Annotated in this window: 54 protein-coding genes and 1 riboswitch (2 of these 55 running past the window's edge); of the genes, 30 read left to right on the top strand and 24 right to left on the bottom strand. The window is 68.1% G+C overall.

The genetic code is table 11. The features are described from left to right. On the top strand, window positions 1-361 hold the 3' end of the coding sequence (gene groL / locus NA3_RS01130; protein ID WP_062961702.1) for a chaperonin GroEL. Its footprint begins 1,247 nt before the window's first position; 361 of the gene's 1,608 nt are visible here — the last part of the coding sequence; the start codon falls outside the window, past its left edge; the stop codon is at window positions 359-361. A gap of 254 nt (window positions 362-615) precedes the next feature. Here groL and NA3_RS01125 read toward each other — a convergent pair whose 3' ends face one another. Continuing rightward, on the bottom strand, window positions 616-984 hold the full coding sequence (locus NA3_RS01125; RefSeq protein WP_062961701.1) for a nuclear transport factor 2 family protein: 369 nt from the start codon (window positions 982-984) through the stop codon (window positions 616-618). Between the two features lie 173 nt (window positions 985-1,157). Then, on the bottom strand, window positions 1,158-2,159 hold the full coding sequence (locus tag NA3_RS01120; RefSeq protein ID WP_062961700.1) for a glycoside hydrolase family 113 protein: 1,002 nt from the start codon (window positions 2,157-2,159) through the stop codon (window positions 1,158-1,160). Window positions 2,160-2,213: 54 nt separating this feature from the next. Between NA3_RS01120 and NA3_RS01115 the strand changes: the two genes are divergently transcribed. After that, complete coding sequence (locus tag NA3_RS01115) at window positions 2,214-2,909, top strand: TetR/AcrR family transcriptional regulator (RefSeq protein ID WP_218021758.1); 696 nt, start codon at window positions 2,214-2,216, stop codon at window positions 2,907-2,909. Window positions 2,910-3,020: 111 nt separating this feature from the next. Here NA3_RS01115 and NA3_RS01110 read toward each other — a convergent pair whose 3' ends face one another. From NA3_RS01110 to NA3_RS01100, 3 genes are all read right to left on the bottom strand, one after another. Further along, the gene (locus NA3_RS01110) at window positions 3,021-3,326 is read right to left on the bottom strand and encodes an RskA family anti-sigma factor (RefSeq protein ID WP_062961699.1); all 306 of its coding nucleotides are present in this window, start codon (window positions 3,324-3,326) and stop codon (window positions 3,021-3,023) included. 1 nt (window position 3,327) lies between these two features. Next, window positions 3,328-3,903: a sigma-70 family RNA polymerase sigma factor gene (locus NA3_RS01105; RefSeq protein WP_062961807.1), complete on the bottom strand. Its 576-nt coding sequence runs from the start codon at window positions 3,901-3,903 to the stop codon at window positions 3,328-3,330. A gap of 421 nt (window positions 3,904-4,324) precedes the next feature. Then, window positions 4,325-4,618: a WhiB family transcriptional regulator gene (locus NA3_RS01100; RefSeq protein WP_030513510.1), complete on the bottom strand. Its 294-nt coding sequence runs from the start codon at window positions 4,616-4,618 to the stop codon at window positions 4,325-4,327. Between the two features lie 646 nt (window positions 4,619-5,264). On the opposite strand from NA3_RS01100, the gene NA3_RS01095 reads away from it, so the two are divergent. From NA3_RS01095 to NA3_RS01085, 3 genes are all read left to right on the top strand, one after another. Next, window positions 5,265-6,152, top strand: coding sequence for a hypothetical protein (locus tag NA3_RS01095; protein ID WP_227995374.1), 888 nt, complete (start codon window positions 5,265-5,267; stop codon window positions 6,150-6,152). Between the two features lie 127 nt (window positions 6,153-6,279). Beyond that, the gene (locus NA3_RS01090; RefSeq protein WP_030513512.1) at window positions 6,280-6,858 is read left to right on the top strand and encodes a sigma-70 family RNA polymerase sigma factor; all 579 of its coding nucleotides are present in this window, start codon (window positions 6,280-6,282) and stop codon (window positions 6,856-6,858) included. After that, the gene (locus tag NA3_RS01085) at window positions 6,851-8,050 is read left to right on the top strand and encodes an anti-sigma-D factor RsdA (protein ID WP_084490810.1); all 1,200 of its coding nucleotides are present in this window, start codon (window positions 6,851-6,853) and stop codon (window positions 8,048-8,050) included. The genes NA3_RS01090 and NA3_RS01085 overlap by 8 nt, the downstream gene beginning before the upstream one ends. 173 nt (window positions 8,051-8,223) lie before the next feature. On the opposite strand, the gene NA3_RS01080 is transcribed toward NA3_RS01085, so the two are convergent. After that, window positions 8,224-8,637, bottom strand: coding sequence for a DUF5319 domain-containing protein (locus tag NA3_RS01080; RefSeq protein ID WP_025347353.1), 414 nt, complete (start codon window positions 8,635-8,637; stop codon window positions 8,224-8,226). A 266-nt stretch (window positions 8,638-8,903) separates the two neighbouring features. On the opposite strand from NA3_RS01080, the gene guaB reads away from it, so the two are divergent. Together guaB and NA3_RS01070 are read left to right on the top strand one after the other, a co-directional pair. Then, window positions 8,904-10,448 (top strand): IMP dehydrogenase, encoded by a 1,545-nt coding sequence (gene guaB, locus NA3_RS01075; protein WP_227995373.1) that lies wholly within the window; start codon window positions 8,904-8,906, stop codon window positions 10,446-10,448. Window positions 10,449-10,866: 418 nt separating this feature from the next. After that, window positions 10,867-12,036, top strand: a complete 1,170-nt coding sequence (locus NA3_RS01070) for a GuaB3 family IMP dehydrogenase-related protein (RefSeq protein WP_062961697.1) — start codon at window positions 10,867-10,869, stop codon at window positions 12,034-12,036. A 21-nt stretch (window positions 12,037-12,057) separates the two neighbouring features. Here NA3_RS01070 and NA3_RS01065 read toward each other — a convergent pair whose 3' ends face one another. Then, window positions 12,058-12,855, bottom strand: a complete 798-nt coding sequence (locus NA3_RS01065) for an alpha/beta fold hydrolase (RefSeq protein WP_062961804.1) — start codon at window positions 12,853-12,855, stop codon at window positions 12,058-12,060. Window positions 12,856-13,077: 222 nt separating this feature from the next. On the opposite strand from NA3_RS01065, the gene guaA reads away from it, so the two are divergent. Continuing rightward, on the top strand, window positions 13,078-14,655 hold the full coding sequence (gene guaA / locus NA3_RS01060) for a glutamine-hydrolyzing GMP synthase (RefSeq protein WP_062961803.1): 1,578 nt from the start codon (window positions 13,078-13,080) through the stop codon (window positions 14,653-14,655). A gap of 89 nt (window positions 14,656-14,744) precedes the next feature. Here the strand turns inward: guaA and NA3_RS01055 are convergent, their stop codons facing one another. The 5 genes from NA3_RS01055 to NA3_RS01035 form a co-directional block, all read right to left on the bottom strand. Beyond that, the gene (locus tag NA3_RS01055; RefSeq protein ID WP_062961696.1) at window positions 14,745-14,966 is read right to left on the bottom strand and encodes a hypothetical protein; all 222 of its coding nucleotides are present in this window, start codon (window positions 14,964-14,966) and stop codon (window positions 14,745-14,747) included. Continuing rightward, the gene (locus NA3_RS01050) at window positions 14,959-16,794 is read right to left on the bottom strand and encodes a PspC domain-containing protein (RefSeq protein WP_062961695.1); all 1,836 of its coding nucleotides are present in this window, start codon (window positions 16,792-16,794) and stop codon (window positions 14,959-14,961) included. Before NA3_RS01050 ends, NA3_RS01055 begins: the two co-directional genes overlap by 8 nt. 86 nt (window positions 16,795-16,880) lie before the next feature. Further along, window positions 16,881-17,510: an MspA family porin gene (locus NA3_RS01045; RefSeq protein WP_062961694.1), complete on the bottom strand. Its 630-nt coding sequence runs from the start codon at window positions 17,508-17,510 to the stop codon at window positions 16,881-16,883. A gap of 274 nt (window positions 17,511-17,784) precedes the next feature. Beyond that, the gene (locus NA3_RS01040; protein ID WP_062961693.1) at window positions 17,785-18,474 is read right to left on the bottom strand and encodes a response regulator transcription factor; all 690 of its coding nucleotides are present in this window, start codon (window positions 18,472-18,474) and stop codon (window positions 17,785-17,787) included. Then, window positions 18,471-19,706, bottom strand: a complete 1,236-nt coding sequence (locus tag NA3_RS01035) for a sensor histidine kinase (RefSeq protein ID WP_062961802.1) — start codon at window positions 19,704-19,706, stop codon at window positions 18,471-18,473. The genes NA3_RS01040 and NA3_RS01035 overlap by 4 nt, the downstream gene beginning before the upstream one ends. A 229-nt stretch (window positions 19,707-19,935) precedes the next feature. Here NA3_RS01035 and NA3_RS01030 point away from each other — a divergent pair, with 229 nt between their 5' ends. The 3 genes from NA3_RS01030 (at window position 19,936) to NA3_RS01020 (ending at window position 22,702) form a co-directional block, all read left to right on the top strand. Continuing rightward, a complete protein-coding gene (locus NA3_RS01030; protein ID WP_062961692.1) occupies window positions 19,936-20,301 on the top strand; it encodes a DUF6223 family protein in 366 nt (121 codons plus the stop codon). An 84-nt stretch (window positions 20,302-20,385) separates the two neighbouring features. Beyond that, window positions 20,386-21,885, top strand: a complete 1,500-nt coding sequence (locus tag NA3_RS01025; protein WP_128145089.1) for an ATP-binding protein — start codon at window positions 20,386-20,388, stop codon at window positions 21,883-21,885. A 154-nt stretch (window positions 21,886-22,039) separates the two neighbouring features. Then, window positions 22,040-22,702 (top strand): response regulator, encoded by a 663-nt coding sequence (locus tag NA3_RS01020; protein WP_036498325.1) that lies wholly within the window; start codon window positions 22,040-22,042, stop codon window positions 22,700-22,702. A gap of 7 nt (window positions 22,703-22,709) precedes the next feature. On the opposite strand, the gene NA3_RS01015 is transcribed toward NA3_RS01020, so the two are convergent. Beyond that, window positions 22,710-23,855, bottom strand: a complete 1,146-nt coding sequence (locus tag NA3_RS01015; RefSeq protein ID WP_062961691.1) for a serine/threonine-protein kinase — start codon at window positions 23,853-23,855, stop codon at window positions 22,710-22,712. Window positions 23,856-24,260: 405 nt separating this feature from the next. Here NA3_RS01015 and imuA' point away from each other — a divergent pair, with 405 nt between their 5' ends. From imuA' to NA3_RS00995, 4 genes are all read left to right on the top strand, one after another. Next, the gene (gene imuA', locus NA3_RS01010; protein WP_062961801.1) at window positions 24,261-24,992 is read left to right on the top strand and encodes a DnaE2-dependent mutagenesis accessory factor ImuA'; all 732 of its coding nucleotides are present in this window, start codon (window positions 24,261-24,263) and stop codon (window positions 24,990-24,992) included. Then, window positions 24,992-26,596, top strand: a complete 1,605-nt coding sequence (locus tag NA3_RS01005; protein WP_062961800.1) for a DNA polymerase Y family protein — start codon at window positions 24,992-24,994, stop codon at window positions 26,594-26,596. The genes imuA' and NA3_RS01005 overlap by 1 nt, the downstream gene beginning before the upstream one ends. Window positions 26,597-26,675: 79 nt before the next feature. Next, window positions 26,676-27,443, top strand: a complete 768-nt coding sequence (locus NA3_RS01000; protein WP_062961799.1) for an alpha/beta fold hydrolase — start codon at window positions 26,676-26,678, stop codon at window positions 27,441-27,443. A gap of 65 nt (window positions 27,444-27,508) precedes the next feature. Then, window positions 27,509-28,405 (top strand): ferredoxin family protein, encoded by an 897-nt coding sequence (locus NA3_RS00995; protein WP_062961798.1) that lies wholly within the window; start codon window positions 27,509-27,511, stop codon window positions 28,403-28,405. Window positions 28,406-28,427: 22 nt separating this feature from the next. On the opposite strand, the gene NA3_RS00990 is transcribed toward NA3_RS00995, so the two are convergent. From NA3_RS00990 to NA3_RS00980, 3 genes are all read right to left on the bottom strand, one after another. Next, complete coding sequence (locus NA3_RS00990; protein ID WP_062961690.1) at window positions 28,428-29,408, bottom strand: SDR family NAD(P)-dependent oxidoreductase; 981 nt, start codon at window positions 29,406-29,408, stop codon at window positions 28,428-28,430. 78 nt (window positions 29,409-29,486) lie between these two features. After that, window positions 29,487-30,836 carry an MFS transporter gene (locus NA3_RS00985; RefSeq protein WP_062961689.1) on the bottom strand — a complete coding sequence of 450 codons (1,350 nt, stop codon included), beginning with the start codon at window positions 30,834-30,836 and terminating at the stop codon, window positions 29,487-29,489. Between the two features lie 145 nt (window positions 30,837-30,981). Continuing rightward, entirely contained in the window at window positions 30,982-31,830 is an 849-nt protein-coding gene (locus NA3_RS00980) for a helix-turn-helix transcriptional regulator (RefSeq protein ID WP_062961688.1), read from the bottom strand. Window positions 31,831-31,927: 97 nt separating this feature from the next. Between NA3_RS00980 and NA3_RS00975 the strand changes: the two genes are divergently transcribed. The 3 genes from NA3_RS00975 to NA3_RS00965 all read left to right on the top strand — a co-directional run bounded on the left by NA3_RS00975 (window position 31,928) and on the right by NA3_RS00965 (window position 37,023). Continuing rightward, window positions 31,928-33,310: an MFS transporter gene (locus tag NA3_RS00975; protein WP_062961687.1), complete on the top strand. Its 1,383-nt coding sequence runs from the start codon at window positions 31,928-31,930 to the stop codon at window positions 33,308-33,310. Window positions 33,311-33,392: 82 nt separating this feature from the next. Next, on the top strand, window positions 33,393-36,734 hold the full coding sequence (locus tag NA3_RS00970; RefSeq protein WP_062961686.1) for an error-prone DNA polymerase: 3,342 nt from the start codon (window positions 33,393-33,395) through the stop codon (window positions 36,732-36,734). Window positions 36,735-36,783: 49 nt separating this feature from the next. After that, complete coding sequence (locus NA3_RS00965) at window positions 36,784-37,023, top strand: DUF167 domain-containing protein (protein ID WP_062961685.1); 240 nt, start codon at window positions 36,784-36,786, stop codon at window positions 37,021-37,023. A 5-nt stretch (window positions 37,024-37,028) separates the two neighbouring features. Here the strand turns inward: NA3_RS00965 and NA3_RS00960 are convergent, their stop codons facing one another. Then, entirely contained in the window at window positions 37,029-37,517 is a 489-nt protein-coding gene (locus NA3_RS00960) for a tRNA (cytidine(34)-2'-O)-methyltransferase (RefSeq protein ID WP_265338023.1), read from the bottom strand. A gap of 228 nt (window positions 37,518-37,745) precedes the next feature. Here NA3_RS00960 and NA3_RS00955 point away from each other — a divergent pair, with 228 nt between their 5' ends. Further along, window positions 37,746-37,991, top strand: coding sequence for a DUF3017 domain-containing protein (locus tag NA3_RS00955; protein ID WP_081879271.1), 246 nt, complete (start codon window positions 37,746-37,748; stop codon window positions 37,989-37,991). A gap of 15 nt (window positions 37,992-38,006) precedes the next feature. On the opposite strand, the gene metX is transcribed toward NA3_RS00955, so the two are convergent. Beyond that, a complete protein-coding gene (metX, locus tag NA3_RS00950) occupies window positions 38,007-39,173 on the bottom strand; it encodes a homoserine O-acetyltransferase MetX (RefSeq protein ID WP_128145091.1) in 1,167 nt (388 codons plus the stop codon). After that, a complete protein-coding gene (locus NA3_RS00945; protein WP_062961684.1) occupies window positions 39,170-39,424 on the bottom strand; it encodes a hypothetical protein in 255 nt (84 codons plus the stop codon). Before NA3_RS00945 ends, metX begins: the two co-directional genes overlap by 4 nt. 13 nt (window positions 39,425-39,437) lie before the next feature. After that, window positions 39,438-39,549: riboswitch (SAM riboswitch) on the bottom strand. 313 nt (window positions 39,550-39,862) lie between these two features. On the opposite strand from NA3_RS00945, the gene NA3_RS00940 reads away from it, so the two are divergent. From NA3_RS00940 to NA3_RS00925, 3 genes are all read left to right on the top strand, one after another. Then, window positions 39,863-41,080, top strand: a complete 1,218-nt coding sequence (locus tag NA3_RS00940) for an NADP-dependent isocitrate dehydrogenase (protein ID WP_062961683.1) — start codon at window positions 39,863-39,865, stop codon at window positions 41,078-41,080. Window positions 41,081-41,502: 422 nt separating this feature from the next. Next, window positions 41,503-42,666 (top strand): MFS transporter, encoded by a 1,164-nt coding sequence (locus NA3_RS00930; RefSeq protein ID WP_062961681.1) that lies wholly within the window; start codon window positions 41,503-41,505, stop codon window positions 42,664-42,666. 202 nt (window positions 42,667-42,868) lie between these two features. After that, on the top strand, window positions 42,869-44,131 hold the full coding sequence (locus NA3_RS00925) for an FAD-binding protein (protein ID WP_062961680.1): 1,263 nt from the start codon (window positions 42,869-42,871) through the stop codon (window positions 44,129-44,131). Here NA3_RS00925 and NA3_RS00920 read toward each other — a convergent pair. From NA3_RS00920 to NA3_RS00905, 4 genes are read right to left on the bottom strand one after another with little or no spacing between them, the layout of a single operon-like run. Beyond that, window positions 44,088-45,179: a hypothetical protein gene (locus NA3_RS00920; RefSeq protein ID WP_062961679.1), complete on the bottom strand. Its 1,092-nt coding sequence runs from the start codon at window positions 45,177-45,179 to the stop codon at window positions 44,088-44,090. The genes NA3_RS00925 and NA3_RS00920 overlap by 44 nt on opposite strands. Continuing rightward, window positions 45,176-47,290 (bottom strand): hypothetical protein, encoded by a 2,115-nt coding sequence (locus tag NA3_RS00915; RefSeq protein ID WP_128145092.1) that lies wholly within the window; start codon window positions 47,288-47,290, stop codon window positions 45,176-45,178. The genes NA3_RS00920 and NA3_RS00915 overlap by 4 nt, the downstream gene beginning before the upstream one ends. Next, complete coding sequence (locus NA3_RS39565; protein WP_062961677.1) at window positions 47,287-49,242, bottom strand: type VII secretion target; 1,956 nt, start codon at window positions 49,240-49,242, stop codon at window positions 47,287-47,289. The genes NA3_RS00915 and NA3_RS39565 overlap by 4 nt, the downstream gene beginning before the upstream one ends. A gap of 33 nt (window positions 49,243-49,275) precedes the next feature. Next, complete coding sequence (locus NA3_RS00905) at window positions 49,276-49,659, bottom strand: hypothetical protein (protein ID WP_174561034.1); 384 nt, start codon at window positions 49,657-49,659, stop codon at window positions 49,276-49,278. Window positions 49,660-49,915: 256 nt separating this feature from the next. On the opposite strand from NA3_RS00905, the gene NA3_RS00900 reads away from it, so the two are divergent. The 7 genes from NA3_RS00900 (at window position 49,916) to NA3_RS00870 (ending at window position 56,117) form a co-directional block, all read left to right on the top strand. Further along, window positions 49,916-50,455, top strand: coding sequence for a potassium channel family protein (locus NA3_RS00900; protein WP_062961676.1), 540 nt, complete (start codon window positions 49,916-49,918; stop codon window positions 50,453-50,455). Between the two features lie 38 nt (window positions 50,456-50,493). Continuing rightward, window positions 50,494-51,138, top strand: coding sequence for a TetR/AcrR family transcriptional regulator (locus tag NA3_RS00895; RefSeq protein WP_062961675.1), 645 nt, complete (start codon window positions 50,494-50,496; stop codon window positions 51,136-51,138). A 269-nt stretch (window positions 51,139-51,407) separates the two neighbouring features. After that, window positions 51,408-52,625: a lipid-transfer protein gene (locus NA3_RS00890; protein WP_062961795.1), complete on the top strand. Its 1,218-nt coding sequence runs from the start codon at window positions 51,408-51,410 to the stop codon at window positions 52,623-52,625. 12 nt (window positions 52,626-52,637) lie between these two features. After that, entirely contained in the window at window positions 52,638-53,072 is a 435-nt protein-coding gene (locus tag NA3_RS00885; protein WP_062961674.1) for a type II toxin-antitoxin system Rv0910 family toxin, read from the top strand. A gap of 4 nt (window positions 53,073-53,076) precedes the next feature. After that, window positions 53,077-53,958, top strand: a complete 882-nt coding sequence (locus tag NA3_RS00880; RefSeq protein WP_062961673.1) for a MaoC/PaaZ C-terminal domain-containing protein — start codon at window positions 53,077-53,079, stop codon at window positions 53,956-53,958. A 14-nt stretch (window positions 53,959-53,972) separates the two neighbouring features. Next, complete coding sequence (locus NA3_RS00875; RefSeq protein WP_062961672.1) at window positions 53,973-54,842, top strand: SDR family oxidoreductase; 870 nt, start codon at window positions 53,973-53,975, stop codon at window positions 54,840-54,842. A gap of 18 nt (window positions 54,843-54,860) precedes the next feature. Further along, window positions 54,861-56,117, top strand: coding sequence for an acyl-CoA dehydrogenase family protein (locus NA3_RS00870; protein ID WP_062961671.1), 1,257 nt, complete (start codon window positions 54,861-54,863; stop codon window positions 56,115-56,117). Window positions 56,118-56,180: 63 nt separating this feature from the next. Here NA3_RS00870 and ephH read toward each other — a convergent pair whose 3' ends face one another. Then, complete coding sequence (gene ephH, locus NA3_RS00865) at window positions 56,181-57,035, bottom strand: epoxide hydrolase EphH (protein ID WP_062961794.1); 855 nt, start codon at window positions 57,033-57,035, stop codon at window positions 56,181-56,183. Between the two features lie 92 nt (window positions 57,036-57,127). Here ephH and NA3_RS00860 point away from each other — a divergent pair, with 92 nt between their 5' ends. Next, window positions 57,128-57,260 carry the 5' portion of an exodeoxyribonuclease III gene (locus tag NA3_RS00860; RefSeq protein ID WP_062961670.1) on the top strand. Its footprint extends 656 nt past the window's final position, so the window shows 133 of its 789 coding nt (coding positions 1-133); it begins with the start codon at window positions 57,128-57,130; the stop codon falls past the right edge of the window.

Here is a 57,260-nt window from a genome sequence, read left to right as displayed (position 1 = left end):
GCTGGTGCAGGCGGCGACCAAGCTAATCGAACTGCGCGACTCGCTGACCGGTGACCAGGCCATCGGCGTCGAGGTCGTGCGGCAGGCGCTGCGGGCGCCGCTGTACTGGATCGCCACCAACGCCGGTATCGACGGCGCGGTCGTCGTCAGCAAGGTCAGCGAGGGCAAGGACGGCTTCAACGCCGCCACCCTGACCTACGGCGACCTGATCACCGACGGTGTCGTCGACCCGGTCAAGGTCACCCGCTCCGCGGTCCTCAACGCCACCTCCGTGGCGCGCATGGTGCTCACCACGGAGAGCGCCGTGGTCGACAAGCCGGCCGAGGAAGAGGCCGACGACCACCACGGTCACGCGCACTGAGTCCTCGGCCTTTGTATTTTGGGCCTCCGCTCCGGCGTGGTTGCGGCCCCTAGGGCTCGTCGGTGACGGGAAATCTCTGTCACGGCAAACGGCCCGTTCACGTACGAAACGTGAACGGGCCGTTGGCGTTTTCGTGGTGAGATCGCGAGTGGATACTCGCTGAAGCCACCCCGCGCCATCCCGGCTGGGCCGGGCTGCGTGCCGACTCAGACCTAACGAGGTCGGCCTTCCGGACCGACCTGTGTCGGGAGGGGTCAGGCGCCGGTGGGTACCTTGTCGAGGAAGCCGAGGATCTGGCGGATGCGGCCGTCGTCTCCGAGGGCGGCCACGTCGAAGCCGATCACCAGCGGTTCCTCGCCCGGCCGGCCCAGGTGCCAGGTGAAGCGGGCGATGCCGTGGTGGCTGTCGATCGGGCCGCCGAGGGTGAATTCCAGTCCGGGGAACTGCTGCTGGACCGCGGCGACGGCCGCGTCGAGTCCGGCGTGGCCGCGCACCGAGGCCAGTGGATCGGTGTATTCGGCGTCGTCGGTGAGCAGGTCGGCGATCTGCGCGGCGCGGGCGGTGGGATCGGTTTCGTTCCAGACGGCGAGGTAGCGTTCGACCAGGTCGTTGATGTCGCTCACGGGATTCTCCTTCGTGGTGGTGATGTTCCGACCACAAAGTTATGGAGTTCCGGGCGACCGGGAATCTGTCGCGCTTAAGTACTTTCGACGGTGTTCCCTACCAATCCATTCGGCGATGGTCCCCGTGGCGGGGCGGACAGCAGTCCGAGGACCAACCACTCGACGGGCTGTTCTCACCTGTAGTGCTCGGCGAGGGCGTGGAAGGCTTCCTTCGGCTCCCAGGGCATTCCAGGGTAGGTGTGGGCCGGAGCGCCATCGTCGAGCATCTTGACGATGCCGTAGGAGCCGAGGTCCAGATCGCTGCGGGGATCCGGCCGGTGCGGCAGTTCGAAGCCTGCAAAGCTGAACCAGAAGACGGTGTCGATGCCCTCCTGCGCGAAGACGGGGAGCAGGTCGTTCATGTAGCGGACCTGTTCACTCTCGTCACGGACTGTCCCTGGTCTGACGCGGCCATCCGGCTCGATGACGGTCCAGCCGCCGGCGCCGAGGTCGGCCGCGCCCCGGAAGGTGCAGCAGCCGACTTCGGTGACGACCACCGGCTTGCCGTAGGAGAAGTACTGCCCGAGTTGCCGGCGGTAGGTGAGAGCGTTGTGGCTGTTGCGGTAGGCGTCGACGCCGACGATGTCGAACGGACGCCAGTCGATCTGCTCGATTGGGATCGACGCGTAGCTGATCGGGCCGGCGAACCTGGGGCGGACGGCCTCGACGACCTCGGCGAGGAAGCCGTTGACGCGGTCGGGGATCTCCGCGAGTGCGGCTGCCCTCGCTTCGGGCGCGGCCCGCATGGCCTGCATGCGGTCGGAGAAGGTCTGCCCGGGGAGGTAGCCGCTGGCGAACAGGCTCAGCTCGCATCCCGTTGCCAGGACGACTGTGGCTCCGGCACGGCGAAGCACCTCGGCCCGGTCGGCGCAGTCGGCGAAGTAGGGCAGCATCTCCGCTTCGGTCATCTCGCAGGGGAACGGCGAGTACCAGACATCCAGTCCGGCCGCGACCGCGTACTCGGCCGCGACGCTGAGGCGTTCGGGGTCGCCACCGGTGACACGTACGGCAGTGCAGTGTAGGTCGTCGGCGATGATGCGCATCTCGCGCTCCACGATGCGGGGGTCGAAGGCGTAGCGGGTGCTGTTGCCGTCGGGGAACGTTCCGGTGTCGTACTGCACACCCTTGCCGCGCATGAGGGCTCCATAGGGTTCGATATGTACCTTAAATGTGCGAATAAGATACACGCTGTGCCCAAAAACGAAGCCGGCGGCGCGCGCCCTGCTGAATCCGAGCGCAACTCCTCCGTCGATGACACCGGTGTCCGGTCGGTACAGCGCCGCAGGGGCGCCGCCCTGGAAGCCGCCCTGCTCCAGGCAGCATGGGAAGAACTCCTTGCCGTCGGCTATCACCAACTGACCTTCGAGGCCGTGGCGGCCCGCGCCGACACCAGCAGAACCGTCCTCTACCGCCGATGGCCCTGCCGCCGCGACCTGGTCCTGGCGGCTCTGCGCCACCGGACACCGCCGCTGCCGCCACCCGCACCCGACACTGGGGCACTGCGCACCGACGTCCTCGCAGTGCTGCACCGCCTCACCCTGCGAATGACGGAACTCGCACCCGTATTCGACGCCCTCGCCGACGAACGCACGCGCGACAGCGATCTCGCCCACTACCTCCAGGACCGCACCCAGCAGGCGGGCCGGTCCGCAATGGCAACCGTGATCGACCGCGCCGCACAACGCGGCGAACTCGATCGAGCATCCGTGCCCGCACGTGTCGCCGTGCTGCCTGTCACCCTGGTGGTCGGCGACATGCTTCTCACCCACCGCCCCCCTTCTCGAGCAGCCATCACCGAAGTAGTGGACCAGGTCTTCCTCCCCCTGATCGCCCACTACTGTCGTTTTCCGACTACGGCGAACCAACGAAAGCCGTCGAGAACGTGATGTTCACCCGATCAAAACTTGCCGGAGCGTCATTCATGGAGGGCTGTAAGGGCCCCTGGGCCATCGCCCTGGAAGGGGCGGTGTCCTTGTCGTTCCCGCGATTCCCCGGGCTCAGTTGAAGGCGGGGCCGGGCTCCTCACCGTTGCGGCGATCGAGGGGCCGAATATGTCGTGCGGCGGGGGCGTGATCGTCGGCGATCGCGGCTAGGAGCCGGGTGCGGAGGGTGGCGGGTGGCTGGACGGCCGACGCCGAGGCGAACAGGGTAAGAGCTTCTCTGGTCAGTTGCACTTCCGTGTCGAAGTCCGCGCGCAGTACCGAGTCGCCGGAGTCGAACAGCTCCTGCACCGCGCGCTGGTCCTCGTCGCCGATCGATCCGAGCGCGACCGTATGCGCGAGATCGATCTGGCTCTCGTTCATCTCACGTCACTCCCAAACTCTTTTTCAGTCGTGTCAATCCGTCCCGTATCCGGGACTTGACGGTCGGTAACCCTACGCCGAGGTAGGCAGCCACCTCGGCATACGTCCGGCCGCCGAAATACGCCAGGGAGATCGCCTCGCGCTGGGTTTCGGTGAGGGTGGCAAGGCTCTCGCGTACGGCCTGTTGTTCGAGCCGGCGGCCGACTTCCTCGGTGACCTCGTCGAATTCGTGGCCGAGGGTCGCGGCGCCGTAGGTGACCTCACGCTGGGCGTGCGCCTGTTCGGCGCGGACGCGGTCGACGGCGCGCCGATGCGCGAGCGTCATCAGCCAGGTCACCGCCGAACCCTTGGAAGGGTCGAAATTGGTTGCGGTGCGCCAGATCTGGAGGTAGACCTCCTGGGTCGTCTCCTCCGCGTAACCGGAATCGTGGAGGACACGCAGCACCAGGCCGAATACCCGGGCGCTCGTGCGGTCGTAAAGCTCGGCGAATGCTTGCCGATCGGACCGGCCGCAGCGCTCCAGAAGTGCCGCCAGCTCGATACTTTCGCTTGCGCGTGCCGTGATCGCAGAGTCCACACTCGGTGTGGCCACCCGACCGTCCCCGATGGATCCTTGGAACGAGTCGTCCTCTGCGGCCGGCGGCCGCGTTGTCACAACGCTCCATTCTGTGTCATCGGCCACTACCGTAGCGCGCCGCTATGACCTCCTTCCAGGTGGGGTGCGTCGGGCAACGCACCTGTGGCCCAGCGGATTTCGCGCCAAAAACGACACGCCGACGAGTGTGTGGAGACACGCCGTGACACGCCGATGACTTTCACGAAACGCTGAGGCTTGGGTGCGGCTGTTGGTCAACATGCGGCAGGCGAATCGGCGGTGGCCGAGAACCTGCGCCTGTACCGGTGTCGCCGGCCACGTTCAGTGGCCGGGTGTTTGCTAGGTATTCGGCGCCCCAGCTGGTTCGGATCGGTCCGGTGCGACCGAATTTCGCGAGCGCCGGTCAGACGGCCATCCGGCGGCGATTGCGCCGGGCGTGGAGCTCTCGTTCGGTCTCCGACATGCCGCCCCAGATGCCGTACGGCTCACTGACCTTCAGGGCGTGGCTGCGGCACTGCATGAGCACCGGGCAGGTCCGGCAGATCTCCTTGGCGCGCAACTCCCGCTGGGTGCGCGCGCGTCCGCGCTCGCCGTCGGGATGGAAGAAGACGGAGGAGTCCACACCGCGGCACGAGCCGCGCATCTGCCAATCCCAGATGTCGGCGTTGGGACCGGGGAGGTGGGTGGGCATGGGCATGGTGAACTCCTCATGGTGCGAGCTCGTCGGCGTTGTCGAGCGGTGCTTGTCAGCAGCGGTCTGTCCGGACCCTGGGCGGGGGCGACAGTGACCTCGCCGAGATCGGGCTCGGACCGTATCGCCGATCTCCGGCGATCGCAGTACGCGGTCGCCGCAATTTCGCGCGGCGCCGACGACGGCGATGAAGTACGTTAGGTCGCGCAGTGAAATCACGTCAATAGATACGTCGACAGTGATCGCAATTCCGGCAGATCTCAGATTTAACCTGCACGCTGTTTACTTTCCGGACCGGGAAAGCGATACTGACCGGTTGACTTGTTTCGCGAGTATTGCGACGCGTCCGTGGATTCTCGCATTCTCCCAGTTCACGCGGTGTTTAGCGGAAGAAAAGACCTGTTGTGCTTGCCAACGCTGGGGAGTGTGATATGTGATGTGGCACACTGGGCTCGCGCGCGCGGAAGAAGTCCGGATGGCCGCGCCGGGGCGGGCAGGTTAATAATCCGAAAAGCGTGCGAATTTCACTGCGGTGCGCCGATGGTTAGCTCGTTGCAGATTTACCTGATGGAAACACGCCGCCCCGATTTTTCGCTGAGAAATAGCCCGTAGGCGGTGCGGGCCGCGATCGGGCGCCGGATAAGGTGCGCTGGTGTTGGATTCGTCCCCGCGCGTCGAGGGGTTGCTGGACGCCGGGCCCGCCCCCGTACTGGTCGACGCGGCGTTCGGCGCCCGCCCCGGCATCGCGCTCGCGGATCTCCCCGTCGCCGCCGATCCCGCCGGGACCTGGTTGCGGGCGGTCGTTCTCGGTGGCCGAGGGTGGTATGCGGCCGCACGCACCGAATTGCTCCGGGCCGCCCGGCTGACCAGGGATCCGGTACTCGGCTCGCTCGTGGCCTCGACCGAGGCTTCGCTGCTGCGCCAGCTCGGCTGGCACGCGCGCGCCGCGGTCCTGGACGGACGGGCGGCGGCGCTGGTCGCCGATCTGCCGGTGGAGGGTGCGGTCGATCCGATGCGCGCCGCGGCGGTCTGCGACGCGCTCACCGGATTGGCCGCGGACGCGCTCGGTACCGGGCAGCCGCAGGTGTCCGCGCGGTTGCTGCGGCGCTGTCGCCGCGCCATGGATCGGGCGCCCGCGGACCTGCGGACGCTGGTGCGCTGGCACTGGGTCAGCGCCGAAACCGCGCTTGCCGCACCCGGTATGGGGCTGGTCGCCGAACCCGCGCGGACGCACGCCGAGGCGGCGGTGGCCGCGGCCGAGCGCCTGGGATCGGTTCGCCATCAAGTGAAGTCGCGGCTGCTGCTGGCCGCCGCGGCGGCGGGCGACGGTGACATCGATCGCAGCCGCGCCGTTGCCGAGCTGGTCGATTCCCTCTGCGCCGCACACGGATTGCTGCCGCTGCGCTGGGCCGCCGCGATGTTGCGGTCGGGGGTGTGCGAGCCGGCCGAGGCCCGCCGCGCGGCGGCCGAAGCCGGTGTGTACGCGCGGATCCTGGCTGGTCGGGGCGGTCGGCTGCGGGTCGGGCCGGAAATCGGGTGAGCAGTGATCCCCCATGTTGTCCGACTCACATAGCTGAGCCGCTATTGTTGGTTCCGTTCCACCGACCGGTGGAAGCACCGGTCGAATTCCGGCCGTGCCACTTGTAACGCCAGGAATATCTCTGACGATGACGCACTCGGGCGAGGAGTTGGACGCCGCCGTAGCTGCCGCAGCTCAGGGCGACCGTTCGGCTTTAGCCCAGGTACTGGAAATCATCCGCCCGCTGGTAGTTCGTTATTGCCGCGCGCGGATCGGTTCCGCGGAGCGTGGGCAGCTCTCCGCGGACGACGTGGCGCAGGAGGTCTGCTTGGCTGTGATGACCGCCCTGCCGCGTTACCAGGACCAGGGGCGGCCGTTCATGGCTTTCGTGTACGGAATCGCCTCGCACAAGGTCGCCGACGCACATCGCAACGCCGCCCGTAACAAGGCGGACGCGATGGCCGAAGTACCAGATGTCATATCCACCGACCAGGGGCCGGAGCAGCGCGCTCTCGAATCCGAAACGAGCCGGCAGATGAACAGTCTGCTGGCCACGCTACCGGAGAAGCATCGAGAGATCCTGATCCTGCGTTTGGTCATGGGTTTGTCAGCAGAAGAAACTGCTGTCGCCGTGGGCAGTACGGCGGGAGCTATACGAGTGGCTCAGCATCGGGCGCTCGCGAAACTCAAGTCACAAGTGGCGAGGGCAGGTGAAATGTATGGCTAGGGATGGCGAGCGCGGTCGGGGCGACTGGAAGGCGCGGCTTGGATCGCCGAACAGCGGTCCCTATGCCGAGGCATCCGGGGAGTCCGGTGATTCCGGGCCGGTGGATATCGCAGCGGTGCGCCGCGACGATGCGCTGATCGACGCCATCGCCGGCGACGGTCCCGTCGCGACGGACAGTGCCGAGGAGTATCAACTCGCGAGCCTGCTCGCGAATTGGCGTGCCGATATCGTCGACACTCCGATGCCGGCCGGTCCCGATCTGGACGCCGTGGTAGCGGCTGTCAACCAGGAGATCGGAGCGCGGGAGGCGAGGGTCAACGCCCATCGCCGCGGCAGATTGCGATTGGTCCGTCCGTTGATGGGAGCCGCAGCCGCGGTCGCGGTGATCGCCGGTGGGACGACGGCGTTCTCCTACGGCGCGCAGCCGGGCGATCCGTTGTGGCGAGTGAAGGAGGTCGTGTTCAGCCAGCAGGCGCAGACCACGATCGCCCAACGCGCCGACGACGATATGACCAAGGCGCAGGCGCTGATCGACCAGGGACACCCCGAACAGGCCAAGGCACTGTTGGAGAGCGCTTCCACCAACACGACCCAGGTCGACGACAATTCGCGCAAGCAGGATCTGCAGCTGCGCTGGCAGCATCTGCTGGATCAGCTGAAGACCACCGCACCGCAGGTGGCCGCCGCGCTGGAGTCGCTGGAGCCGAAGGCGAATACGACGCCGACCACACCGACAGTGGTCGCGCCGACGACGCCGGGGCAGTCCATCAATCCGGGGCAGCACGAGAGCACCGGCTCCAAGCCGAGCACTCCGGGCCCGGAGATCATGCGGAGCCAGACCGCGCCCGAAACGGGTGCGAACGGTTCCGCACCGGGAACGCCCGGCACCGAGCCGGGTAGTGGTGCCAAGCCGCCGACGCAACAGCAGCAACCGCCGACGACTGCCGAGCCGCCGACGAACCAGCCGCCGACTCAACAGCAGCCGCCGACCAACGAGCAGCCACCCACTCACGAACAGCCGCCGACGAACCAGCCCACCGCCAATCCGCCGACCAGCAGCATCGGCGGAGGGGCGGTGGTCCCGCCGACGCAGCCGCAGCAGACCGTCGCGCCGATCCATCCGTCGGCGCCCTCGGTACCGACGGTGGTCGTGCCGCCGGCCGGTGGGGGATTGCACACCGGCATCAACTAGAGCGACATATCCGATACGAGAACCGATCGCCGATCCCGGCGGTCGGATTCGTGTTTTCTGGGGAAGGTGCGCGCGGTAGGTGTGCACCAGCAGTGGGAATCCAGCAGCAGAAGTGCGGAAATTCACACGCCGAACGTGCGCGCGGCGGTGCCGGGCGCTACGCGGCGAACGGGTCAGGCGTCGAACCCGTCGAATCCGTCACCGTGCAGGGCTTCGTTCATCGAGGCATCCGCATATCCGCGGCAGTAGTCCCACGTCACGTAGGCCTCCGGCGTCGGATCGTAGGCGGGCTCGTGCGGGCGGACCGTGCCGTCGACCAGCAGTTGCAGCAGGTTGGCGCGCAGCATGTCCCAATCGTGGTAGTGGTCCTGCCGGCAATCCTCACAGCTCACCACGAGACCGCGGATGCCCCGGTGGGACAGCAGCGCCTCGTACACCGCGAGATCGGCGAGATCCTCTTCGACCGCTAGGCGCTCATGGGGGTCCAGCGGCTCCCCAGGCTCAATGGCATCGAGCGCGGCCGACGGGTCGGAGGGATCTCCGGCGAAGGGGTCCGGCGGCAGGCCAGGTGGTAGATGGTCACGCACAATCCCACGGTACGCAGAACCACCCCCTCCGCGCCAGCGCTGAAGGCATTTTGACGCGCTTGTTGCGCGGCTGTCACCCTCGTCCACCACTGTGTCGGAGGCGACGAGGTCGCCCCCGCAGGCGGCCGATACCATGGATACACAGGCGCCGGGTAGCACGCTTCGGCTCCACCATCCATCAGCTGTTCTCGGTCGGTACCGAGGTCCCGGAATGCCGGGCCGGAGTGCCGTATCGGTGCTTTCGAGGTCCAGGAGGGGTCGATCAGATGAGTAGTCCCGTGATGGGCGAACGAGCCGTCCGCCCGCATACGGGTGGTGACGATCCGAACAAGATCGCCATGCTCGGCCTCACGTTCGACGACGTGCTGTTGCTGCCGGCCGCTTCCGATCTGATCCCCAGCTCGGTCGAGACCTCCAGCCGGTTGACCCGCGAGATCACCCTGCGCACCCCGCTGGTGAGTTCGGCGATGGACACCGTCACCGAGGCTCGGATGGCGATCGCCATGGCCCGCGCCGGCGGTATGGGCGTGTTGCACCGCAATCTGTCTGCCGCCGATCAGGCCGCCCAGGTGGAGACCGTGAAGCGGTCCGAGGCCGGAATGGTCACCGACCCGGTCACCTGCCGCCCGTCCGACACCCTCGCCGAGGTCGACGCGATGTGTGCGCGGTTCCGGATCTCGGGTCTGCCCGTGGTGGACGAGACCGGTGCGCTGGTCGGCATCATCACCAACCGCGACATGCGTTTCGAGGTCGACCAGAACCGCCGGGTCGCCGACGTGATGACCAAGGCGCCGCTGATCACCGCGCAGGAGGGCGTCACCGCCGAGGCCGCCCTCGGCCTGCTGCGCCGGCACAAGATCGAGAAGCTGCCGATCGTCGACGGCAACGGCCGGCTGCGCGGCCTGATCACCGTCAAGGACTTCGTCAAGACCGACCAGTACCCGAACGCGACCAAGGACCGCGACGGTCGACTGCTGGTCGGCGCCGCGGTGGGTGTCGGCGAGGACTCCTGGTCGCGCGCGATGAGCCTGGCCGATGCCGGGGTCGACGTGCTGGTCGTCGATACCGCGCACGGCCATCAGGCCCAGGTCCTGCAGATGGTCGCCAAGGTCAAGAACGAGGTCGGCGACCGGATTCAGGTCGTCGGCGGCAATGTCGCCACCCGCGAGGGCGCAGCGGCGCTGGTCGAGGCCGGCGCCGACGCGGTCAAGGTGGGTGTCGGTCCCGGCTCGATCTGCACCACCCGCGTGGTCGCCGGCGTCGGTGCCCCGCAGATCACCGCGATTCTGGAGGCCGTGGCCGCGTGCCGCGCCGCCGACGTGCCGGTGATCGCCGACGGCGGCATCCAGTTCTCCGGTGACGTCGCCAAGGCCATCGCCGCCGGTGCGTCGACGGTCATGCTCGGCTCGCTGCTCGCCGGCACCGCCGAATCCCCGGGGGAACTGATCCTGGTGGGCGGCAAGCAGTTCAAGAGCTACCGCGGCATGGGCTCGCTGGGCGCCATGCAGGGACGTGGACAGGGCAAGTCCTACTCCAAGGACCGCTACTTCCAGGACGACGTGCTCGCCGAGGACAAGCTGGTTCCGGAAGGCATCGAGGGGCGGGTGCCCTTCCGTGGTCCGGTGAACCAGGTCATCCACCAGTTGGTCGGCGGTCTGCGGGCGGCCATGGGCTACACCGGTTCACAGTCGATCGCCGATCTGCAGCAGGCGCAGTTCGTGCAGATCACCGCGGCGGGTCTGAAGGAGAGTCACCCGCACGACATCACCATGACGGTCGAGGCCCCGAACTACACCGGCCGCGGCAAGTAGGAGCCGGGCGAAGGGCGAGGACGACGTCCTGCCACGGCGGCTCGTGCACACGGTCGCCGCGGCGGCTGCTTGCCGGACAGCGGCGGCCGACGCGGGCTCGGGTCCGCGAGGCGGCCTGCGGGATCGGAAAGCTCGCCGCTGTGCGGGGTGGCGGAAGTGCTTCCGGGACAAGGCGTGTCGTCGGCACGGGGCCGATCCATCGCCGTCTGTGGGATACCGGTCGGTCGTGTCGATGCGTGACCGCGCCGGACCGGTTCCCATGCCTGTCGTCCGACACGGACCGCCCCCGGCGTATGGCGTACGCCGGGAGCTGGGAGGATGGACGCGCGTCGGTGCGAGATCGCCGCGACGTCGTGGCGCCGGCGTGCACGTTCGTCGCACACACCGGCGTGGCAGAACACACTAAGGAGAGACATCAGTGCGGGACATGGTCGAGATCGGCATGGGTCGGACCGCCCGGCGTACCTATGAGCTGGACGATGTCGACATCGTCCCCTCGCGGCGCACCCGGTCGTCGAAGCAGGTGTCGCTGGCATGGCAGCTGGATGCCTACCGATTCGACATCCCCGTCGTCGCGCATCCGACCGATGCGCTGGTGTCGCCGGAATTCGCGATCGAACTGGGCCGTCTGGGCGGACTGGGCGTCATCAACGGCGAGGGCCTGTGGGCGCGGCACGCCGATGTGAGCGCGCGCATCGAGCAGCTGGTCGAGGTGGCCGAGCACAAGGGGCCCGAGGCCGCGGTCGAACTGCTGCAGGAACTGCACGCCGCGCCGATGCAGCCCGATCTGCTGGCCGCCGCGGTCGCGCAGGTGCGCGCCGCCGGGGTGACGGTCGCGGTGCGGGTGAGCCCGCAGAACGCGCGCGCCCTCACCCCGAGTCTGGTGCAGGCCGGGATCGACCTGCTGGTCGTCCACGGCACCATCATCTCCGCCGAACACGTCGGCGGCGCGAGCGCGGTGCCGGCCGAGGATTCCGGCTCGTCGGTGGAACCGCTGAACCTCAAGACCTTCATCGCCGAACTGGACGTGCCGGTCGTGGCCGGTGGTGTCAGCGATCACCGCACCGCCCTGCATCTGATGCGCACCGGCGCCGCCGGCGTGATCGTCGGTTACGGCTCGATGCCCGGCGCAACCACCACCGGTGAGGTGCTCGGTATCGGCGTCCCGATGGCGACCGCGATCGCCGATGCCGCCGCGGCCCGCCGCGACTATCTGGACGAGACCGGTGGACGCTACGTCCACGTGATCGCCGACGGTGACATCGTCTCCTCCGGCCAGCTGGCCAAGGCCATCGCCTGCGGTGCGGATGCCGCGATGCTGGGTGTGCCGCTGGCGCTGGCGCAGGAGGCGCCCGGCCGTGGCTGGTACTGGCCCTCGGCGGCCGCGCATCCGTCGGTGCCGCGCGGCGCGCTGCTGCAGTTCGCCGAGCCGGACGAGCAGCCCGCGCTGGAGAAGGTGCTGTACGGCCCGTCCAGCGATCCATGGGGATCGGTGAATCTCGTTGGCGGCCTGCGTCGTTCGATGGCCAAGGCCGGATACTGCGATCTGAAGGAATTCCAGCGGGTCGGCCTCAGCGTGCGGGCCTGAGATCTCGCGCGGTGACGCGGCTCAGTTGAGCCGGGTCAGCACCTCCCCGCGCAGGAAGTCGCGAATCGCGGCATTGACCTGCGCGGGGTGGGTCATGTTGACCGCCTGGCGGGCGCCCTCGATTTCGCAGAATCGCGATCCGACCAGCCGTCGTGCCATTTCCAGCGCATGCGCGCGCGGGATGCCGGCCCGCGTGGGGTGGATGACCAGTGCGGGGCAGGTGATTTCGGACAGCCGATGCAGGATCGAGTCGCGGGCCAGCAGGCATCCGGCCGCGGCCTCGAGTTCGTGCGGATCCCGCGCCAGCCACCGCTCGGTCCATACCGCCCGGTGCCCGGCGTCGTCCCCGATCAGCCACTGCGCCATGTGCTCGGCGAGGGCATGCCGGATGGTCGGCTCCCGCCAATGGTCGAGGAAACGGCGCGAGGTCGCGAGTTCCTGCGGGGTCGGACTGTGCGCTTCGGTGGAGATCAAGATCAGCGCGGCCACTCGTTCGGGAGCGAGCAGGGCGGTGCGCATGGCGCTGAACCCGCCCTGGGAGGTGCCGCCGACCACCGCGCGTTCGACGCCGAGCTGGTCCAGCACGGTCAGCGCGTCGCGGGCCGCCGTCCAATAGGTGAAGGGCAGCCCCTCGTCGCGGGTGCGGCCGTGCCCGCGCGCATCCCAGGTGACGATGCGGAACTCCGGCGCCAGGGCGGCCGCCTGTAAGGCGAACATCGTTCGGTCCATGAAGAATTCGTGCCCCAGCAGCACCACAGGACCACGGCCGCCGGAATCCTCGTAATGGATTTCGGCATCGATCGCACGGGCGAATGGCACGAGCACGAGGATAGCCGTCGCCGACTGCCGCTGCTCCGCCTTCGTGATCGTCGCGGAGGAAGGCGAGCGGGGATATGTGTTGGCGGATAGGCCGTTTCGCCACCCCGTCCGCCGCCGGTCGATACGACCGGCATCGAACCGGTGAAGTGGGGGCGATCACGGCCTGGAGTCGCAGGCTCGCCCGCCCTCGAGGTGCGCCGATGCGCTCACTAAACTGTGCGGGTGGCAGAAACCCAGCGACCAGTTCTCGTCGTCGACTTCGGGGCGCAGTACGCGCAGTTGATCGCGCGGCGCGTGCGTGAATCCAGCGTCTACTCGGAGGTGGTACCGCATACCGCGACCGTGGAGGAGATCGCCGATCGGAAGCCGCTGGCGGTGATCCTGTCCGGCGGCCCGTCCAGCGTGTACGCCGAGGGCGCGCCGCAGCTCGATCCGCGTCTGTTCGACCTCGACATTCCGGTCTTCGGCATCTGCTACGGATTCCAGGCGATGGCGCAGGCACTCGGCGGCACGGTCGCGCACACCGGCACCCGTGAGTACGGCCGCACCGAGCTGAACATCGACGGCGGCGTGCTGCACGGCGGACTGCCGACGGTGCAACCCGTGTGGATGAGCCACGGCGACGCGGTCACCGACGCGCCGGCCGGCTTCGAGGTCACGGGGACGACGGCCGGTGCGCCGGTCGCGGCCTTCGAGGATCGCGCTCGGCGGCTGGCCGGTGTGCAGTACCACCCGGAGGTTCTCCATTCGCCGCACGGCCAGCAGGTGCTCAGCCGGTTCCTGCACGAAATCGCCGGCATTCCCGCGTCCTGGACCCCGGCCAATATCGCCGATGCGCTGGTCGAACAGGTGCGCGAGCAGATCGGCGACGGGCACGCGATCTGCGGCCTGTCCGGCGGAGTGGATTCCGCGGTAGCGGCCGCGCTGGTGCAGCGGGCCATCGGAGACCGGCTGACCTGTGTATTCGTCGACCACGGCCTGCTGCGGGCCGGTGAGCGCGAACAGGTGCAGCGCGACTTCGTCGCCGCCACCGGGGCAAAACTGGTGACCGTCGACGCGGTGGAGAAGTTCCTCGGTGAGCTGAAGGGCGTCACCGATCCGGAGGAGAAGCGCAAGATCATCGGCCGGGAGTTCATCCGGTCCTTCGAGGATGCGGTCGCCGAGGTCGTGAAGTCCACCGGCACCGAGGAGGGCGGCAACGGACCCGCGGTCGAATATCTGGTGCAGGGCACCCTGTACCCGGACGTGGTCGAATCCGGCGGCGGCTCCGGCACCGCCAACATCAAGAGCCACCACAACGTCGGCGGGCTGCCCGAGGATCTGGAATTCGAGCTGGTCGAACCGCTGCGGCTGCTGTTCAAGGACGAGGTTCGCGCGGTCGGCCGCGAGGTCGGGCTGCCCGAGGACATCGTTGCGCGCCAGCCCTTCCCGGGGCCTGGGCTGGCGATCCGCATCATCGGCGAGGTCACCCCGGACCGGCTGGAAACCCTGCGTCAGGCCGACGCCATCGCGCGGGAGGAACTGACCGCCGCCGGTCTGGACGCACAGATCTGGCAGTGCCCGGTGGTCCTGCTGGCCGATGTGCGCAGTGTCGGCGTGCAGGGCGACGGCCGCACCTACGGCCATCCGATCGTGCTGCGGCCGGTGTCGAGTGAGGACGCCATGACCGCGGACTGGACCCGCCTGCCCTACGAGGTGCTCGAACGCATCTCCACCCGCATCACCAACGAGGTGGCCGAGGTCAATCGCGTGGTACTCGATGTGACGAGCAAGCCGCCGGGCACCATCGAATGGGAATGAGCGGCGGTCTCGGCCGATAGCGGAGAAGGGGCCCTTCCAGCACCGGCTGGAAGGGCCCCTTCTTTGGGTCGTGCGGCCTCCGCCGGACGCTATTTCTTCCTTCGCGGCGAGATCACCAGGACGATTCCCACGACCACCGCCACACCCACCACGATCCAGCCCACCGGCACCGCACTGTGGAACGGCCAGGACGTGGGGCCGATGAAGGCCCAGACGCTGACCAGCAGGGCGAGTATCCCGGCCAGCAGCAGCGAGAACGACGGTCCGCGCCTCGTTTCGGCCCGAGTGTCGGCCGTTTCGTTGTCAGCCACGTTTCACCTCCGCGTTTCCGGCGTGGACATCGACGTCGAGAGTGAGAATCGGCCCGTCGGCCGGTCCGGTGGGCCCTTGCGGGCAGGACACGTCACCCATGCTCGCGTTGCAGGTGGCGTGGAGCCGCATCGACTCCGGCACCAGCACCCGGAAGTCGCCCATCTGGACATTCACGTGGACCGTGCGATTCTCGGTGAGGGGCAGTTGGCGCAGATCGAGTGTGCCCGAGCCCATGGTGATCTTGTACTCCGAGGCCAGATCGGCGGTCGTGGCCGGGGTCCAGACATGGTCGCCCATGGCCCCGCGGTCGAATTCGACCGGACCCACCATCGAGGCGAGGATGACGAATCCCGCCAGCGGCGCCAGCACCACCATCAAGCCGTAGCCGCGGCGCAGAAAGGCGCCGACGATCAGGCCCAGACCGACCACCGCCAGGGCGACCGCGCCGATTCGCGCGGGTGTCATCCAGTCCGCTCCGGCTGCGGCCACCGCGCCCGCGGCCGCTGCCGCCAGGACGGCCAGGCCGATCACCACCGGCGTGAGCCGGGACCGCGGCCGCTGGACAGGCACGACCGCGACCGGGCGTTCCTGCGTGGGAGTGGGCAGATCCCAGGCCATGGGCGCCACGCCGAGCGGATCCCAGCCGGCCGGAGTGGGTCCGACATGCGCCGGGTCGGGGATCGGACGGTTGCCGTACGGGCGTGGGCCGGGCGGAGGTGTCGGGCGGGGGTGTGCGCTCCCGCCGGACCCGGGCGAATCGTCGGGGCCGGACTCGTCCTCGGCCGAGGGCCCCTCCGAGCCTGTCGCCGTGCCGGATTCGACGGCGAGTGGCCGGGTCAGCGCGACCGTGGGGCGATCGTCGGCCGATGTCTCGTCGGACGTCGCTTTGCCGGCGGTCGGCTCGTCGGAGGACGAGTTCCCGTCGCCGGGCGAGTCCGGCGCGGCGGCACCATGTTCGGAGGAACCGGAATCTGCCGCGGCACCCGAGCTGTCCGGTCGTCCGGAAGCTTCTTCCAGCGGAACGACTTCCGCAGCACCACTTTCGGTCACTTCGTGTGCCGAGCTCGTGCTGTCCGGCGGTGCGGCGCCGGCCTCATCTGCAAGACTTTCCGGCGTATGCGGATCGACCCGCAGTGGCACAGTGGCGGCGGTTGCGCCGATGGGTTCGGCTGCCGTCGAAGCGTGTGCCGGCGTGGCCGGAACCTGGCCGCCCGCAACGACATTCGGGTCCGGTTCGTAGTGGTCGGGCAGCTTGGTGAACGGTCCGTACGGGCTTCCGCTCCACGGGGACCCACCCGGGAAGCTTGCCCCCGGATATCCCGTCGCCGCGATGCCACCCTCGGCCGTCAGCGGATACGATCCGTCGATCGGCGGTTCCGGTTGCCGCATGTACAACAACCACCAACCGGCCACCATCAGCGCGAAACTGATCACCCCCGAGCCGCCGAGTCCGACACCCACCGGGCCCATCGTGGTGACCGCGATCGCCAGGGCGACGATCAGCACGATGGTCTTGGTGGACGACTGCGAACTGTGCCCGCGGCTGAGCAGGCCCTCGGCGGGTGACACCGCGTCACCCGCCGGGGGCAGCAGCAACCATGCCGCCAGATACAACACGATGCCCGCACCACCGAAGATCGTCGACACCACGAACGCGACCCGGATCAGTACCGGGTCCACGCCGTAGCGACGGCCGAATCCGGACGCCACGCCGGCGACCGGGCTCTGTCCCGGCAGCCGTGTCGGACGCGTCCGCCACAGGTGCTGGAGCTGTTCGCTGAATCCCGTCCGGCTCGTGCCGCCGGTCCCGCCGCTCGCTGTGGTCATAGCTCAATGGTGGCCGTGAGCAGTATCGAATGGCATCGGGGTTCACCCTGAAAACGAACCTGAACTACATCTGCCGGATACGCCACTCAGAGCACGGTCGGATCCGCGAAGACGGCGCCGTTCCCGTCGACCTCTGCCGCGGACACCTCGATCCTGCTGTAGGCGCGGATGGTCAGCGGACCGCCGCACCCCTGCACCATGAGATGGAAGTCGCGGCTGACGAGATAGTCGGTCTCCCCGGCACCGAGGTGCTTCCGACCCACCTCGACATCGGTGATCTTCCCGGGCGTGACCGACACGTTCACCCCGATGCCGGCGGAGACGCTCGGACCGAGCGTCACACTCGCACTCGGCTCCACCAGATCCGGGCTGATCGTCGCTCCGGCGCTCAGCGAGGCCGAGGCGTCGGCGCTGAAACCGAGGTCGATATCGACCGCGCACGCGACGTAATACCCCGCCTTCAACGTTCCGGTGCCACTCGGAAGCCGCGCGTAGGACGTGTTGTCCAGGAACACTTCTCGATTGGTGGACATGCCGTTCAGCGCGGTCACCGGATGGGCCGCGTAATCGAGATGGCCCACGGTGAAGCTGTACCCATTCGGTGCCGGATAGGTGTTCTCGTGACCGCCCGGCCCCGCGGCCGAGGCGGCCGTGGCCGGCACCAGCGCCAGCGCGAGAGCCGTGGTGGCGGCGGCGTAGACAGATGTGATGGACATGCGAATTCCTCCCCGTACACGCCGGGCGAACCGGCGAGATCAGCTGTCCGCGGCGAAACGACTACCGGGACGTATGCCGCCCGCCGTCAGCGAGCGACGCCATCGACGGTAGGAATCGAGAGCTCGCCGGCACCCGGAGAGATTCCGGTCGATACGCCATATCAGCAGGTGATCGGGTCTGTTGCGAAATTCCGGTCCGGCATCGGCGCCGCGGGCGGCTACCGCTGGACCGGTGCGGCCGTCGCTCGGCTTGTCCGGACCGGACGCGCTCGATCTACGGCGCCACCAGCCCCGTTCGATAGGCGATGACGACCAGTTGCGCGCGGTCGCGAGCGCCGAGTTTGACCATCGCCCGGCTGACGTGGGTGCGGGCGGTCGCCGGGCTGAGGAACAGTTCGGCGCCGATCTCGGCATTGCTCATGCCCTGGCCGACCAGGGCCAGCACCTCCCGCTCACGGTCGGTCAGTACCGCGAGCCGCTGTTCGGCGGCCCGGTCGGCGGCGCGCCGGGCCGTGAACTGGGCTATGAGGCGGCGAGTGATACGCGGCGCGAGCAGAGCCTCACCGGCGGCGACCACGCGGATACCGTGTAGCAGCTCGGCGGGACCGGCATCTTTGAGCAGGAAGCCGGCGGCGCCGGCTTGCAGTCCCTCGAACACATAGGCATCGGTGTCGTAGGTGGTCAGGATAAGAATCCGGACATCTCGCAGCCCGGTCGTGGCGGCGATCTCACGGGTGGCCTGAATGCCGTCCATCGTCGGCATGCGGATATCCATCAGCACGACATCCGGACGCAGCGCACGGGCTTTCCGCACGGCGTCGGCGCCGTTCGCGGCCTCTCCGACGACCGTGACGTCGTCCTCGATATCGAGCAGGAGCCGAAACCCCGACCGCACCAACTGCTCGTCGTCGACGAGCAGGACCCGGATCGGAGTGCCACCGTCCGCGTCTGCCGTAGTGCTCACAGCTTCACCGTTTCCGTCCTGGCCAGGGGCAGCCGGGCCGTGACCGCGAATCCTCCGTGCGGGAGCGGGCCCGCGTCGAGATCGCCGCCCAGGAGCCGGCATCGCTCGCGCATACCGAGGATGCCGCGCCCGTCGGTGCCCGCTCGGGCGGTGGCCGGGGAGGGCGCGGCCGGCTGCCGCCCGTCGTCGGTGACCCTGACCGCCACCGCGTCGACACCGTAGTTCACCTCGACCGACACGCGCGTCGCACCGGCATGGCGAATCACGTTGGTGATCGATTCCTGCAGTATCCGATATATCGCGGTGCCGACCGCGCCGGGTATGTCGGGAGGCGGTGCGGGCGTGTCGAATTCGACCTCGAGCCCGGCGTCGCGGGCCGTGGCGGCGAGTTCCCGGATCTGCGCGAGGCCCGGTTGCGGGGCGCGGCCGTCGTTGTCGTCGCGATGAACGGTGTCGTCGCGAAGAACTCCGAGGATCGCCCGCATTTCCGTCAGTGCCCGAGAGCTGGTCCGCTCGATGATCCGCAGGGTCTCGCGCGCTTGTTCGGGCCGTTTGTCCAGCACGTGCGCGGTGACACCGGATTGGACGTTGATGACGGCGATCGCGTGCGCGACCGTATCGTGCACTTCGCGGGCGATGCGGAGCCGTTCCGCGTCGACCCGGGCGCGGGCCTCCTCCTCGCGAGTTCGTTCCGCCAGCTCGGCACGCTCGAGCGCCTGTGCCGCAACGACTTTCCGCGAGCGGACACTCTCGCCGAGCGCGGCGCTCATCACCGCGGCGCCGATCCGGAAATAGACCCAGCCGATCGCGGCCGGTGGTTCGACGTCCGAGGCGGCGGGAAGCCAGATCGCGGTCAGGGCGGCGATTCCCACGCCTGCCACCACCAGCGAGCGCCGCCCGTCACCGTGTGCGGTGAGGGTGTAGAGCGCGACGAACAGCGCCAGCCACCCGGGTCCGTCCGGGAAGTCGAGGGCGTAGTAGACCGCACTGGTGAGCGCGGTGACGGCGAATACCGCGACCGGCCGTCGGCGCCGCACGACCAGGACGGCGCCCGCGGTGATCAGCAGGAGGTAGCCGAGATATCCGAAATCCGAGAGCGGGCGCAGCACCTCCTCGGGCCGGCCGCTGTTGCGGACGATGGTGCCCTGGACCTGCATCACGGTGATGAAGACCGCCAGCAGCAGATCCTGAGACCAGTCCGGCAGGCGCAGCGGTGTGACGCGGTCCGGCATGTGGCGATCATAGAAGCCCGCACCCGACCGGGACGTCGTGTCGAGCACGCGGCCTGCTACGTCACGGTGCGTGATCGCACGTCGGTCGTCTACGCCGAACGGCGTAGTCGTCGTCGATCCCCGGCCGATGCCGCGGGGTGGGGCGCGGCGCGACGATCGTCGCGTCCGCAGCCGATCCCGTCCGTGACCCGCACGGCAGGCGGCTGTCGCTCGACCGGAAGGATTCGCGATGTCCACACTCGATGTATTCGCCGCGCTCTCGACCACCCACGTCTCCGTCGTCGCCGGGTACGAAGTCGGCGTCGGCCGGACCGTTCCCACCATCGCGGCCTTCGTGGGCTTGATCAGTGTGATCGCCGGTGGCCTGGCGGTCTCGGCTCGAACCCGCCGCGCCGGCACCCGCCGGTCCCGGTCCGTCACGGCGCTGGCGCTGGGAGCGATCGCCGTGGTCGTCGGCGGGATTCACGGGGCCGATGCCGCCGGTGGTTTCGGGACCGGCAACGGGCTCGCCGGTGCGATCGCCGCGGTGGTGCTCGGACTGGGCGGCGTGGTTCTGGGCGGCCTCTCGCTGGTGCGTGCCCACCGCTTCGGATGACCCGGCGTCGCCGGCACCCCGAGATCGGGAATCCGGGTATTTCCCGATGGTCGGTTGTCGGGATGACGTGCCAGTATCGAAGGCATGTACCCCTCCATGCCCGCATTCGACGCGCGTTCGGGGTTCGACGGCCGCGTGGGGTTCGAACCTCGGGCCGGTGTGGACGGTCTCGGGCCGGACGGCCGGGGCGCCGATCCGGTGGTCGAACAGCCGCGGTTGCTGCGGCGGTCCGGTGGCCGGGTCGTGGGCGGGGTCGCGGGCGGTATCGCCGACCACCTGGGGGTCGACGTCTTCAAGGTGCGGATGGCGTTCGTCCTGCTGTCGGCCTTGATGGGCGCGGGGATCGTGGCCTACGGGCTGCTGTGGATCTTCACACCGTCGGGTGCGGACGGGCCGCCGCCCACGGCTTCCGAGCGGCGGCAGGCGGTCGGGCTGGTACTGCTCGGGCTGGCGCTGTCGGTGTCGATGGCGTGGTTGTTCAACGGGACCGCGGCGCGGGTGGTGGCGCCGATCATCGTGGTCGCCGTCGGCGCGGCGCTGGTGTGGCGCGAATTCGATGCCGAGGGACCGCGTTCCATCCTGGGCCTGCCCGCACGGCCGACCGTGCTCACCTGGACACGAATCCTGGCCGGGGCGACGCTGATCGTGGTCGGGCTGGGCGTGGTGGTGCTGGCCCGCATCAACCTGAGCTCGCTGGGTTCGGCACTGATCGCGGTCGCGGTCACCCTGATCGGCGTCGGTCTGCTGACGGTGCCGCTGTGGTTGCGCATGATGCACGCCCTCAATGCCGAACGCTCGGCACGCATCCGCAACGAGGAACGTGAGGAGATCGCCTCACATCTGCACGATTCGGTCCTGCAGACCCTGGCGCTGATCCAGCGGCAGGCCGACGACCCGCAGGAGGTCGCCCGGCTGGCCCGCAGCCAGGAGCGGGAACTGCGGAAGTGGTTGTTCGAGGATTCCATGCCCGCGCAGTCGAGTTTGGCCGCCGCCCTGCGCACGATCGCCGGTGAGGTGGAGGACCAGCACGGGGTGCAGGTGACTCCGGTGACCGTCGGCGACGTCTCGATGGATGTCGGCGATACCGGATTCGGCCTGCCGAAGGAACATTTCACCGCCCTGCTCGGCGCTACCCGCGAGGCGCTGGTCAACGCCGCCAAACATGCCGGTGTGCCGGCCATCGACGTCTTCGCCGAGGTGGAACCGCATCAGGTCAGTATTTTCGTGCGCGATCGTGGCACCGGGTTCGATCCGGCCGCGGTCCCGGCGGACCGGCAGGGCCTGGCGAAATCGATTCATGCCCGGATCGAGCGCCGCGGCGGCACCGTCGAGGTGCAGACCGCACCCGGTCGCGGCACCGAGGTGCGAATCATGATGCCGCGCAAGGATTCCGAGGGCCAGGGCGAAACCGGTGGCTGCGACGGCGCCGAGACCGAGATGCCCGCATCCGGCGAGGCGGACCGGGTCGGCGATGCGCAGGGCCGGTCCCAGCAGCCCGAGACACAGCAGCCCGAGACACAGCAGGCCGAGACCGGGGGACCGCGAGGGGAGGCCGCGGAGACCGGCCCCCGCCGGTCGCACTAGCGGACGCACCCGCGAAGTGGGCAGAATCCGGGCGGACGGTGATGCCGCCGTCCTCGATGCCGGTTCCGAGCACCCCGACCGCCGATGTGGTACCGATGAGTTGGCGCTGCCGCGCCCGGCAGCGGGCCGGCTCGAGGTGAGGAGAACTGTGACGATCCGGGTTTTTCTGGTCGACGACCACGCCGTGTTCCGGTCCGGGGTGCGGGCGGAGTTGAGCCGCGAAGCCGATATGGATGTCGTCGGGGAAGCGGGCACCGTGGCCGAGGCCGTGGCCGGAATCGACGCCGCCCGACCCGATGTGGTGTTGCTGGATGTGCACATGCCCGACGGCGGAGGTGTCGCGGTCCTGCAGGGCATCGACGATCGTCCGAACGGTTCGGCGTCGGGCAACGGCCCGGTATGTCTGGCGCTGAGCGTCTCCGATGCCGCCGAGGATGTGATCGCGGTGATCCGCGCGGGCGCGCGCGGGTACGTCACCAAGACCATCTCCGGTTCCGAACTGGCCGAAGGCATTCGGCGCGTCGCGGGCGGTGACGCGGTGTTCAGTCCGCGGCTGGCCGGTTTCGTGCTGGACTCGTTCACCGGACGCTCACCGGCTCCCGAACCCCCGCTGGACCCGGAACTGGATTCGCTGACCCCGCGCGAACTGGAGGTGCTGCGCCTGCTGGCGCGCGGCTACACCTATCGCGAAATCGCCGAAACCCTGTTCATCTCGGTGAAAACCGTGGAAACCCACGCCTCCAACGTGCTGCGAAAGACCCAGCAGTCCAACCGCAATGCGCTGACTCGCTGGGCGCACCGGCGGCGCATCGACTGAGTCGCGCCTACATCGCGGCGACGAGCACCACGATCAGGATGAGCAGTCCGATCAGCAGCCCCACCGCGATCGCGAGCGGCGCCGCATTGGGCCCGAACTTCGTGAAGTCGATGTCGACGAGTTTCGATTTCCCCAATTTCTGTTGCTGCGCAACGGAACCGGTCGCGGCGACCCGCGGCGGGCGGGGCAGCGGCGCGGAATGCGGACTGCGCAGTCCGGCCGCCGAATTGCGGGCCGCCCAGGCCGGAATGGTGCCGTCCTCGGTGCGGATCGGAGCGCCGAGGATATAAGGCCCGGTGCCGGGACCGAATGCGGCGGTGAGGATTTCCTCGCGGGCTTCGGCCATGGTGGGGCGACGCTGCGGCGCCGGTTCCATCATGTGCAGCAGGACCTGGGTGAGCGGCCCGCTGCGAGTGGGCGGAATGATCTGCGCCATCGCCGCGCGCGTGACGATGACGTCGTTGTCGTCGTCGAATCCGTACGGCGGATGCCCCTCGATCGCGGTGTACAACGTTGCGCCGAGGGAGAATACGTCGCTGGCCGGCCCCGGCTGAGCACCGCGCGCCACCTCCGGCGGCAGATAGGACGGGGTGCCGGTGATCACGTCCTCCGGTTCGTCGAAAGCCTCGCCGGCACTGGAGATACCGAAGTCGCTGAGTTTGGCCATCCCCACCTCGGAGCCCCGATCGGCGACGAGGATGTTGCCCGGTTTGATATCGCGATGCACGATTCCGGCGGCGTGGGCGGTGGCCAGCGCATCGGCCACCTGCGCGCCGATCTGCGCGACTTCGATGGGGGAGAGGGTGTCGGCCAGCGCCAGCGCCTTGGCGACGCTGCGTGAGGGCAGATACTCCATCACCAGCCACGGTTCGCCCGCCTCGAGCACCACGTCGTAGACGGCGATGGCGTGTTCGTGCGAGAGCTTGGCCGCGACCCGGCCCTCGTGCACGATCCGGTTGCGCACCTCGGTCGCCTCGGCCTCGCTGAGTCCGGCGGTGGTGAGCACCTGCTTGATGGCGACCTCGCGGTTGAGCAGCCGATCGGTGGCGAGCCATACCGCACCCATGCCGCCGCCTCCGAGTTTGGACTGCAGGCGGTAACGGCCGGCGACGAGATAGTCGGGGCCGACGATGGGGCGGGCGCGTTCGGTCACGGCGCGAGGATAGCCGAAAACCAGGACGACCGGCCTGCTTCGGACCGGGGTCGGCGGCGGTCACAGCCCGGCGGGCGGCCTGCCGGACGCCCCCGAGAGGTGGTCTGGGCAACAGCCACGATCGGTGACGGAACAGTCGCACTGGGGCTGATGTGACACGTGGGCCGGTGCGGCTTGACGGAGACCGGTCGGAAGGTTCTACTGTCACCGGATCGAACGTATATTCGATTAAGATCGATAGCTGAAACGGTGCTGTGCCCTCTCGCCGGTGCTTCTGCGCTGCCGAAGGGTGGTGGGGTCCGATGCGGCGAGTGAGGCGGAGGAGGAGCGGAATGTAGCCGGTGCGGCGGTGCGGTGCATCGAGTGCGGTGGAGTCCATTCGGTGAGAGATAGGTGGTCGGCGAGATGGGTTCGGCTGGTGATGCGCGGGCGGTGCAGCTGGCGGAGCTGCGTCGGCGGATGGCCGCGGTCCCGGCCCGTGGGGTCGAGGTCGTGGAGCGCCCGCCGACAAGTGCTGAACTGCGCAGAGAGCTTCTTCCCGTACCGCCCGCGCTGGCCGGTCTCCTGCCCGAGGGCGGAATGCCGAAGGGGGCGGTGGTGGCCTACTCGGGTGCGGGTTCGCTGCTGACCGGCCTGCTGGCCGCGGTGACCGGCGAGGGTGGTTACGCCGCGGCCGTCGGCTTGCCGCGACTCGGACTTCTCGCCGCCGCGGAGATGGGCGCCGATCTGGGCCGGCTGGCCGTGGTGACCGAGCCCGGTCCGGATCCGGTGGAGGTCGCCGCAGTGTTGCTGGATGGTTTGGATCTGGTGGTGGTCGGCCTGGCCGGTATGTCGGTGCCGCCCAGCCGGACTCGCATTCTCGCCGCCCGCGCCCGCAGCAAAGGGGCCACGCTCGTGGTGACCGGTGGCGCCTGGAGCGGTCCGACGCTGCGGATCGACACCCGGGTCGCGGGCTATTCGGGCCTGGGGCGGGGCCGCGGCCGGCTGCGAACGGTGCGCCTGGACGTCTGCGTGCGCGGCCGGTCCGCGCCGGAGCGCACCGGCACGCTCGACCTGTGCCCGCGCGACGGCCGGGTCGAATGGCTTGTACCGGAATCGGATTCGCCGCCGACGGCGCTCTCGGCGGTGGGGGCGTGATGAAGCGCCCCGGGTTTCGCGTCCTGGCGGTGTGGTGTCCGGACTGGCCGGCCGCCGCGGCGGCTGCCGTGGCCGACCTCTCACCGCTGCGGCCGGTGGTGGTGTTGCACGCGAATCGGGTGGTGGCCTGTTCGGCGGTGGCCCGCGACGCGGGGGTGCGGCGCGGTCTGACCAGGCGCGAGGCGCAGGCGCGGTGCCCGGATCTTCATGTGGCCCAAGCCGATCCGGACCGCGACGCGCGTCTGTTCGAACCGGTGGCGACGGCCGTGGACGCGACGGTGCCGGGAGTGGAGGTCTTGCGTCCCGGCCTGCTGGTACTCGCTGCCCGCGGCGCCGCCCGCTACTTCGGTTCCGAGGAGGAGGCCGCCGAACGCCTGGTCGACGCGGTCGCCGCCCTCGGTGTGGAATGCCGGATCGGCATCGCCGACGAACTGTCGGCCGCGGTGATAGCCGCGCGCCGGGCGCAGATCGTCGCGCCCGGCGCCGCCGCGAGGTTCCTGGCGCCGCTGCCGGTGGGCGAGCTGGCCGTCGAGCCGAGCCTGGCTCCGCCGGAACGTGCCGAACTGGTGGATCTGTTGCATCGCTTGGGTTTACGCCGCATCGGCGATTTCGCGGCCCTCACGCCCGCCGAGGTCGCCTCCCGGTTCGGCGCCGACGCGATCCGGGCGCACCGGTGTGCCCGCGCCGAGCCGGAGCGCCCGCCCTCGGCGGCCCCGCCCGCCCCGGATCTGGTGGTGGAGTATCGGTGCGATCCGCCGATCGAGCGGGTCGATGCCGCCGCCTTCGCCGGTCGCATGCTCGCCACCCGGCTGCACGAACGCCTGGCGGCGGCCTCGGTGGCCTGCACCCGGCTCGAGGTCCACGCCGAAACCGCGGCCGGGGAACACCTGTCGAGAATCTGGCGCTGTGCCCAGCCGCTCACCCCGGAAACCACCGCGGACCGGGTGCGCTGGCAGCTGGACGGCTGGCTGACCCATCGCGCCCTGACCCGGGGGAAACGCGGGCGGACGGGTGATTCCGAACCGCCGCCGTCCGCTCCGATCACGCTGCTGCGCCTGGCACCGGTCGAGGTGGTGGCGGCCGGTGCGCTGCAACTCGGACTCTGGGGCGGGGTCGGCGAGGAGGATCACCGCGCCCGCCGCGCCCTGACCCGGGTGCAGGGTCTGCTGGGCGGTGAGGCGGTGCGGATCGGTGTCCTGAGCGGCGGCCGCGGTCCCGTCGAACGCGTCACCTTGATCACCTTCGGTGAGGAATTGGTTCCCGCCGCCGATCCCGGCCTGCCGTGGCCGGGCCGGCTGCCGCAACCGGCCCCCGCGGTGGTGCTGGTCAACCATCCCGAGGTCCGGCTGGAGTCCGGCGACGGCAGTCCGATCTGGCTCACCGACCGCGGCATGTTCACCGCCGACCCGGCCGAATTGCACTGGGGCAGTAAGTCGTGGCGGGTCGCGGGCTGGGCCGGCCCTTGGCTGCTGGACGAACGCTGGTGGGCCACCGGCGATTCCGGAGGCGCCGTCCGCACGCAGATCCTGCTCGACACCGAGGAGCGTGCCCTGCTGTTGCTCGGCTACGACCACATCTGGCACGTGGAGGGCCTCTACGAATAGTGCCGGCCCGGGTCGCGGGGCTATGGAACACCCCACACGCTGCGGCGACGGCGCCCGCGGCGACGTACCCTGGCTGATCGTGGAGTCGAACGTCATCCGGGTGCCCCTGGCGGGGGTGCAGATCGCCTATCGGGATTCGGACAGCGCGCCGACGCCGCATCCGCTCTCGGAGGTCCCGGTGGTGCTGGTACACGGGATGGGTGGCGACGGCCACACCTGGGATCGCTTCGCCACCGCGCTGATCCGATCCGGACGCCGGGTGATCATCCCCGATCTGCGTGGACACGGCCGCAGCGAACACACCGCCTCCTACCGGTTCGAGGACTTCGGCGCGGATCTGCTGCGCCTGTGCGATCGGCTGGAGCTGACCACCGTCGATCTGGTCGGGCATTCGCTGGGCGGATACGCCTGTTCCTGGGTGGCGATCGAACGGCCGGCGCTGGTCCGGCGGCTGGTCCTCGAGGAGCAGCCGCTGCCGCTGCGCTCCGGTGACGAACAACTCACTCTCACCCGCCGGCTGCCGTCCGTGCCGGAGCTGTGGCACGCCACCACCAGTCTCCTGCGTCACCCGCGTGCGGTTCTGGCCTTCGACCGGTCGATGACCACTCCGGCGCTCGAGCAGTTCCGCAAACCGCATCCGGAATGGTGGGAGGGGCTGGCGGATATCACCGCGGCCACGGTGATGTTGCGCGGCGGTCCCGGCGGCATGGTCGACCCCGAGAAGTTGGAGATCTTCCGCACCAGCGTGCCGGATTGCCGGGTCGAGGCCTTCACCTGCGGGCACAGCATCCACCGCGACCGGTATCGGGAGTTCGCTTCGGTGGTGCTGCCGTTCCTGGAGCACTGAACGTGGGAGCCGATGCCCGTTCCGCACCACCCACCTCGCCGGCACCCGCGAGCGATTTCGACGGGCTGCCGTGTTCGGCGGCAGCGGCCGATATTCCCCTGCCGGGCAGCGCGACCCGGGTGAGCGGCTGGCTGTGCATCGAACAACCCGGCGCCTGGGGCCGCGATGTGATCGGCGATGCGGTCCTCGGCGCCGAGCTCACCGCCGAACTGGCCGCCCGCACCAGGGCCGCGCGCGTGCGTCCCACCCTCATCCGGCGTCCCGGCCGCGGCGAATTCACCGGTGTGCGAACGGTTCTGCTCGCCGCCTCCCGGCCGGGCGAATCGTGGTGTGAGCGTCTGACCGTCACCGACCCGAGGCAACTTCTCGATATCGACCTGCACGTGCTGAACGGCCCCGCGCCGGGCATCGGTGAACGGGTGACCGATCCGCTGACCCTGGTGTGCGCCCACGGTAAGCGCGATCAGTGCTGTGCCCGGCTCGGCCGTCCGATCGCGGCCCGGCTGGCAGCCGAATATCCGGATCGGGTCTGGGAGTGCTCGCATACCGGCGGGCACCGGTTCGCTCCCGCGATGGTGATCCTGCCCGAGGGATTGACCTACGGCCGGGTCGACGGCGAGGACGCGGTCCGCGCGGTGGCCGAGGTCCGGCGTAACCGCCTGTCGCTGACGGGGTTTCGCGGACGAAGCGGCCTGTCGCCGGTCGAGCAGGTGGCGGAGATCGCGGTGCGGGAACAGGTGCCGGCCGCCCTCGATCAGCTGACGGTCTCGGCGGTCGAACGGGAGGCCTCGGCCTCGGATCCGGCGACCTTCGCCGGCGCCGCGGAGGTGACCCATACCGACGGCCACCGGTGGCTGGTCACCGCGCGGACCGTCGGCTATCCGCCCCGCCAGGCGAGCTGCGGTGCCGCCCCCAAACCGGCGTCGGCGATCATCGCGGACGAAATCCGCCGGATCGCTTGACATTTCGCCTCTGCCGCCGCGTTCACCAATAGGTGCCGGGCACCAATCGTGCGGCGCGGCGCAACGTCGAGCGCGTGATCCGTCCCGCCGCCGACGGCGTGCGCTGCGGTTTCGCCTGCAGCGCGGGCACTTCCGACTCCGGTTCGTCCTCGACCGGCAGTTCGCCCTTGGCGGCGGGGGAGTCCGGCAGCGCTCGGTAGTACCGGTGCATGACGCGATCCTTGATTCCCGGCGCGAACAGGGTCCCGTATTCGGCCAGGGTGCCCACCGGCACGTCGATGCGCCGCGGTCGCTCGCTCAGCGCGCGCACGATGGTGGCCGCCGCCCATTCGGGAGATTCCGAGGGGCCCTGTTTACCGCTGGGCGCGATCATCGGCGTCCGCACCAGTGGCATGTGAATGGTCGTGAACGTGATGTTGTCGGAAAGCATCTCGGCCGCCGTGACCTCCGCGAACTTGTCCAGGGCGGCCTTGCTGGCGAGGTAGGCGGCGAACCGCGGTGTGGCGACCTGAACACCCGCGCTCGAGATGTTCACGATGTGGCCGAATGTGCGCTCCCGCATCTGGGGCAGCAGTGCCAGCGTCATTCGCACCGCACCGAAGTAGTTGACCGCCATGGTTCGTTCGAAATCGTGCAGCCGGTCGGTGGATCGGTGCACGGCGCGCCGGATGGAGCGCCCGGCATTGTTGACCAGCATGTCGACGTGGCCGTGCGTGTCGAGAATCGCCTTCACGGTGCGGTCCACCGAGTCGGAATCGGTGACATCGCACTGGTAGGCGTAGGCCCGCCCGCCCGCGGCGGTGATCTCCTCGACCACGGCGTTCAGTTCCTCGTCACGCCGTGCGAGCAGCAGCACCACGGCCCCCTTGGCGGCGACGGCGCTCGCCGCCGCCCGTCCGATTCCGGAGGAGGCGCCCGTGATGACGACGTGTTTCCCGGTGAGATCCCGGCGTGCCCGCCGACGGGACGGATAGCCGTGTTCGGCCGCGTGGTTGTCCGACATCGCTGCTCCCTTGCAGGTCGTTTCCCCCGAACTTACTCCAAAGTAAGTTCCGCTGCCAAGGGTAGCGCTCTTTTCCGCTCAGGCGGTCAGCCGGTCGTCCTCGCTGATGAACAGCGTCGCGACCACGCTGATCACCGCCGTCGCCACCAGATAACCGCACGCGAGCCAGGGAGTTTTGCCGCCCGCCGCGATCAGGGCCGTGACGATCATCGGGGTGATGCCCGAGGCGTAGATCCCCGAGACCTGATAGACGAACGAGAGTCCGGTGTAGCGCACCTCGGGCGGGTACAGCCCGGCGTACAACGTGCCCTGCGCGCCGTAGAACAGCGCGTGTGCGACACCGAACACCGCGATGATCGCGAGGGTGAAGACGACGATATCGCCGGCCTCGAACAGCGCGAATACCGGATATACCAGCACGCCGTAGGCGGCGATACCGGCGATGTAGACCCGGCGCGGCCCGAACCTGTCGGTCAGCTTTCCGGACACCGGAATGAGTGCGGCCATCACGACCGCGGCGATGGTGACCGCGAGCAGTACCGGGACCTGTTCGAAGCCGAGATGCCCGGTCGCGAAGCTGATCGCGAAGACGCCCCAGGTGTTGAACGCCGCACCCTCGCCCCACCGTGAGAGCAGGCCGAGCACGGTGTTGCGCCGGGTGCGCGCATTCCGGAACAGTTCGACCACAGGCACTTTCGAGATCCGATTGAGCCGGTCGATTTCCCGGAACGCCGGCGTCTCGTCGATCTTCAGCCGCACCACCAGGCCGATGACCACCAGGACCACGCTGGCGCCGAAGGCGATGCGCCAGCCGTAGTCGAGAAAGGCCTGTTCGCTCAGGACCGAACGCAGCAGGGCGAAGACGCCGGTGCCGAGCGCGAGGCCGAGCGCCAACCCGATCTGCGGATAGCTGCCGAACCGGCCGACCTTCTTGCGGGGACTGTGTTCCACCGCCAGCAGCACCGCACCGGCCCATTCCCCGCCGAGCGCGAAACCCTGCAGAATTCGCAAGGCCAGCAACAGAATCGGCGCCGCGATACCGATCGCGGCACTGGTCGGCAGCACGCCCATCAGCGCGGTCGAGCCGCCCATGATCGCCATGGTCAGTGCGAGGGTGCGTTTGCGCCCGATGCGGTCACCGATATGGCCGAAAACCAATCCGCCGACCGGACGCATCACGAAACCGACCGCGAAGGTCGCGAAAGACAGCATGGTTCCGACGAATGCGCTCGTATCCGGGAAGAACAGTTTGTTGAATACGATGCCCGCGGCAGTGGAATAGAGGAAGAAGTCGTACCACTCGACCGTGGTGCCGATCAGGCTCGCCGCCACCGCGGTTCGGGTTTCGGCGGCGCCGAGATGTCCAGGCCGCTCCTCGTGCTCCCCTGCGGCGCGCGTACTCGCCGGCGCGGACTCCAGTACAGACATGGGGTCCCTTTCCTTCCCGCCGTCGATTCGCGCAGTGACATTAGGGCGAGTCGATATCCGCGAAAAGGATTCGAATCAGCGAGATTCCAGCGGCGTATATCGCGGCGGTCTGCCCCGGGCCGCGGCCTACGGCGTTTTCGCCCGGTCAGCCGGCGACGGTCGAGGCCCGCGGCGCAGCCGCCGTCAGCCGGACCACCGCGTCGTACGCGGTCGTGCCGGGCTCGGCGCTGTAAGCCACCAACCGCTGTCCCGGCACATTCGGGACGGCCAGCACCACGTAGTCGAGCGTGAAGGCGCCGACGAGCGGGTGATACAGCCGTTTGTGCCCGCTGACCTTGTGCCGCAGTTCGTGATCGGCCCACAGTTCCCGGAAGGCAGCGCTCCCGGCGTGCAGGTCGGCCACCAACCGGCGCAGCGCCGGATCGTCCGGGCGCCGGCCGGTGGCCGCGCGCAGATGTGCCACCGAGTCGGCGGCGATCTCGTCCCAGTCCGAAAAGCGTTGTCTGGATTCAGGATCGGTGAAGACATAGCGAACGTTGTTCGGACGGCCGGAGCCCTCGACCAGATGGCCGAAGATCGCGGCGGCACCGGCATTCCACGCCAGGACGTCGCTGTAGCGGTCGATCACGTACGCGGCCGTCGGCTCCGACAGCAGTTCCAGCATCCGGCGGGCGCCGGGCGACAGCTCGTCCGGTTCGGCCGGCTGCAGCCGCATGTCGCCGCCGAGCGCGAACAGGTGCTCGCGCTCGTCGGCGGACAGTCGCAGCGCATTCGCCAGCGCGGCCAGCACGCTCGGTGACGGATGCGGGGCACGCCCCTGCTCCAGCCGCGTGTAGTAGCCGGGGCTGACCCCCGCGAGCCGGGCCAGTTCCGCGCGGCGCAGCCCTGTCGTGCGCCGCATGCCTTCCACGCGGATACCGACCGCCTCGGGCGCGAGGGCGGTCCGGCGCGAGCGCAGGAACGAACCCAGCTCGCTCGCCTGTGTGCCTGCCACCCGGATCCTCCTACCCATCGCGCCTCGCTCAGGGTAGCCCTGACAGGTGCACCCTCGGCCCTTGTCGGGCGGCCGGCCCGGGATCGATGCTGACGACGTGAGTACACCTGTCACCCTGTCGAATTCCGGCATCGAGACCGCCGAGGCGTCCGGACGGGCCCGGTGGACGCTGTTCGCGGCCTCCTTCGGATTCCTGATGGTCAGCCTGGACGCCACCATCGTGAACGTCGCGCTGCCCACGCTCGGGCACCGGCTCGATGCCGGCCTGAGTCAGCTGCAATGGGTGGTGGACGGTTACACGCTGGTATTCGCGGCGTTCCAGCTGATCGGCGGGACGCTGTCGGATCGGATCGGGGCGCGGCGCGCGTTCGGCGCGGGGCTTACGGTGTTCGTCGCGGCCTCGCTGGCCTGCGGTCTGGCGACGACTCCCGCGATGTTGATCGCCGCCCGGTTCGCACAGGGCCTCGGTGCCGCGATCCAGCTGCCGGCCTCTCTGGCGATGGTCCGGCACGCCTACGCCGACCCCGGGCGGCGCGCGCGGGCGGTCGGCCTGTGGGCGGCCGCGGGTGGAGCGGCGGTGGCAGCCGGACCGGTGATCGGCGGCGTATTGCTGGCGACGCTCGGCTGGCGGTCGCTGTTCCTGGTCAATCTGGTGATAGGCGCCTGTGGGCTGTTGGCCACCACCCGGGCGGCGGCGGCGCCCGCGAGCACCGGCCGTGGCATGGATCCGGTCGGGCAGCTCACGGTGGTTGTGGTGCTGTGTGGTTCGACCTACGGCTTGATCGAGGGCGGTCACCGGGGCTGGACCTCGGCGCCGGTGCTGACCGGCTTGATCGCGGCAGCCGCCGGTGCGATCTTCTTCGTCCGGTGGGAGCGCCGGGCGGCGGACCCGATGTTGCCGGTGGACCTGTTCGCGCATCCTGCCTTCTCGGCCGCCTCGGCCGTCGGTTTCGTCCAGAACTTCGCCTACTACGGCATCGTCTTTCTGCTGTCGCTGTTCCTGCAGGAGCAGCGCGGTGATTCGGCGCTGGTGACCGGACTGGTATTCCTGCCGATGAGCCTGGCGGCACTGTCCGCGAATCTGCTCGGAGGCCGGATCACGGCCGCGGTCGGCCCGCGCTCGCCGATCGTCGGCGGGCAGCTCGCCTTCGCGGGTGGGCTGCTGCTGCTCGTCCTGGCCGGCGCGGATGCTCCGCTGTGGATGATCTGGGTGGCGACCGTCCCGGTCGGCTTCGGTGCGGGAACGGTCGTGCCGGCGATGACCAGTGTGGTGCTGGAGAGCGTGCCGGCCGACCGGGCCGGCGTGGCGTCCGCGCAGCTCAACACGGCACGGCAGGTCGGCGGCGCGGTCGGGGTCGCCGTATTCGGCACGCTGGTGGCCGGTGATTTCCTCGGTGGCCTGCGGACGTCGCTGGTGGTCGCCGTCGTCGCACTGCTCGTCGCCGCGGTGGTCGGCGGGATATTCGTCCGGACCCGCTGATCTGAGGCAGCCTTCCGAATGCCGCGCCCGCGAGTTAGCATCGGTATCGAATATACGTTCGAATCGACGAAGGTGTGCGGATATGGGCTGGGGAAACGGCCCGCCCACCTGGGCGGAAATGGAGCGGGTGCTCTCCGGTCTGCCCGGTCGCGGGGCCACACCGCCGGGGGACGGCGGGGACAGCCCGGCGTGGTCGCATACGCGCGGCGAATACCGGGCGGGGATGCGGCCGGAGCCGAGCGGTCCGCTGGTGCCGTATGCGGAATTGCACACGCATTCGGCCTACAGCTTTCTCGACGGCGCCTGCCAGCCCGAGGAATTGGTGGAGGAGGCGGTGCGGCTGGGGCTCGAGGCTCTGGCGCTCACCGATCACAACGGCTTCTACGGGGTGGTGCGTTTCGCCGAGGCCGCCGCCGAATGGGGGCTGCCCACGGTGTTCGGCGCCGAATTGTCGCTGGGTGAAACCCACGACGCGGCAACGATATTCGGCTCCGCTCCGATGGACGATTCACAACCGCGCACCGGCGAGCCGGACCCGTCCGGACCGCATCTGCTGGTGCTGGCGCGCGGGCAGGAGGGATATCGGCGGCTGTCGCGGGAAATGTCGGCGGCACATATGGTGGCCGGTGAGAAGGGGATTCTGCGGTACGACCTGGATCGGCTCGCCGCCGCCGCGGACGGTCACTGGCATATTCTCACCGGCTGCCGCAAAGGTCATGTGCGCCGGGCGCTGGAGCGTGGTGACGCCGAAGCGGAGGCGGAGCTGCGTCGGCTGATGGATCTGTTCGGACGCGACCGGGTGAGCGTCGAACTCACCCACCACGGAGTGCCCGACGACGACGAACGCAATGCCCGGCTGATCGCGCTGGCCGAACGGTTGGGCGTACCGGTGATCGCCACGACCGCAGCGCATTTCGCCACCCCGGCCCAGGGGCGCCGGGCGATGGCGCTGGCGGCGATCCGGGCACGGCGCAGTCTGGACGACATCGACGGCTGGCTGCCGCCCACCGGCGGCGCGCATCTGCGGTCGGGTGCGGAAATGGCCCGGCTCTTCGCCGAATGCCCGCAGGCGGTGGCCGGGGCGGTCGATCTGGCCCGCGAATGCGCCTTCGATCTGCGCTTGATCGCCCCCGAATTACCGCCGTTCGACGTGCCGCCCGATCACGACGAGAATTCCTGGCTGCGCGAACTCACCCTCACCGGCGCGCGGGATCGTTACGGCCCGCCGGAGGGAAATCCCAAGGCGTACCGGCAGATCGAACACGAACTGCGGATCATCACCGAACTCAATTTCCCCGGTTATTTCCTGGTCGTGCACGACATCGTCCACTTCTGCAAGGAGAACGACATCCTGTGCCAGGGCCGGGGGTCGGCGGCCAATTCCGCGGTCTGCTACGCGATCGGCATCACCAATGTGGATCCGGTCGCCAACGATCTGCTGTTCGAACGCTTCCTGGCGCCCGAGCGCGACGGCCCGCCCGATATCGATCTCGATATCGAATCCGATCGCCGGGAGGAGGCGATCCAGCACGTCTACCGCAAGTACGGTCGCGAATACGCCGCCCAGGTGGCCAATGTGATCACCTACCGCGGCAAGTCGGCGGTGCGCGATGCCGCTCGCGCACTGGGGTTTTCACCCGGACAGCAGGACGCCTTCAGCAAACAGGTGAGCCGATGGACCGGGGTGGCGTCCGAGACGCACACCGATATTCCGGACCGCGTCCTGGAACTGGCGGGCGAGATCGAGGGCCTGCCCCGGCATCTCGGTATTCATTCCGGCGGCATGGTGATCTGTGATCGGCCGATCGCCGACGTCTGCCCGGTGGAGTGGGCGCGCATGCCCGGCCGCAGCGTGCTGCAGTGGGACAAGGACGATTGTGCCGCAGCGGGTCTGGTGAAATTCGATCTGCTCGGCCTGGGCATGCTCTCGGCCCTGCACTACATGATCGATCTGGTGCGCGAGCACACAGGTGAGGTCGTCGAATTGCACGCCCTCGATCTCACCGAATCCGCCGTCTACGAGATGCTGGCGCGCGCGGATTCGGTGGGAGTGTTCCAGGTCGAGTCGCGCGCCCAGATGGCGACACTGCCGCGACTGCGCCCGCGTGCCTTCTACGATCTCGTCGTGGAGGTCGCGCTGATCCGGCCCGGTCCCATTCAGGGCGGTTCCGTGCATCCCTATATCCGCCGGCGCAACGGCCGGGAGGAGGTGACGCTCGATCATCCGGCGCTCGAGAGTTCGCTGGCCCGCACTCTCGGAATTCCGCTGTTCCAGGAACAACTCATGCAGATGGCGATCGATATCGCGGGTTTCACCCCCGCCGAGGCGGACCAGTTGCGCCGCGCGATGGGATCGAAACGGTCACCACAGCGCATGGAGCGGCTGCGCGGCCGCTTCTATCAGGGCATGCGCGATCTGCACGGAATCACCGGAGAACTGGCCGATCGCATCTACGAGAAGATCTACGCCTTCGCGAATTTCGGTTTCCCGGAAAGCCATTCGCAGAGTTTCGCCGCGCTGGTGTTCTATTCGGCCTGGTTCAAACTGCATCATCCCGCGGCGTTCTGCGCGGGGCTGCTGAACGCGCAGCCGATGGGTTTCTACTCTCCGCAGTCGCTGGTGGCCGACGCCCGCCGGCACGGGGTGGTGGTCCACGGGCCGGATATCAATCACAGCCTGGCCGGAGCGACGCTCGAACAGCACGGAACCCAGGTGCGGCTGGGCTTGTCCGCGGTCCGGCACATCGGTGACGAATTGGCCGAAAAGATCGTCGCCGCACGGTCTTCCGGTCCCTATCGATCGTTTCTGGATCTGACCGGGCGGGTCGAGTTGACCGTGCCGCAGGCCGAGGCCCTGGCCACCGCGGGTGCGCTCGGCAGTATCGAGTCCGCATCCGGACGCGGGCTCGACCGCCGGCAGGCGCTGTGGGCGGCCGGTGCGGCGGCGGGGGAGCGGGCGGATCGGCTGCCGGGGACCGGGGCGGTCACCGACGCGCCGGCGCTGCCCGGGATGAGCGACCTGGAGATGGCGGCCGCCGATGTGTGGGCGACCGGTGTCTCGCCCGGCCGGTATCCCACCGAATTCCTGCGCCCGCGGCTGGACGAACTCGGTGTGGTCGCCGCCGATCGGCTGCTCGCCGTGCCCGACGGATCGAAGGTGCTGATCGGCGGTGCGGTGACGCATCGGCAGCGACCGGCCACCGCGTCCGGGGTCACCTTCATCAATCTGGAGGACGAGACCGGCATGGTGAACGTGGTGTGTTCGGTGGGTCTGTGGCGCCGTTATCGGCGCATCGCCCAGGGCGCTCCCGCGCTGCTGATCCGGGGGCGGGTACAGAACGCCGAGGGAGTGGTGAGTGTGGTGGCCGAACATCTGCAACGCATGGACCTGCGCATGGCCTCGAAGTCGCGCGATTTCCGCTGAACCGTCGCGGCTACGCTCGTCGCACCGGCCGAACATCGAGGAGCAGCACGTGGCGACCGTGGTCCGCGCGACCATCAAACCCAACAGCCGCAAGGGCCCCCTCGTCGAAACCCTCGACGACGGCACCCTGCAACTGTACGTGCGCGCTCCCGCGGTGGAGGGCAAGGCCAACAAGGCCGCGATCGAACTTCTCGCCGAGCACTACGGTGTGCCCAAGTCGGCCGTCCACCTCACCGCGGGCGCCACCTCCCGCTTCAAACGTTTCGCGATCGACATCCGAGGCGTGTGAGGGCCCTACACGGCCCCCGGAAACCCCAGCTGCCGCCACGCCTCGTACACCGCGACCGCCGCGGCGTTGGACAGGTTCATCGACCGGCGACCGGGCAGCATGGGGATGCGCAGCTGATCGGTGATGTGCGGGTCGGCCAGCACGTCGGCCGGCAGGCCGGTCGGTTCCGGACCGAACAGCAGGACGTCTCCGGCCCGGTAGGAGATGTCGGTGTTGTGCGTGGTGGCGTGCGTGGTGAAGGCGAAGACGCGCTCGGGCCGCAGCGATTTCCATGCGGCGGAAAGGTTTTCGTGCACGGTCACCACCGCGAGGTCGTGGTAGTCCAGTCCGGCGCGGCGCAGCTTCGGCTCCGACAGATCGAATCCGAGCGGCTCGATCAGATGCAGTTCGCACCCCGTGCCGGCCGCCAAACGGATCGCATTGCCGGTATTCGGTGGGATACGCGGTTCGAAGAACACCAGCTTGAGCACACCGAGACGGTACCCGCCCGGCATGAATGGCACGCGTCGGAGCCCGCTCTCTCGCGCGCGGGACCGCCGCCGACATCCCCGCCGCACCCTCGGCCCGACGAGGCCGACCTCGTGCTCTGATCGCGGGGGCCGCCCCCGCTCCCCGGTGGCGGCACGACCGGACATGCGAGAATCGCAGCCGTGACCGACGTGCCGACCACTCATCCGCAGCAGTCCAGCCCGGCGAGCCGCTTCTTCCAGGTTCATCTGCCGATGCTGCTGGTCGTGGTGGTGCTGCTGGTCGCGGTGGTCTTCGTGGCCCAGGACCGATGGCGGCGTGGTGCGTTCTTCATCGGCGGGGCGACCCTGCTCGCGGCGGTGTTCCGGTTGTGCCTGCCGACGGCCCGGGTCGGGCTGCTGGCGGTGCGCAGCCGCCCGTTCGACATCGGCGCCTATACCGTGCTCGGTGGCGCGATCATCGTGCTGGCGGTCACCATCAGCAGCCTCGGCGTCGGCTGAACCCAGGGGGCGAACTCAGGACGCGCGGGCGTCCTGCGCGGCGCGCGCCAACTCCATGGTCTGCTCCAGCAATTTGCCGATCGCCTCGATCTCGGTGAGGAAACCGTCGTGGCCGTCGCGCGAATGCACGACTTCCAGACCTTTGCAGCCGGGCAGTAGGTCGGCCAGTTCCTGCTGGGTCCGCAACGGATACAACCGGTCCGAGTCCACGCCGCCGACCACACACGGCACCGGGGTCGCGGCCAGCGCGGCCTCGATGCCGCCGCGTCCGCGTCCGACGTCGTGCCGGTTCATGGCCTCGGTCAGCAGCACGTAGGTGGCCGCGTCGAACCGCGCGACCAGCTTGTCGGCCTGATGTTCCAGATAGCTCTGTACCGCGTAACGGCCACCGTCCCAGGGGTTTTCGTCGCCCTGAGCGGTGTTGGCGAACCGGTGGTCGAGCTCGAATTCGGTGCGGTAGGTCAGATGCGCGATCCGGCGTGCGATGCCCAGCCCGGCCTGCGGGCCGCGGCCGGTGCCGTGATAGTTGCCGTCCTGCCAGTCCGGATCCGACGTGATCGCGGCGATCTGGGTGGTCTGGGTGCCGATCTGATCCGCGGTGGCGCGGGCGCCGACCGCCAGCACCAGGGCCGCGTCGACGCGATCGGGATATCCGACCATCCATTCCAGCACCCGCATGCCGCCCATCGAACCGCCGACCACCGCGGCGACGCGGGAGAGGCCGAGCAGGTCCAGCAGCGCCACTTCGGCGCTCACCTGGTCTCGAATCGAAATCTGCGGAAAGCGTGCGCCCCAAGGCTTTCCGTCCGGCGCGAGGGACGAGGGGCCGGTGCTGCCCTGGCAACCACCCAGAACGTTGGTCGCGATCACGCACCAGTGGTCGGTGTCCAGTGCCGCGCCGGGCCCGACCAGTCCGTCCCACCAGCCCGGCAGGGCGTGCAGATCGTCGGGCTGTCCGCAGACGTGCGAATCACCGGTGAGCGCGTGTTCGACCAGCACCACGTTGTCCAGGCCGGGGGCCAGTTCGCCCCAGCGCTGCACGGCCAGTTCGACACCGGGGACGACCGCCCCGTTCTCGAGCCGGACATCGCCGATCCCGATGATCCCGACCGTGCCGTCCGGCGGGGGTAGCAGTGTCGTTGCGCCCGGGCGTGACGTGCTCGATTCGATACTCACGGTCACCGTGCCGTCACCACGTCGAGCCGTGCCATGCCGTCTACTCCCATGCCGTCGAGTCCCATGGTCCGCATCGGCTCCCGGACCTGCCGGAACACGGCGACGGCGGACGCCGGGTCGGCGCACGGCGAGAGCGCACGCGTGGTCGAGGCGGTACGGAGGGCTGGGGCACACACATCCCCGATGGTAGCGATACGCCTGTGCCGCTCCGCCGCCTCCACGCACTTGTCGACGGTGGGCACGGTGGGCTCACTCACTTGTTGCTCCTGACAGTCGCGCTTGCCCTCGGCTTTCGAGAGCCCGGTCAATCACCCGGAGCACCCCACCGCAACTGGAGGGTTGCCGGCCAGCGAGCCGGGGCTTGGCGCTGGCACTCATGACCTGCCGTGGATGGTAACAATCGGCCGCGACGGGGGCGAGGGTTGGGCTCGCTCGATTCGAGGCGGACGTTCGTGGCGTATGTCCGTTTCTTCGGCCGGCGCATATCGGTCCGATGTGACGTGGGTAGCTCTCAATGGGACCGCCCCTGTCAGTGAGACCCAGCGCACCAGTACGCTTGTCTTGTTTAGCACCAGGCGTCTCGTGGACAACGCGGGGCGTATACGTTGTCTGTTGAACAGCTGGGGTCCGCTCACAAGCGTGCTCGCCTGGCCGTGCAATGGGAGCACACCTTCCTTAGGAGGACACGAAGATCCATGTCCAAGATCAAGGTTGAAGGGACCGTCGTCGAACTCGACGGCGACGAGATGACCCGGATCATCTGGCAGTTCATCAAGGACAAGCTGATCCATCCGTACCTCGATGTGAATCTCGAGTACTACGACCTCGGCATCGAAACTCGCGACAAGACCGATGACCAGGTCACCGTCGACGCGGCCAACGCCATCAAGAAGCACGGCGTCGGCGTCAAATGCGCCACGATCACCCCGGACGAGGCCCGCGTCGAAGAATTCGGCCTCAAGAAAATGTGGCGTTCGCCGAACGGCACGATTCGTAACATTCTCGGCGGCACTATTTTCCGCGCGCCGATCATCATCTCCAACGTTCCGCGTCTGGTGCCCGGCTGGACCAAGCCGATCATCATCGGCCGTCACGCGTTCGGTGACCAGTACCGCGCCACCGACTTCAAGGTGCATCAGGCCGGCACCGTGACGATCCAGTTCACCCCGGAGGACGGCTCCGAGCCGATCGTCCACGAAGTGGTGAAGATGCCCGAGGACGGCGGCGTCGTCATGGGTATGTACAACTTCAAGAAGTCGATCGAGGACTTCGCGCGGGCGTCGCTGAACTACGGCCTGCAGCAGAACTACCCCGTCTACATGTCGACGAAGAACACCATCCTGAAGGCCTACGACGGCATGTTCAAGGACACCTTCCAGGAGATCTTCGAGACCGAGTTCAAGGACGAGTTCGACGCGGCCGGACTGACCTATGAACACCGGCTGATCGACGATATGGTCGCCTCCGCGCTGAAGTGGGAGGGCGGCTACGTCTGGGCCTGCAAGAACTACGACGGCGACGTGCAGTCCGACACCGTGGCGCAGGGCTTCGGCTCGCTGGGCCTGATGACCTCGGTGCTGCTCACCCCGGACGGCCGCACCTGTGAGGCCGAGGCCGCGCACGGCACGGTGACCCGGCACTTCCGCCAGCACCAGCAGGGCAAGCCCACCTCCACGAACCCGATCGCCTCGATCTTCGCGTGGACGCGGGGTCTGGCGCATCGCGGCAAGCTGGACAACACCCCCGAGGTCATCGGCTTCGCGCAGACCCTCGAGGACGTCGTGATCAAGACCGTCGAGAGCGGCCAGATGACCAAGGACCTGGCGCTGCTGGTCGGCGGCAACCAGGGCTACCTGACCACCGAGGAATTCCTCGGTGTGCTCGATGCCAACCTGGCGCGCGAACTGAGCTGAACGCTCGCGACCGGCCGGTATCCGGCGCGGTCGGTAGACATATCCGGGCACCCGCCCCCACCGATCCCGGTGGCCGCGGGTGCCCGAATTGCTTTCCGCACCCGATCGCGCGTGTGAGGTATCCGACAGCGCTTCATGCGGAACCCGCGACGGCGCGAGATTCGTTGTCCCGCAGTCGTTCCGGTGCTCGGCGCGAGGCGTCGGCGGGCGGGAGCGGGGTGCGGTGAGTCGAATCACCCCGGCCGCCGGTATCGCCGCGTCGACCGCGCGTGTTGGCCACACCCATGGCCGACTCAGCTTCGGTGCGCACCGCACCACCTGTCGACTTCCCACCGGAGTCACCCGCGAGTGCCGCGTCGTCCCGTGCGGCGCTCGGCTCCGGGGCGGCGCCGGAGACTCGCACCGGATGGCATATTCCGGCGATGCTCGCGCTGGCGCTCGGCGGTTTCGGGATCGGCACCACCGAATTCGTCACCATGGGGCTACTGCCCGACATCGCCGCGGACCTGCATGTTTCGGAGCCCACCGGCGGACATGCCGTCTCGGCGTACGCACTGGGCGTGGTGGTCGGCGCGCCCGTGATCGCGGCGCTGTGCGCCCGGATGCCGCGCAAGCGCCTGCTGATCGCCTTGATGATCGCGTTCACCGCCGGGAATATCGCCTCGGTGCTGGCGCCGGCCTTCCCGGCTCTGGTCGCGGCCCGGTTCGTCGCAGGTCTCCCGCACGGCGCCTACTTCGGCGTGGCCTCGCTCGCTGCCGCCTCACTGGCTCCGGTGGGGCAGCGGGCCAAGGCCGTCGCCGCGGTGATGCTGGGCCTGAGCGCCGCCAATGTCGTGGGTGTCCCCGCCGCCACCTGGCTCGGCCAGGGACTCGGCTGGCGCGATGCCTACGTGGTCGTCGCCGTCCTCGGGCTGGCCACGGTGTTCGCGATCGCCCGCTTCGTGCCCGATCTGCACGGGGTGCGGGTGACCGATCCGCGCACCGAGCTGACCGCGCTGCGCCGCCCGCAGGTGCTGCTGACGCTGCTGGTCGGCGCGGTCGGCTTCGGCGGCATGTTCGCGGTCTACACCTACATCACCTCGACCCTCACCGATGTCGCCGGCATGGGTCAGGGCCTGGTGCCGATCGTGCTGGCACTGTTCGGCCTGGGCATGGTCGCGGGCAATATCGGCGGCGGCGTCCTCGCCGATCGCGGCGTGGACCGCTCGGTATTCGTCGCGCTGATCGCGATGGTCGTCATCCTCGCGATTTTCGTTGCGGCAGCCCACAATCCGTTCACCGCCGCCGCGGGCGCCTTCCTCGTCGGCGCCTCCGGAGCCGCCTTGGCACCCGGCCTGCAGACCCGGCTGATGGACGTCGCCCACGACGCCCAAACCCTCGCCGCCGCCCTCAACCACGCCGCCCTGAACATCGCCAACGCGGCCGGCGCCTGGCTGGGCGGCCTGGTGATCGCGGCGGGCCTGGGTTACACCGCCCCCGCCGTCGTGGGCGCGGGTCTGGCTGTCGCGGGGGTGTTCCTGTTCACCGTCACCGTGTGGTCGGCCCGCCGGGTGCCATCGCACCACCAGGCCGTCGGCCGCGGCTGATCGTCTGCTCGGGACCGCTCGTCTGCGCATGGCCATCCGCCCGCGACCGGGCGGCAAGCGCCGCGTCGTCGGGGTATGGCAGCGCGCGAGACGCTGTGATCGTGCCCTACTCCTGGCAGTGAGAAGCCGCCCCGGCAGCTCGCTACGATGACGGCGTGCCGCATACCGCTGACCGGACGGTGACACGATCGCTGCCGAAATCATGAGTGCCGCTGATGTTTCCGTCACCGATTTCGATGCCGACTTCGGTGGTCTGTATCGCGCCACGCCTCGGGCGGTCCATCGATTGCCCTCTGCATTCCCGGCTGCCCTGCTCGGTTCCGGCCGCCCGTTGACACTGCGAGGTTCCGGGCATTCGTGTGCCGGGCAGACCGTGACCGATGACGAACTGCTGGTCACCTATGCGCCCGATACCGCGATCCGGGAGATCAGGGATCTGGGCGACGGATTGTTCGAGGTGCCCGCGGGTGCGAGCTGGCTCGGACTCGAGTGGTACCTGAACCGGCAGGGGCGAACCTTCCCGATCCTGCCGGATCACCTGCACATGTCGGTGGGGGGCACGTTGTCGGTGGGCGGCGCCGGAGTCGAGTCGATCCGGTCCGGCTGGCAGATAGACCACGTGGAGCGCATTCAGCTGATCGACGGGACCGGCAGGAGCCGTTGGTGCTCCCGTACCGAGCATGAGGAACTGTTCCGGTTCGCTCTCGGGGGACTGGGCACGGTCGGATTGATCGAGCGGGTAGTTCTGCGGACCGCCGACCATGAGCCCCACGTGCACGAGCATCGGGCCGACCATGCGAGTCTCGGCGAGCTCGCCGAGCACACCATTCGAGTGGCGGACCGCACCGACGTCGACATCTACTCGGGAATGGCCGGCCGTGGCCGGATCCGATCGGTCACCGGTTGGCGGGGTTCCCGGCCGGCACAGCCCTGCGACGGCGAGGACTGCGCTGTGATCACACAGTCACCGATGAAGGAGATCGACCCGCCCGCAACGTGGCAACCTCTCGTCGATCGAGCGCGGATGTGGGCGGACTACGTCGTCCCGGTCGACCACTGCGTGTCGATGGTCGAAACCGTTGCGGCGCAGCTCGATCGAGCGCCGTTCGATGGTCCGGCGACCCGGGTGTACATCCTGGTCGTCCGACGGCCCGCCGATGCTGTCCCCTTCGCTTTCGCGCCCGTACTGCCCGCTCCCGTCTCGGTCGGAGTCGGGCTGTACGCCACCGTCGATCGTGCTCCGGATGCGGTAGCCGATGCCCGGAAGACATTCCGTGACCTGCAGCGACGCTGTTGCGAATTGGGTGGCCGCCCATACCTGTACGGAGTCGCCGACCTCGACGACGCGAAGGCAACCGGCCTCTACGGCGACGATCTGAATCGGCTGGCCGAACTGCGTTCCTCGTTGCGGCTCGAGCACGTCAACGCGCAACTTCCGATCGTCCGAGCGGCCGGGCGGACGTGACTGCGGTCGCTTCCGAGGTGGATTCCCACATCGGTGTTCCGTAGACGTTCAATTTGTCGATGCCGTGCTCGGATGAGAAGCCCAGCCCGAGTGCCGTATACCGCCACGCCGCACCCCGGTCCCGCGCGGCGTGCGCCATCGCGTCGATCGCCCGCGTGGTGCCGTGGTGCCGTGCCGCCAGCGCACGAGCCAGCGCCGTGATGTCGTCCGACGGCCTCGTAATCAATGAGACCGTATAGGAAGGAGTTTCGTTGCCGCGTCGGCTGCAGCACACGAAATAGTCGAAGTTGTGCAGGTCGGCCGCATCCACGCCACAGGCGGTGAACTCCGAGAGCGTCTGCCAGGCGGGATCGCCGAAATGGCGTACCAACTTCATCGGTACGGCGACGTTTCGGGTGCGCGCCCGGAGATAGATTTTGTACGCCGGATCTCCGTGCGCGCAGAGCTCGATGGCGAGTCCGGCGTAGCGAAAAAGATCGTCGTTCTCCGGTATGGGACTGAGTCCCTCGAAGCCGGACCACTGGCGGCCGAGGGTCTCGATGACGTCGGTTCGCGCCCTCGGGCTGCAGTACACCTTGAGGCCGCCCAGGCGATCCGGTTCGGCGCGGTGATGCACAATTCCGAGCCACATCGCCGGGCGCGCCCCCGGCTCGATGGCCACGGGATCGGGATACACCGTGGTGACGAAGGAATGGAGCAGGTCGGCCGCCGCCGGGTCGCCACCCGGCAGCCACGTGACGAGCTCGGTGATCGTGGCCAGATATGCCTCGAGCCGAACGGCGAAGTCCGGCTCCCACGTTGTGGTTTCCGTGATGTAGCGAAGCATCTGGGAGTACCGGCCCAACCCGCCCGTCACGCTGGCCTCGAACGGAAATCCGGAGCTGGTGATTCCGCTCGAACGCACCCCGTCCGGGGTGCGCGCCTCCAATCGACCGCCACAGGCTCGAAACAGCACCGACCGAAGGGATTCCGGTGTACAGCCTGTCCCGATCCGCTCGGCGACATCGACCACGAAGTCACCGGTCGATGTCGCCGCCGCGACTGTCATGTCTCTTGCGTGTCGTTATTGGGCTGCCGTGCAGAGGTCGTCGACGATGCGGCGAGAACCTGGGTCGGTTGGACCATGGAATGCGGCTGCGGATTAGCTTGCTGGTCGGAATCTCCCGACCCGGCCGGCCGGAAGAACCCTTCGAAACGGCCGAATGCGCCATTGTTGTAGTTGGGAAGATCTTTGAGCTCGACGTGTCGCATCTGGCCGTCGGTGATTATGTAGTAGTTGTCGGTTCCCTCGCGCACGATCACCGCGCTGCGATCGGCCCACTGCACCACGTCGCCGGTGTGCAGATTCGAACCGTCGACCGGTGTCGCCTGTGCGAAAGCGCTGCCATAGGCCGCGGCCGCATCGCTGCCATTCGGATTGTTCAACGCCCGGTTCACCGCGTCGGCCACGATCGAGGGAACCTTCTGTGGCGCACTGCCATCCGGCAATTTCATATCGACCATCGAATTGCCGGTATGCGGGGGCGTGCCGGAAGCCGGCGTGGCCGAGACGGCCGAGGCAGGATTCGTGTACGCGGCCTGTTGCGCGGTGGCGCCCGCAGCGGGCCGGCTCGCGTTCGCCCCGGGCAGCAGGGGGTTCGTTTGGTTGCCGGCACCGCCGGTCATGGGGTTCTGGGCGTACTGCGAGTAGGGGCTGTTCTGATTTCCCGCCGGGTTCATGAAGCCGCCCGCCCCGGAATTCGGATTCATGTATTGCATGGGATTCATGGCTCCCAAGAGCGGGTTCGAGGGCGCGGGTGTCGCGGCGGTCGGCGCCTGGCCGGTGGTCCCGTTACCACCGGTCTTGCCGGTGATGGCGTTCGCTATCTGGTCCCATGCCGAGGCGGAATCGGACGAGGTGGTGCCGCTGGACGACGCGGTGCCGTCTCCGGTGCCGGTGCCGGTGCCGGTGCCGGTGCCGTTCGTTCCGTCGAGGTTCCAGGGGTCCGAGATACCGGTGGAATCGGTCTGGGATCGGCCGTCGGACAGGTTGCCGAATATGTCGCTGTAGTCCGTCTGGTTGGCCAGGTCGGCGGTACCGGACGTATCGGCGACGGGCGTGTAGGGCGTCGCCGCCGGCGCTGCCGGTGCCGCAGGGGCCGCCGGTGCGGCGGGCGCCTCCGGTTTCGCCGGTCCCTTCGGTCCCGGATCGTCGACGTGGTCGGCGTCCTTCTGAAATTTCATCGCCGTATCGTCGTAGATCTTGTTCCACTGGTCCACGGCAGTTTGGATTGCGCTGACGTAATACTTTTGCTCGGCTTCCGGCGTGAGGACGAAATTCGATGAATTATCCTTACGCGTGTAAACCACATCCGGATTGTCGTGTCCTGCGGTGTAGGTTATCTCGTTTCCGTTTTGCCTGGCGGTGCTGTTCGGATCGCTGCCCGGACTCAAATCCAACTGAAGGGCCTTGTTCAGGGTGTCCACGACGCCCGCGAGGTCGTTCGAGCACGCCTTCAATTTCTCCTGATTGTCCTTGGTGGTGAAATTCACATCTTTATTTTTTGCGTCGAAATCTTCTTCGCGTTTCTTGAATGTCTCGTGGAATTCACTGTACCTGTGGACGATATTCGACCAGCCCTGGGGCTTTTCAGCCTGATGGTGCTCCAGAATGGAGCTGAAATCCGGCGCGTCCTTCGGGTCGTGAGAGCCGAGCGAGTCGAAACCTCTTTGCATCGTATCCTGCGTGTCTACGATCAGGTCGTACAGCGAGTCGCTTCTCCCCTTGGGAACCCATAGAAACACGTCCCTGAAATGCTTCTTGCCGTCGCCGGGGAGGAATCCACCCTCTGCACCGTAGGTCGGTTTGGCGTCCGTTTTCGTGTCGGTATATGCCTTTACGGCGGCGGGATCGTCGCTTTTCAGTGCTTTGGCGAGCGCGGGATATTGCTTGTCTGCGTCCGACCATCCGTCGCCGTTGACGAGATCTTCTCGGGTGTTCTTGTCGAGCGCATTCCATACAAAAGTGAATTGTTCCGTTGTGAGGCCGTCGAGTTTCTTTACGAAATCTTTCGCTTCATCGTCGGTGTAGTAGTCGTTCCAGCCGGCGACCGTGTGGGTATCTTTGATCTTCTTGGCCAGATCAGAAGCCTGCTTCTGCTCATCGGCGGTCATCGTCATCGGATACTCCTGTCTACGGCTGCAGCGTCGAGCCCGGGACCCACAGGGAAGCCGGAATATTCGTCGGACGGTCTCGTCACTGCATCGTGTCGGGCCGAAACCACATCGATAGAACCGGTACTCGTCGTCCGCACCATGCTCTCGAGTTGTGGATGTGCCGCAATCTGATCATGGGCATACAGTGCGTCACGGAGCACTTGGCGATCATCTCTGCCCGCGAGTAGCAGCGATACCAATTCGTCGGCTCGCCGTTCGAATGTCCGGCCACGTTCGATATCCGCGTCCACTGAGGTGTACCGGAGACCGGTAGCGACCGGAGATGTCACCGGCGGATGTGATGGAACAAATGGCGCGAATACAGTCATGGACGGTGCGACGCCGTGCTGCTGGGTTGTGGGAGAGTGTTCTCGGGTCCCGATCCGGGCTTCTTGTCCGGTACCAAATGATTTCAGGGCATCGCGCCGCCGAGTTCGCTGTGCGGCTACTTCCGTCTCGACCCCGGTTACCGCCTCTCGGACCAGTTCGTCGGCAGCGTGAGCCAACCTCAGGCAGGCAGCTCGGATATCGGAGTCCGGTATCGTGGTTGCGAGTTGTCGTGATGCAGGCGAACCACCGATGTCCAGCCGGTCGACCAGACCTGCCCCGGGCCGGGACAGGTCGACCGCGGTCTCATTCGCCATCACTCGGTCGGCGATGGTCACAGTGTGGCCCAATGTGGCGCGCACATAGTCGTCCACCATTGCCGACGATGCGAGGGCACGCAGCTGTCCGCGTTTGTTGCCGGAGGCATGGCGAGCAAATTCGGTGAGGATACCGGCCGGGTCGGGGCAACCTTCGACCATCGCCATGGCCGCGCGCCCCTCGGTGTTCAGAATCGAATCCCATTGCCACGGCACCAAGACCTCGGAAGGGACGAAGAGTCCGGGCGGTAGCCATCCTCGTCCCTCGGTGGAGGTCAGCAGGACGACGGCGCCCCTCGCGTTCCTTACCACGCCGGTCGCCCACTCGACATCCGGCGCCGTGTCGCCCACTGCGTAGAGCACCGCGCTCAACAATGTTCGCGCCAGCGTGAGATCGTCGTCGTCGGTGTTGCCCACCACCAGCGCCGGCCGGCCCTGCCGTCGCCCGCGAGCGGCAGACACCGACACCTCGAATGGCCCGGCCCGCAAAGGCATCGGTGGTCTGGGAGGCGGACCCGCGGGGACAGGGCCCGCGGGTGCGGGGCCTGTCGGTGGTATCGGCGGCGCGGCGGGTGCGATCGGTTCGGCGGACAGCTCGCCTGCCCCGTATCCGGTGGCGGAGGGGCCGACAGTTACGGGCACGACATGGCCGTCGGGGTGCCCGTGGTCGATGAATGGTGTCGAAGCATCGGGGTGGTGTTCGGGGCCGGGCGCCGGATGAGAAATGCCGACAGACGTACCGATATGCGGCCCGGGAAGCGCGGGCCCGGAAAGCGCAGCGCCACCATCGTGACCGAGTTCGGGTGTGGATGCCGCAGGCCTCGGATGAACGGCGTCGACGGAAGGTGTGTGGTTGTCGTCCGGCATACGCTGCGGCACAGCCTCCGGGATGTTCGGTGCCCTGCGTTCGGGTGCGTCGCTCGCGCTGCCCGGACCGTGCGTTACCGGGCTGGGCCCACTGTGCGGGCCGGTCTCGGCGATCTGCTGTCCGCCGGAGAGTTCGCTGAGCTCCATCCGATCCGCTGCGGCCCGTAGATCGCGTGCGGTCCGCTCGGCCGACCCCGCCTGGTCTTCGGCCTTCTCATGGCGATTCCGGTAATAATCCTCCAGCGCACCGTGCAGCGGATCTGCGATAGTCCCGTAACCGTTCGGGAACTCATCGAGCCAATCCTTCGGAATCTCGCCCCACTTGCGCATCGCGGCGGCATACCTGTCGAGCTGCTCGGCGTACCTGCGCAGCTGATCAGGGTCGAGATCCAGAAAATTTGCCATAATCGGCCAATCCTCCCGCCAGCCGTCCCGATCTCATTCTTCTCGGTTCCCACTGGTGGGGGCCTTCGGTGCGTCGATCTCCGCCCGCCACTGCCGCGCCTTCTCGGCCAGCGGCACATGGTGACGGTCTTCGTTCATGGCGATGTGATACTGGCGGCGCGCGTCGGCGCTACTCTCCCGCACAGCGGACACGATCTCGAAGGCGAGTTCGTCGTTGCCGAACCGGTCGCAGGTACCCGGCGCCAGATACAGATCGGTCAACTGGCCGTAGACGTTGACCTCGGGAATCACCATGCCGCTGGGCGAGGGGCGGCGTGCGACCATCTTGTCGGCGCGCTCGCGCATTTCGGCGATGCGGTGCTTCAGCTCTCGCCCCATCGCCATGGCCACGCGTACATCGGGGTGAAGTTCTCGCATCAATCCTCACGTTGCTTCCGGTGGACACCTCGGCAGGCCGGGGTCCGAGCCTTCCGGCTCGCCGTACCGGGCTGGAAGCGGCTCGTCACCGACTGATCGACGTTCAGTCTCTCAACTCGAGGCGCTTCTGAACGGTGGCTGGATTTCCCACTGCCGGGAAGCGCCTGCTTGTCGCCGCATCAACCTCCCGGTGCGACGGCCTCCGGCGTGGTTGAGTGATCCACGGAACGCGGTAGTACTCGACCGGGAGGTCAGGATGGACCCGCAGGGACAGGGGAGTGGCGGTGACGCTGCGCGGCGGCGGGCGGCGTTGTATGCCGCCGCTCGGACCGCGGTGACGACGTTCGTGCTCGTCGTGCTCTATTTCGTCCTGCCCTTTCGTCATGTGAACGAGCTCGGTCCGCTTCTGAGCCTGTGTGGTGGTCTGGTGCTGGTCGTCGTGCTCATCGTGCGGCAGGCCACGCGCATCGTCGCCGCGCCTTATCCCGGACTGCGCGGCGCCGAGGCGCTGACCATGATCGCGGTGGCCTTCATTCTCATGTTCGCCACGACCTACGTCCTGATGTCGGCGGGCGCGCCGGACAGCTTCACGGTGCTGCTGACTCGGATCGACGCCCTCTATTTCACGGTGACCGTGCTGGGAACGGTCGGTTTCGGCGATATCGCGGCGACCTCGCAGGCTGCCCGCGTCGTCGTGACCGTGCAGATTCTGGCCGATCTGGCGCTCATCGGCGCCGGCGTGCGAGTGGTGCTGGCCGCGATACAGCGCGGGCGTGCGGCGCAAGAGCGTGAGTAAGTTTCATGCACGTGTGTATGTAAGTGTAGGATTTCCGAATGGCCAGATCTGTCGTCGGTAAGCCGCCGCGTCGTACGCAAGAGCAGCGCAGCAGCGAGATGCGGGTACGGCTGCTCGACGCGACCATCGATTGCCTGGTCGAATACGGCTATGCGGGCACCACGACGCCGCGCGTCGCAGAGCGGGCCGGGGTGACTCGCGGCGCGCAGGTGCACCACTTCGGGTCCAAGACGGATCTGGTCGTGGCCGCCATTTCGCATCTGGCGCAGCGGCGCACCGAGGCGGCGATGAAGGAGCTGGGCCGGTTGCGTGGCGGTGACGACCCGATCGGCGCCACCCTGGACGCGATGTGGGAGCTGCATCAAGGGCCGCTGTTCATCGCGGCCATGGAGCTGTGGGTGGCCGGGCGCACCGATCCGGTGCTGGCCGCCGAGGCCGAGAAGGTCGAGCCGTTCGTCAACAACGCCGTCCTGATGGCGGTATCGCAGTTGGTTCCGGATGAATTGCGGCGCAAGGAAGTTCGTGATTTCGCCTATACCGCGATGGACACCCTGCGCGGAATCCTGGTCTCCAACTTCGTATCCCCGGATCCCGAGCGTGCCCACCGTCGCTGGCAGCGCGCGTCCGCGCACTTGCGCCGCGCTGCCGAATCCGCCCTGCCGGGCCTGGGCATCGGCGGCTGAGCGCAGGCTTCCGTAGCGCGCGCCACCCGCTGACGTCCGTACCGCCACGCCGCCACGCCGGTGTCGGCGCGCACGCCGCGGGCGATCTACAGATACACCTGTACGTATCAACACAAACGTTCTAACTGGGTATACCCGCTGTCATCGCGGCAACCTCCCGCGCCCTATTGCGCCTTTACATACAGCTCCGTATGTTTGTTTTCAGTTCGATCGGAACGGATCGACCACTGCCGCTCGCCGGGGCGGCCGACTGGGAGAAGGGTGGTTCGATGACGAACAAGGTCTACGTCGTCGGCGTCGGAATGACGAAGTTCGAGAAACCGGGGCGGCGGCAGGTCGAGGAGGCCGACGGGACGACTCGCGCGTGGGACTACCCGGATATGGCCCGCGAATCCGGCACCAAGGCACTGGCCGACGCCGGAATCGACTATCGCGAGGTGCAGCAGGCCTACGTCGGCTACGTCTACGGCGAGTCCACCTCCGGTCAGCGCGCGGTCTACGAACTGGGGATGACCGGTATTCCGGTGATCAACGTGAACAACAACTGTTCCACCGGATCCACCGCGCTCTACCTTGCGGCCCAAGCGATTCGCGGCGGGCTGGCCGACTGCACACTGGCGCTGGGCTTCGAGAAGATGCAACCGGGCTCGCTCGGTTCCACCTGGGACGACCGCGAGCAGCCGATGGCCAAGCACATGATGGCACTGGCCGAGATCTCCGAGGTGCTGTTTCCGCCGGCGCCGTGGATGTTCGGCGCCGCGGGCCGCGAACATATGAAGCAGTACGGCACCACCGCCGAGCATTTCGCGAAGATCGGATACAAGAACCACAAGCATTCGGTGAACAACCCGTATTCGCAGTTCCAGGACGAGTATTCGCTCGACGACATCCTGGGCGCGCGGATGATCTACGACCCGCTCACCAAACTCCAGTGCTCGCCCACCTCGGACGGTTCGGGGGCGGTGGTCCTCGCCTCCGAGGATTTCGTCGAACGGCACGGTCTGGCCGGGCGGGCGGTGGAGATCGTGGGCCAGGCGATGACCACCGATTTCGCGTCCACCTTCGACGGCACCGCGAAGAACCTGATCGGCTACGACATGAATGTGCAAGCCGCGCAGCAGGTTTACCAGCAGTCGGGCCTGGGTCCGCAGGACTTCCAGGTGATCGAACTCCACGACTGCTTCTCCGCCAACGAACTGCTGCTCTACGAGGCGCTGGGCCTGTGCGGCGAGGGGGAGGCCGGCAGCCTCGTCGACGGCGATCAGACGACCTACGGCGGCACGTGGGTGGTCAACCCGTCGGGCGGCCTCATCTCCAAGGGGCATCCCCTGGGGGCGACCGGTCTGGCTCAGTGCAGCGAGCTCACCTGGCAGCTGCGCGGTGACGCCGACAAACGTCAGGTCGAGGGCGTCACCGCCGCACTGCAGCACAACATCGGCCTCGGCGGAGCCGCGGTCGTCACCGCCTACCAACGCGCCGAGCGCTGAAGGAGTACGAACATGGGTCACATCGAAGCCACCAAGAATCTCAACGCCACCCCGGACGCGCTCTGGGCGGTCGTCTCGGATCCGCAGACCTGGGACAAATGGTTCACCATTCACGAGCGCTGGATGGAGGAGCCGCCGGCCACGCTGACCACGGGGTCGAAGCTGGTCGCCAAGATCATGATGCTCGGCATGGCGAACAAGATGGAATGGGTTGTCGAAGAGGTGAATGCGCCGAACAACCTGGTGCTCAGCGGCGCTGGGATGGCCGGTGTGAAGGTGAAGTTCTCCTTCGACATCGCACCGGAGGGAGCAGGCAGCAAATTCTCGGTCTCCGGCGATTTCGAGGGCGCGCTCATCAAAGGCGCGCTGGGCAAGGCGGTCGAGAAGGACGGCGCCAAGCAGCTGGACACCACCCTCGAACAGCTCGACGCCCTGGCGACGGCCTAGCGATATGGCCACCGAAACAGGGCCCCGGCCCGTGGAATTCGACGACGCGGGCCTGAACGTCTGGTCCGACGAGGAGCGGTTCGAGGTCACCCGGGAGCGGATCGCCGAGTACGCCGCCGCCACCAACGACCCGATTCCGGCTCACCTGTCCGGCGATATCGCCTCTCCCGTCTTCGCCATCGTGCCCGTCTTCGAGGCGATGATGATGCCGGTGATCGACGTCGTGCCGATGGACATCTTCGGCCGAGTCGTGCACGGCGAGCAGGACTTTCACTTCCATCGCCCGATCCGGCCGGGTGATCGGCTGGTCTCGCGGGCCAAGGCGGTCGGCTACGAGGGCCGGGAGAACGGCACCACCATCACCATTCTCATCGAATGCCGGGACTCCGACGGGGAGCTCGTCAACGAGCAGTATCTGACCGCCTTCTTCCGCAACATCGATGTCGGCAAGCGGGTCGGCGAGAGCGCGCCGGCGCACAAGTTCGACCCCGCGCTGGAGGCGCAGCCGCCCCTGGCCCGGGTCGCCGCCCACGTGGACGACGATCAGACCTACCGCTACGCCCCCGCTTCCGGCGATCCGGTGCCGCTGCACCTGGACGAGCAGGTGGCCAAGGATGCCGGACTGCCCGGCATCATCGCGCACGGTCTGTGCACCATGGCGATGTCGTCGTGGGCGGTCCTCACCGCGGTGGCCGGTTCCGATGTGCACCGATTGAAGCGGTTCGCGGTGCGCTTCTCGAAGATGGTGTTCCCCGGCGACGAGCTGGAGACGCAGATCTGGAAGGCCGGCTCGACCGGCTCCGACACCACCTACGCGTTCCGCACCGCACGCGGAACCGATCTCGTTCTGACCGACGGCCTGGCGGTCGTCGCCGACAACTCGTAGTCGAGGAGACTGTCATGGGTGTATTGGATGGGCGGGTCGCCGTCGTCACCGGCGCCGGCCGCGGCATCGGCCGCGAACACGCGCTGTTGTTCGCGCGCGAGGGCGCCTCGGTCGTGGTGAACGATCTGGGCGGGAGTAACGCCGGAGAGGGCGCCGACGCCGGGCCGGCGCAGGAGGTGGTGGAGGAGATTCGCGCCGCGGGTGGGAAGGCGGTCGCCAACACCGACAACGTGGCGCAGTGGGACGGTGCGAAAAACCTGGTGGACCAGGCGATCTCGGAGTTCGGCACGCTCGACGTGGTGATCAACAACGCCGGCATCCTGCGTGACGGGTTCATCGCCGGGCTGGAGGAATCGCAGTGGGACGCGGTCATAGCGGTGCATCTGAAGGGCCACTTCAACGTGCTGCGCCACGCCGCGGCGTATTGGAAGGACCAGTCGAAGGCCGGTAAGCAGCCCACTGCCGCCGTTGTCAACACCGCCTCGGCCTCCGGCGTCACCCTGCCCAACGCCGGCCAGGCGAACTACGGCGCGGCCAAGGCCGGTATCGCCGCGTTGACGCTGGTCGCCGCGGAGGAACTGGAACGCTACGGCGTGCGCGTCAACGCCATCGCCCCGATGGCGCGCACGCGCCTGACCCTGGCCACACCCGGTATGGGGGCGATCTTCGCCGCCGAGGTGGGCGAGGGCGAATTCGACGCCTTCAGCCCGGCCAACATCTCGCCGCTGGTCGCCTACCTGGCCACCGAGAAATGCCCGGTCACCGGCAAGGTCTTCGCCGTGCAGGGCGGCGCCATCTCCGAGCTCGGCGGCTGGCACGACGTGAAGACCATCGAAACCGACGGCCCCTGGCTGATCGACGACATCGCAGCCCGGCTGCCCTGACGCTGGAGGAGAACGACGATGTTCGAATGGTCCGAGACCGACGAGATGATCCGCGCCGCCGTGCGCGCCTTCATCGACAAGGAGATCCGGCCGCATCTCGACGCCCTCGACAGCGGTGAGATGCCGCCGTATCCGATTCTGCGAAAGCTGTTCGGCGAGTTCGGCATCGACGTCATGGGTGCCGAGGCGATCGAGAAGATGCTCGCCAAGCAGCGGGCCGCCGAGGCCGCGCCGGACGAGGCCGGACAGCGCGAGAAGAAACCCGGGTCCGGTGGCGACCCGTTCGGCGAACAGCAGTCGTTGATGGCGGTGCTGATCAGCGAATTGTCCGGCGTCAGCATGGGTTTGGTCGCCGCGATGGGTGTCTCGATCGGTCTCGGCGCGGCCACCATCATGTCGCGCGGCACGCTCGCGCAGAAGGAACGCTGGCTCGCCGATATCGTGACCTTGAAGAAGGTGGCGGCCTGGGCCATCACGGAGCCGGATTCGGGCTCGGATGCCTTCGGCGGCATGAAGACCTCGGTCAAGCGCGACGGCGAGGACTACATCCTCAACGGCCAGAAGACGTTCATCACCAACGGTCCCTACGCCGATGTGGTGGTGGTCTACGCCAAACTCGACGAGGGCGACGGCACCGACAAGCGCGATCGCAAGGTGCTGACCTTCGTCCTCGACAAGGGGATGGAGGGCTTCACCCAGGGCAAACCGTTCAAGAAGATGGGGTTGCACTCCTCACCCACCGGCGAATTGTTCTTCGACAACGTGCGATTGGGCAAGGACCGCTTGCTCGGCGAGACCGAGGAACACAAGGGCGGCGACGGGCGTGAAAGCGCGCGAACGAGTTTCGTCGCCGAACGGGTGGGCGTGGGCTTCATGGCGCTGGGCATCGTCAACGAATGTCACCGGCTCTGTGTGGAATACGCCAAGACTCGCATGCTGTGGGGGCAGGAGATCGGCCGCTTCCAGCTCGTGCAGCTCAAGCTCGCGAAGATGGAGATCGCCCGCATCAACGTGCAGAACATGGTCTTCAACACTCTCGAGCGCGCCCGCGCGGGGAAACCGCCCACCCTGGCCGAGGCCTCGGCGATCAAACTGTACTGCTCGGAGGCGGCCACCGAGGTCGCGATGGAGGCCGTGCAACTGTTCGGCGGTAACGGCTACATGCAGGAATACCGTGTCGAACAACTCGCCCGTGACGCCAAATCGCTGATGATCTACGCCGGCAGCAACGAAATCCAGGTCACCCATATCGCGAAGGGGCTCCTGGGCCGGTGATCGCCCTGTGATGGCGGCCGGCGGATCGGCGCCGAGGGGTTCGAACCGATCCGCCGGCCTTTCTCACACCGCCCGCAGACGCGTGCGGCTGGCATAGACGTGCTCGGCGATGAGGGTCGCGATGCGGTCGGGAGCCTCCAGCATCGGGACGTGACCCACGCCGTGCACCAGGATGCGGTCTGCCGTCTCGGGCAGTTCCCGCAGAAATCGCTTGGCGTACATGCGGTTCGGGATGATCCGGTCGTATTCGCACATCAGCAGGCGCACCGGCGTCCGTACGGTGGACAGATCGTCGAGAACCGCCATCCGCATACCGCTGACGATCAGCGGCAGCATGGCCGCGCAATGAGTCGCCGACATGATCGCCGCTTCCACTCCGCGTCGCGGCGCCGCGGCGACGTTCTTGCTCAGCAGCATGGCGGTGGCGCGCCGGACCGGCGCGCTGAACCGGATCCAGGCGGGCAGGCGCTTGCCGATTTCGACGATCGGCAGCAGCGTCAGGAACTCGAGCCCCACCCGCAACTGCGCCGGCGACGGATTGTGCCACCCGCCGGCGGGTGCGATGGCGGTGAGCGTGCGTGCCCGGCCGCGGCGGGCCAATTCGAAGCCGACCCAGCCGCCGAGTGAGTTGCCCGCGATATGGCAGGTGCGCCAACCCAATTCGTCGAGCTGTTCCTCGACTCGGTCGGCGAGCAGATTGACGTCGATGTACCAGCCGCTGAGGTCGGGGCCGCCCCAGTGGCCGGCCAAGGCCGGAGCGAATACCTCGCAAGTAGCGGACAATCGGGACGCGACGTCTTCCCAGCAGTGCGGCGACATCAGGAAACCGTGCAACAGCAGCAGTGGATCGCCCGATCCGGTGTGCAGGGCTTTCATCGGCGCAAGGGAGGTGGCGGGTTGGGTGGTGCCGGACGTCATCGTCGTCACCCCTTCCGAATCGGTGGCGGCCTGCTCGGCGTGGCCGCGATGTCCGCGAGGACGGGTTGATTCCCGCATTGTACGGTCGATGAGTGGCCAGCATCATCAGTTCCGTCAACGTCAACGGCATACGCGCAGCTACCGGCAAGACCGGGAAGGGGATGCTCGAATGGCTCGCAGTGACCGAGGCCGACATCATCTGCCTGCAGGAGACCCGGGCGACCG

This window comes from Nocardia africana NBRC 100379 (assembly GCF_001612635.1).
Lineage (GTDB): Bacteria > Actinomycetota > Actinomycetes > Mycobacteriales > Mycobacteriaceae > Nocardia > Nocardia africana.
This window is presented reverse-complemented; position numbering and strand designations above follow the sequence as displayed.

Excerpts from the sequence above, each read along its gene's own strand:
- NA3_RS01120 (WP_062961700.1), bottom strand. The coding sequence starts at position 2,159 with ATGCGCGGCAAGGGTGTGCAGTACGACACCGGAACGTTCCCCGACGGC.
- NA3_RS01110 (WP_062961699.1), bottom strand. The coding sequence starts at position 3,326 with ATGAACGAGAGCCAGATCGATCTCGCGCATACGGTCGCGCTCGGATCG.
- NA3_RS01100 (WP_030513510.1), bottom strand. The coding sequence starts at position 4,618 with ATGCCCATGCCCACCCACCTCCCCGGTCCCAACGCCGACATCTGGGAT.
- NA3_RS01090 (WP_030513512.1), top strand. The coding sequence starts at position 6,280 with ATGACGCACTCGGGCGAGGAGTTGGACGCCGCCGTAGCTGCCGCAGCT.
- NA3_RS01085 (WP_084490810.1), top strand. The coding sequence starts at position 6,851 with ATGGCTAGGGATGGCGAGCGCGGTCGGGGCGACTGGAAGGCGCGGCTT.
- guaB (WP_227995373.1), top strand. The coding sequence starts at position 8,904 with ATGAGTAGTCCCGTGATGGGCGAACGAGCCGTCCGCCCGCATACGGGT.
- NA3_RS01050 (WP_062961695.1), bottom strand. The coding sequence starts at position 16,794 with ATGACCACAGCGAGCGGCGGGACCGGCGGCACGAGCCGGACGGGATTC.
- NA3_RS01045 (WP_062961694.1), bottom strand. The coding sequence starts at position 17,510 with ATGTCCATCACATCTGTCTACGCCGCCGCCACCACGGCTCTCGCGCTG.
- NA3_RS01035 (WP_062961802.1), bottom strand. The coding sequence starts at position 19,706 with ATGCCGGACCGCGTCACACCGCTGCGCCTGCCGGACTGGTCTCAGGAT.
- NA3_RS01030 (WP_062961692.1), top strand. The coding sequence starts at position 19,936 with ATGTCCACACTCGATGTATTCGCCGCGCTCTCGACCACCCACGTCTCC.
- NA3_RS01025 (WP_128145089.1), top strand. The coding sequence starts at position 20,386 with ATGTACCCCTCCATGCCCGCATTCGACGCGCGTTCGGGGTTCGACGGC.
- imuA' (WP_062961801.1), top strand. The coding sequence starts at position 24,261 with ATGGGTTCGGCTGGTGATGCGCGGGCGGTGCAGCTGGCGGAGCTGCGT.
- NA3_RS01005 (WP_062961800.1), top strand. The coding sequence starts at position 24,992 with ATGAAGCGCCCCGGGTTTCGCGTCCTGGCGGTGTGGTGTCCGGACTGG.
- NA3_RS00990 (WP_062961690.1), bottom strand. The coding sequence starts at position 29,408 with ATGTCGGACAACCACGCGGCCGAACACGGCTATCCGTCCCGTCGGCGG.
- NA3_RS00985 (WP_062961689.1), bottom strand. The coding sequence starts at position 30,836 with ATGTCTGTACTGGAGTCCGCGCCGGCGAGTACGCGCGCCGCAGGGGAG.
- NA3_RS00970 (WP_062961686.1), top strand. The coding sequence starts at position 33,393 with ATGGGCTGGGGAAACGGCCCGCCCACCTGGGCGGAAATGGAGCGGGTG.
- NA3_RS00960 (WP_265338023.1), bottom strand. The coding sequence starts at position 37,517 with ATGCCGGGCGGGTACCGTCTCGGTGTGCTCAAGCTGGTGTTCTTCGAA.
- NA3_RS00955 (WP_081879271.1), top strand. The coding sequence starts at position 37,746 with ATGCTGCTGGTCGTGGTGGTGCTGCTGGTCGCGGTGGTCTTCGTGGCC.
- NA3_RS00940 (WP_062961683.1), top strand. The coding sequence starts at position 39,863 with ATGTCCAAGATCAAGGTTGAAGGGACCGTCGTCGAACTCGACGGCGAC.
- NA3_RS00930 (WP_062961681.1), top strand. The coding sequence starts at position 41,503 with ATGCTCGCGCTGGCGCTCGGCGGTTTCGGGATCGGCACCACCGAATTC.
- NA3_RS00925 (WP_062961680.1), top strand. The coding sequence starts at position 42,869 with ATGAGTGCCGCTGATGTTTCCGTCACCGATTTCGATGCCGACTTCGGT.
- NA3_RS00920 (WP_062961679.1), bottom strand. The coding sequence starts at position 45,179 with ATGACAGTCGCGGCGGCGACATCGACCGGTGACTTCGTGGTCGATGTC.
- NA3_RS00915 (WP_128145092.1), bottom strand. The coding sequence starts at position 47,290 with ATGACGATGACCGCCGATGAGCAGAAGCAGGCTTCTGATCTGGCCAAG.
- NA3_RS39565 (WP_062961677.1), bottom strand. The coding sequence starts at position 49,242 with ATGGCAAATTTTCTGGATCTCGACCCTGATCAGCTGCGCAGGTACGCC.
- NA3_RS00905 (WP_174561034.1), bottom strand. The coding sequence starts at position 49,659 with ATGCGAGAACTTCACCCCGATGTACGCGTGGCCATGGCGATGGGGCGA.
- NA3_RS00900 (WP_062961676.1), top strand. The coding sequence starts at position 49,916 with ATGGACCCGCAGGGACAGGGGAGTGGCGGTGACGCTGCGCGGCGGCGG.
- NA3_RS00895 (WP_062961675.1), top strand. The coding sequence starts at position 50,494 with ATGGCCAGATCTGTCGTCGGTAAGCCGCCGCGTCGTACGCAAGAGCAG.
- NA3_RS00890 (WP_062961795.1), top strand. The coding sequence starts at position 51,408 with ATGACGAACAAGGTCTACGTCGTCGGCGTCGGAATGACGAAGTTCGAG.
- NA3_RS00885 (WP_062961674.1), top strand. The coding sequence starts at position 52,638 with ATGGGTCACATCGAAGCCACCAAGAATCTCAACGCCACCCCGGACGCG.
- NA3_RS00880 (WP_062961673.1), top strand. The coding sequence starts at position 53,077 with ATGGCCACCGAAACAGGGCCCCGGCCCGTGGAATTCGACGACGCGGGC.
- NA3_RS00875 (WP_062961672.1), top strand. The coding sequence starts at position 53,973 with ATGGGTGTATTGGATGGGCGGGTCGCCGTCGTCACCGGCGCCGGCCGC.
- NA3_RS00870 (WP_062961671.1), top strand. The coding sequence starts at position 54,861 with ATGTTCGAATGGTCCGAGACCGACGAGATGATCCGCGCCGCCGTGCGC.
- ephH (WP_062961794.1), bottom strand. The coding sequence starts at position 57,035 with ATGACGTCCGGCACCACCCAACCCGCCACCTCCCTTGCGCCGATGAAA.